The sequence below is a fragment of the Thermodesulfobacteriota bacterium genome (genome assembly GCA_035559815.1).
Taxonomy (GTDB): Bacteria; Desulfobacterota_D; UBA1144; order Nemesobacterales; family CSP1-2; genus DATMAT01.
In genome coordinates, this window is sequence record DATMAT010000057.1 from 1 (window position 1) to 57671 (window position 57671).

A 57671-nucleotide genomic window follows, 5' to 3' on the forward strand; every position below is an offset into this window, starting at 1 on the left:
CCCCCGGGCTCCCGCCGGCCAATGCCCTCTCGGTGAGGCCAAGCTTTTCCCTCACCGCATCGGCAAGCTTTGGCTCTATCTTCGAGGCGTTTTTCTTGAGAATGGAACGGGTTGTGGTAACTGCCTGCTTCGCTCTTTTCCTGATTTGATACTCTTTTGACCAGAATCCTAACATGATAAGGCCTTGAGTATAAACGGGTAAATAGTCCGTTTCAACATTACCACTTCGTGGAGTTTAGAGTTGAGAGTTGAAAGTTTAGAGTTTGAGGAAAAAACTAACTCGGAACTCCAAACTGCCGAAGGACTATGACTCTTCAACACCCACTATCCTCTCAACGGAGATAACACCCTTCACCTTCCTTATGGAATTTATCAAATTTTCCAGTTGGCTGAGGTCGGAGACGTCCACGTCAAACGTACCCACCGCCCTGTCCACCTCGGTCGAGTGTATCTCCGCCTTGGATATGTTCACATCAGATGATGCAATAGAACGGGTAATGCTCGACAGCATACCCGGGCGGTCGCTGCAAATGACCATGATCTTTGCTGAACGAGGCCCTTTGAAGCTCCGGTCCCATTCCACTTCTATCCGGCGGGCCGGGTCTGTATCTAGGAGCTGCGGACAGTTGTGCTTATGTATGGTCAGACCGCGGCCCCGGGTTATGTATCCCACGATCTCTTCCCCAGGCAATGCTCCACAGCAGTTGGCGAATCTTATCATAACGTCGTCATAACCCTTGACCAGCACCCCGCCGGTCGTTGAACCGGTGAGGGTCTTGATGATTCTCTGCAGTCTGGATTCCTTCTCGGGCGGTTGGTCGAACGTTCCTTTAGGCAGGACTATCTTCAGTAAATCAGCAACCGAAACCTTTCCGAATCCCACGGCCAGGTAGAAATCCTCTACATCCTTGAACCCAAGCTCGGAGAGCGCACTGTCCAGCTCCCCTTTTTTAAGCATCTCCTGAAAATCGAGACCGTGCTGCTTGAACTTCCTCTCGCAAATAGACTTGCCGACCAGGTTAGACTTCTGCCTTTCCTCGGTCCTGAGCCAGGAACGGATCTTGGTCTTAGCCCTGGAACTGGCCACAAACTTTAACCAGTCGCGGCTTGGATGTTTGTCCGGCGAGGTCGTTATCTCCACCGTGTCACCGCTTTTGAGCCGGTAGTCCAGCGGGACGATCTTTCCATTGACTGTGGCCCTGGTGCAAGTGTTTCCCACCTCCGTATGAATAGCATAGGCAAAATCGACCGGGGTTGCCCCGCTAGGAAGTTCTTTCAGGTCGCCCTTTGGGGTAAAGGCGTAAACCATACCCGGTATCAGGTCTCCCTTGACCGCCTCCAGAAACTCGGTGGGATCCTTTATATCCTTCCATTCGAGCAACTGTCTCAAGTTGGCATAAATCTTGTCGCTATCGCCGCTCTCGATCCTCCCTTCTTTGTATTTCCAGTGAGCGGCGATGCCGTGTTCGGCTATCTCGTGCATCCGGCGTGTCCTGATCTGTATCTCCATCCTCTCCCCGAAGGGACCAATAACCGTGGTATGTAAGGACTGATATCCGTTACCTTTGGGTAGAGCGATGAAGTCTTTAAACCTTCCGGGGATAGGCTTCCAGGCGGAATGCACGGCCCCGAGGGCTTCGTAGCATTCCCTGAGCGAGGTGGTAATAATCCGGAATGCTATTATGTCGTATACATTATCGAAATCGATGTTCTGAGACTGCATTTTGTTGTGTATTCCATAGATGCCCTTGATCCTGCCGGTAATCTCGGCCTTTATACCGAATTCAGACAGTTGTTTCGACAGTATCCCCTTTACCTCTTCGACGTATTTCTCCCACTCTTTTCTCTTCTTAGCCACCCTCGCCGAGATCATCTCATACTCCTCGGGGTTGAGGAAGCGGAAAGACAGGTCGTCGAGCTCGGTCCTGACCCATTCAATTCCGAGCCTGTGGGCAAGCGGAGAATATATTTCGAAGGTCTCCCTGGCTATCCTTCTCCGACGATCCTCGGACAGATGCTGAAGCGTGCGCATGTTGTGGAGGCGGTCGGCCAGTTTTATGAGAACCACCCTTATATCTTTTGCCGTGGCCAGTATCAGCTTCCGGAAGCTCTCCGCCTGCTCGTCAATCTTTGATGTAAACGGCAGACGGCTTATCTTGGTGACACCATCCACCAGAAACGCTACTTCCTTGCCGAATAGGGAGTCTATTTCTTCGAGTGTGGCCAGGGTGTCCTCCACCGTGTCGTGGAGAAGACCGGTTACTATTGAGGCTACGTCGAGTTTCATGTCAGCCAGGATTGCCGAAACCTCGAGCGGATGGCTAAGATAAGGCTCCCCTGAGCTTCTCTTCTGCCCGGCATGAACCTTTGCCGAGAATACATAGGCGCTCTTTATAACCTCGAGCTCCGGCTCAAGGAGGTAGAGATAAGAATTAACCTTCTCGATTATGTCGTTAAGCCGAATCATTTATTGACAGCCACTCATAAAAACGATGCATGATTAATGATGCACGATGCACGAATTTCCGAGTATTTCTATTAGTATCTTGTATCCCTTTGTCGTCCACAAACGGATAACCGTCTATATACCCTCAATTATTAGCTGCCCTAGGACCCTCTCTTTTCTACACCTCTCTGCCAGTATGACGGCGGTGAGATTCTTTATCGCCTCGTCAAGAGAGTCATTGATAATAATATAATCATAGAATTTGGCTTCTTCCATTTCCCCTTTTGCATCTTCGAGCCTTTTTTTGATCTCGGACATATCGTCGCTCTTTCTCTTGACCAACCTCTCCTTCAGAGCATCCAAGGATGAAGGGGTAACGAATATGTATACCCCGGAGCCATACTTATTCCTCACGCTCCTGGCCCCCTGAACGTCTATATCCAGAAGGAGGTCAATTCCCGATTCTTTTGCCTGCTCCAGCTCCGCGGCCGGGGTTCCGTAATGCTGGCCATGGACGACGGCCCATTCAGCAAACCGGCCGTTTTTGGCCATATCCTGGAACTCGTCCTCTGAAACGAATCTGTAATCTACCCCCTCCACTTCCCCGGGCCTCTTCTTTCTGGTGGTGAATGAAACGGTGAACTTGATATTCTCAATTTTGTGAATGATTTGTTTCACCAAGGTAGTCTTGCCGCTGCCTGATGGCCCGGAAACTATAAATAGAATTCCCTCTCTCATAGTAGTTAAGGAATTACACTCGGTTATTTGCTAATTTTAGGATACTTTAAGGCTATTTGCAATCGAAATAAATGATGAGTGAAGAGCGAAAAATTTTTACATCTTAACTTTTCATTCTTAATTCTTAACTCTCAACTTTCAACTTCCCTTCCTTCTCCAGCTTTTCCACCACCTTCTTCACGTCCTGCGCCTTTTCCTTGTCTAGGACCAGGATGGCATCGTCGGTCTCCACTACAACTAAACCCTTCACCCCGACAACGGCAATCAACCTCTTATCTCCAAACACCAGGCAGGATGTGGAATCGACCGCTACTGCTTCTCCCCGAAGGATGTTTTCCCCATCGCTCTTCCTCAGGAACTCGTCCAATGCCTGCCAACTGCCGATATCACTCCATGGAAAATCTACCGGTATCACCAGCGTATTTCCCCACTTTTCCAGGATGAGCTTATCTATAGGCCCGGGCTCGATTTGTTCATAAAACCGGATAAGACCCGTATTCTCCCGGTTGGTATTCAAATCATCGAGTAAGCTGTCTAAAGGTTTACTCCAATGGGGAAGGAGCTTCTCAAAGGCATCGAGGATAGAAGAGGCTTTCCAGATGAATATTCCGCTGTTCCATAAATAGCCCCCCTGCTCTAAGAACCGTCGAGCAGTCGTCGAATCCGGCTTTTCGGTGAACCGTTCCACCCTTTTAACCTCAAATCTATTTGATTTATCGATGGTTTCCCCTTCTTTTATATATCCATAGCCCGTTTCCGGTCTGACCGGTTTAACGCCCAAGGTTATTAGAGGATGATCATTATTCTGAAGCCTCATGTTCGCTATTTGTGCCGCATAAAGAATAACCTCCCTGAAAACCTCTTCCTTCCCTATGGCATGGTCTGCGGGCAGAACCACTGTCAGTGCATCAGGCGAGAGCTTCTTTATCCGGAGTGTTCCAACGGCAATCGCCGGGCCCGTATTTTTCCCTTCAGGCTCGAGGATCAGGTTCTCGGCGGGGAGTTCGGACACGTGTCTCAAGGTCTCCCGGGCATACCTTTCCAGGGTTACTACAAAGATTTTCTCGATGGGAATTATGGGAAGGACCCGGTCCACAGTTTGTCTTATCATGGACTTCCCACTAACCAGAGAGAGGAATTGCTTGGGCTTGTCCTTCCTACTTAGAGGCCAGAACCTCTTCCCCTCGCCCCCGGCCATGATGAGAGCATATAAATCCATTCCGTAATACTAATCTGTATTTACCCTTTTCTCAATTTCTAGAAGAACCGGTAAAAATCAACCACCCCGCGGCAAGCTCTAGAATACCAATTACATGCGTAAGTACTCAGTCGTGTCATTGCGAAGTCGAGGGGGCCTGTTTAGCCCCAGCCTGTCCTGAGCTACGCCGAAGGGTCAAAGGGTGGAAGATGTGTTCCTTATTTTTTAGGCACTACCAGTTATATGGCCAGGTTATGAAGCTTTTCTTTTAGCTTGGAATTGTATGTGATGATTGTACATCTCTTCATCTCATACACATTACACACCCCTAAATCCCCTCTTGAGAGGGGACTTAGTTGTGCTCCTTAGCAAGAGTGGAGTTGATTAAAAATCCCCTCTTGAGAGGGGTGGCCCGAGGAGCCGGGGTGTGTCCCTCCAGAGAGGGGGTGTCCCGTAGGGACAGGGTGTCTTAGTGTAGAAGGGAATGTCACAGAGGTGTAGAAGAGATATTTCAACAAATATGGTCTTTGGATAGCGAACACAAAAGAGGGTGACCCGATTTTGAAAAGACGTTTTATCTATCTAAAGCCCTTGTTTTAGCCGTTTGAATCGTTGGTCTTTAATTATTTTAGACCACAGTGCCGGTAAGCAAAATTTCAATTTGACAATTCATTAGAAATCGGGTGAAATTGATATTTGTTATCATTAATCTAGGAACTGATTAAAATCAACAGGAGTAGAGGTAAGTAATGAATACAGCAATTAATGAAGTGCTACTCGGAAGTATAAGCGGGGATGAAAACGACCACATTGTAGAGGTGGTTGTGGTAGAGGATGGAAGCAAAAATAGGTATGAAATACGCCTACTCAGCTTCGGCGAGGGTATAGGCTGGTACGTGCAGAAGACCCTGCCCCTCGACTCGAATCAGGCTAGAGCCCTGGGACGGGTGCTCTCCAGAACCGATAACGATCTTCAAAGAAAGCTCATAAAGCAAGACGAGCTACCGGCCTCAAGGAAGGTTGTTAGCTTACCACTTTAATTTAAAAGCAATGTCAGCCAATAAAAAAGGCGGGAGTCAATTCTTCCCGCCTTTTTATATTCCATATTTAAGAGAGAAACCAGACAAACTATTTTACGCTAAACTTTAGCTGCTTATCCTTGACCTTAATTTTCTTTAGCTCCAGTATCTTCTCCAGCTCCTCACAATCTTCTTTTTCCGCTTCTACCATGTTCTCGATCATCACCCGGAGAGGAGTATCATCCTGCACCAGTTTTAAGAGGGACTCGTAATGCTCATACACCTGATAAGCCAGCTCCAAGTCCTGTTTCAACATCTCGGTCAGGTCAGTAGCCTGCTTTATCGGTGCAGGTTCTACGGTTGGGAGCCCGCCCAGGGCGGCTATCTTCTCACCCAACATCTTCGCGTGCTTGAGCGACTCCTCCGCATGCCCCCTGAGCATTGGGGCTATCGATTCCCGGAATAAACCCTGGACCAGAAAACTATGCTGAAGTCCCTGTATTATGCTTGCGTATTCTAGTGAAAGCCCCTTGTTCAATCCGTCAATTACCTTTTTTAGGTCCATTTCTCATCTCCTCCTTGAATTATCTCTATAAGCACATTCTACATAATTTATATTATCCTTGGCAATAGGAAACTCAAAATAATAAAACGGTTTAGAACTCAGTATCACGGCAGAAAGGGTGAAGGTTATGCTCTTGGAATTACACTCCCTCATGTGTTATTGCGAGGGGTAAAGCAACGAGATAGTGTCCTCTCCGCATGTCATCCCCGAATTCTTTAATCGGGGATCCATTTTTTAAAAAACTGGATTCCCACTTAAGCTCGTACCCGAAAGTATTAATCGGGTAACATGTGGGAATAACAGGAAGGAGGAGAATATCTGAAGTCGAATAAAATTCCTCACAAGCTCCCTCACGTTTGCTCGCAGCAATGACAAAATAGCAGTGACACCAGAGCTACTGAGTATCATTAAGTTAAAACCCCATTTCTGTAGATATAATTTAGAATAAGCTATGAGGACAAGGAATTTCATATTACCGGTCGTTTGTCTTCTTTTTCTGATACCCATTACCTCACTCGCCGGCAAGCTGTATAAGTGGGTCGACGAGAAGGGCGTAACCCATGTTACCGATGACCCGGAAAAAGTCCCTGAAGAGCATAAAGGTTCGATGAAAAAATTCGCCCCTGAAGACAAACTAGACTCATTAACAATCAAAGTTGAAGACATATGGAAGGACATTAAGAGCGAAAAAGTGAAAATCGCCGCCGGGATCGCCGGGTTAATAATCATTACTGCGTTATACAAGCTGCTGAGACGAACAAAACTAAGAACAAACGAAAAGAAAAGGGAGAAACATCTCCAGGCACTAGAGCAGTCCGGGATAGACGTCCTAGACCTTGCCCAATATCAAAAATACATCGGAGCATTATTGACCAGACAAGGCTTTAATTTGAGGACACCGGAAGGCTCTTTTAACCTCGGTGTTGACCTGATCGCCGAAAAGGATAAGAGCAGGTACGCCGTCCAGATCAAGCGGCAAGCATCTCCCATATCCGGTGCTATAGTCAACGACCTGGAGAGGGAAAAACACCGGTATGGTTGCGACCGGTCCATGATTATCAGCAACAATTACTTCACCGATGACGCCGTGGAGAGAGCGGGGCCGAGCGGGTGCACACTTATCGACAGGGAAAAGCTCGGGGAGTGGATCCGGCAATTTGGGGAAAAAGCGTAAATGCTTAAAGTTCTATAGCCACAGAGAGCACGGAGACAAAAAGGTATTTCTGGAAATTATATTTGTTTACTAGTTGTAATCTCTTCCCAACCTAATCTAAAAGAAACTAAAGATAACCTTAAGGAATTGGTATAATATTCGTCTGTTAATCGGAGCTAGTTAATTTTAAGAAATTTCATATATGAAAAAGCTGAATAAACCTATAAGAAAAATTCCGGTAATAAAACCAGGGCTGGGTATCAGAACCATCCCGGAGATGCTGGAGAGTAGTGCTGAGAAATATAAAGACAAAACAGCATTCATGATGCCCAGAAAGAACAGGATGTATGAAATCAGCTTCGGTCAGACCCTGGAGTACGTTAAGCGCATTTCCAGGCATCTGAGGGAACTGGGCTTAGGGAAGGGTGACCACATAGCCATTCTCGGAGAAAACAGGCCGGAGTGGGGGATAGCCTACTTCTCCGTAGCCTGGGTGGGCGCCACCGCCATCCCTCTTGATGCCAGGGCCTCACCCGACTCTTACAAGCCGATCCTAAAATTCTCCGGGGCTAAGGCCATAATCTTATCCCGCTCGTTTCTTCCCTACGTTGAATCCATTTCCGACGAATTGGAGCAACTGAGACATATCATTTTGATGGATGATTTTGAAGATATATACAACCGCTATTCGACCGGGGTGGATAGGGACACGGTTTCGCCTGACGACCTAATGGAAATTCTATTCACCTCCGGAACAACCGGCGACCCCAAGGGAGTGATGCTGACCCACGGTAACATCATGTCAAACGTGGACGATATCTACAGCGCCATAGAATTCAACCCGGAAGATAGCATGTTTTCCATCCTACCTATCCATCACTCCTACGAATGCACTGGTGGGCTTCTCACCCCTTTCTATAACGGTATGAGCGTATTTTACGCCAGAAGCCTGAAACCGAACGAAATGATAGAGGACCTGAGGAGTGCTAAGCCGACCCTCTGGCTTAATTCCCCACTGATTCTGGAGAAGCTCTACCAGCGGATGAATAAAGAGCTATCCAACCAGAAAGGCTTAAGAGCCTTCGTAACCAACATCCTGCCAAAGAGATTGATCGGCAAAAAGATTAAGGAGAGGTTAGGACTTCAAAGAATAAGGCTTATAGTATGCGGCGGTGCCGCCCTGCCCGGCTGGGTTTCCAGAGGGCTCGAGGAGTTGGGCTTTCCAATCATACAAGGCTACGGTCTTTCCGAAGCAGCACCGCTTATAAGCGTTAATCCCCCCTCGAACCCCAATAACGATAGTGTGGGCATGGTCATACCCAGCGATGAGGTCGAGATAAGGAATATGGACGGCGAGGGAAACGGCGAGATAATCGCCCGCGGGCCGAACATAATGAAGGGGTATTACAAAAACGAAAGGGCTACGGAAGAAGTACTGACCCCGGACGGATGGCTACTAACCGGGGATGTGGGCTATTTTGACGAGGAGGGTTACCTATACATAACCGGCAGAAAAAAGTTCGTGATAGTTACCAAGGGAGGAAAGAACGTATTCCCGGAGGAAATAGAGGAGAAGCTGACAAAATCGCCATACATCGAAGAGGCCCTGGTGTTCAGCCCGGACGATGAGAATATTCAGGCTATAATCCATCCCAACATGGAGGAGGTCCGAACAAAACTGGGCAGCTTGGGAGAGGAGTTAAGCGATGAAAACGTGTGGAAACTCCTGAAAGAGGAGACCAGAAAAGCCAACCGGGACCTGGAGACGTACAAGAGGATTAGGCACTTTGCGGTGAGGTACGAAGAGTTCCCCAAGACCACAACCCGCAAGATCAAAAGGCATCTCTTCAGGAATGTGAGTTTAGGGCTCGAAACGAAAGTCTTTAGGGATTAGCCCTAAATTAATCCTGATTCCGAAACACACCTGTGACCCCGGCGATTTTTTCCGGCTCGCCCAGTAGAATTAATATGTCGTTGGCAGCCAGTTGGGTATCTCCACCAGGATTAGGCAAGATGTTCGAGTCCCGGCGAATCGCCAAAAGGGTGACCCCGTATTTATTTCTAAGCTCGATCTGGGCCAGGGACTTTCCGATTATAGGGGACTTGTCGCTCACCTGAAGCGTGCAAACCTCGACATTGGGAAAGTGAAAGGTTAAGTCAAACAAGGACGGGGATGACCTGGAAGGACTCCTGAACATTTCGTACCCGTCGGACCTCACCTCGGCGATGAACTTTTCGATATCGTCTCTGGGAACAAGGTATTTGGTCAGCACACGGGTAAAGATCTCCACCGAGGTCTCAAATTCCTCCGGAATAACCTCATCCGCGCCTAATTCGTACAGGGGATTGACCTCCTGAATAAAGCGCGTCCTGGCAATAATATACACCTTCGGGTTTAGCCTTCGGGCGATGGAGGTCACTTGTCTGGTCGCTGCCGGGTCGGAGATCGCTATCACCACCACCCGGGCGTCCTTTATACCGGCATGCTCGAGCACTGCCTCTTGAACTGCGTCTCCGTAATAGATGAGTTCTCCCTTCTCCTGTTCATCCCTGACCGTTTCCGGGTTCATCTCCAGAATTAAATAGGGTATACCCGCAGCTTTGGCCGCACGGGCCACATTCCTGCCATTAACCCCGAAACCTATTATGATGAGATGATCTCTGAGGCGCTCCTGGCGGTCGGCAATATCTATCCCCCGGTAAGGGTATAAACCTGATTTTAATCTTTCCGGCAGTGGCAACCGTGACACAGAATCGGCGATGCGAGGGGCCAGAGCTATGATAAAAGGAGCAGCAGCCATGCTTAACACCGAAACGGAGAGAAAGGTTTGATAGACGCTACCATCAAGCAAATCGTTTTGAAGACCGGTTCTAGACAATATGAAGGAAAATTCTCCAACCTGGCTTAGGGTCAAACCCACCAGGATGGTGGTACGAAGCGGAAACCCGATCAAAGCGCTGGCAAACCCGGCGGTGATGGTTTTCAACATCAGCACGCCCAAGGCAATCATTGCTATCAAAAATGGGTGGCTGAAAAGAAAATCAAGGTCGAGGAGCATCCCGATGGAGATGAAAAAGAAGCTGAGGAATACGTCACGGAAAGGCAGGATGTTGCTTAGCGCCTGGTGGCTGTATTCAGACTCGGAAATGATAAGCCCGGCCAGGAATGCCCCGAGGGCTAGAGAGAGGCCGATGCTGGATGTAAGCCAGGCCACCGCAAAGCACATGACCACTATACTCAACAAGAAAAGCTCCCGGCTCCTAGTTCGGGCAATCTGAAAGAGCAGGCGAGGTACCAGGTAATGGGCGCTTGCCACCACCAATGCGATTACCAGTACACCTTTGACCAGAAGATAGAGGAGGGATTGTCCCACATTCTCTACCCCTCTGGAGAGAAGGGGAGTCAACAACATCATAGGAACAACTATCACATCCTGGAAGATCAAAATAGCCAGGGAAGTACGTCCTTGTGGACTATCAACCTCGGCTCTTTCCTGGAGTAGTTTTAGCACAATGGCCGTACTGCTGAGGGATATAAGAAATCCCAGAAAAACCGATTCCCCAAACGGTCGACCGAAGAGCTCAGCCACGACGAATACGACCAGTATGGTTATGAACACCTGAAGAGAACCACCTAACAATACTGTTTTTCTGATGTGAAGAAGACTTTTCAGAGAAAACTCAATACCGATCGTGAATAGCAGTAGAACAACCCCTATCTCGGCCAGGGTTTCCACTTCGTGTGACTGCTTTATCAAGGCTAGGCCGTATGGCCCGGCTATCGTTCCGGTCAAGAGAAACCCGACTATGGTGGGCACACGCAGTCGGTGGCATATGAAGAGAACAAAAATGGAAAGTCCAAATATTATGACTATTTCGCTGAGTAAAGGTATCTGCATGTAAACAAAAGCTCCTTGAAATCAGGAACAGCTAACCATCGTGAAATATACGGAGTACGAATAGGTCGGATAAAACAGTAAACAATATAACATTTAAAGCTATCTTCATCCTAACTTTTATTCTTCCTTAGAATCTTAAAAACTTCCATCACCACCAGTATGCTCGATGCCAGGAGGAACAGGAAAAACCATTCCTCGATTGAAACCGGCGAGACTTGCAGAACCTTCTGCATGAACGGGACATACATAGCCATGATGTGGATACCCTGGGCCGCAAGAACACCCACCACGAGAAAAACATTCTGCTTTAACGAGATCTTGAACACAGATTGGTATTCCGAGCGGCAGTTGAATACATGATAATTTTCCAACAAGACCATGAGCAATAAAACTATATTGCGAGCCGCAAATTCCTCCCAACCCGATTCCAACAACCAATACCAGACTCCAAAAGATAAAGAGCCCATGACCGCACCGGAGACAAGCGTTTGCTGAACCATCAACCGGTTAAAAATACCCTCGGTCGGTTTACGGGGCGGTCGCAACATTGCCCCTGGCTCCCCGGGCTCAAAGGCCAGGGCGACGTCCTGAATGCCGTTGGTCACCAGATTAAGCCAGAGAAGTTGCTCTAAAAAGAGTGCAAGCGGTAAATGGCGACGAGTGTCAAGAAAATGACAAGCAGTCCGGTGATAACGTTAACAGAGGAGGATACCGTCGAAGAAGTAGTGAAGAAGATGCTCCACTATGATATAAACCGTATCCCCATTGTTGATAAAGAGGGAAGACCAGTCGGAATAGTTGCTCGATACGACCTGCTTCGGCTGATTTCACCGGTTAACAAAACAAGATGAAAAACAATAAGCCTAGCCCAAGTAAAACTCTTTTCTTGGCGTGTTAAAAGTAGTTAAGTGGGTAGGTAAAAGTACTCTACCGAAGTACTTTTACCTACGGTAAACCTTTTATATTGTCGTCGGCAATCTTTAATGAATTTAAAAGCTTAAATCGGAAAAGTTTTCAATGGGCAGGGGCTTCTTCCGTTTCATGTTCCATCATCTCTTTCCCGTGCTCCATCATTTCCTCGCCTTCCTTCTTCATTTCTTCCGCTGCCTCCTCCATCTTTTCACCGGCTTCTTCCATCGCTTTACCGGTTTCCTCGGCTGCATCCTTTCCCATCTCGGCGGCATCTTCCATCGCTTCGCCGGCTTTCTCTGCAGCTTCCTCTGCCATTTCCGCCGCATCTTCAGCCGCACCTACTGCCGCCTTTCCAGCATCTTCCACCATCTCACCGGCTTTTTCTCCAGCTTCTTCCATTGCTTCGCCGGCTTTTTCCGCGCCTTCCTTCACCGCCTCACCCGCTTCTTCAGTCGGTTTCTCCGCCCTCTCCGGACAGGCGCTCAAACCCACTACAAAAACACCTACCGACAGCACGATAAAAAGCTTCTTGAAGATTGACATGTCCTACCTCCTCCTTTAAGTATTTTCGCTATTCAATATTGAAAAAAAGCACAAAGTCAGAGCATTATGCAATTTGTGCACTAATATACACCATACCATTCCATTTTGTAAAGGCTTTAACCAACGACATGACCGTCGTCTATTTGCTTCAGAAAATTCGATGTTTAATCAGTCCGGAAAGCCAGATAAAATTACAAACTAAGAGTCTTCGTTTAAGTGAATAGGATATCCCGCAGTGCTACTTTAGAGCGAACAACTTTAGGAGGGTCAAGCAATGAAATTAGACGGAAAGGTAGCCGTTGTAACCGGGGCGGCAAGCGGCATCGGACTGGCCATAGCCGAGGGACTAGCTAAAGAGGGTGTAAATATAACCATAGCCGATTTGGACGGTGAAGGAGGGAAGAAGGCTGTAGAGAAAATTCAAAAACTGGGTAGAGACGGTCTTTTCGTCAAAACCGATGTCACCAAGCGCGAGGACTGTAAGAATCTAATCGCCGAGACCATGAAGAAGTTTGGTCGAATCGATATTCTGGTCAACAATGCCGGGCTACAGCACGTATCCCCGATCATTGATTTTCCGGAAGAGAAATGGGACCTGCTCATTGGGGTTATGATTACCGGCCCTTTCCTCTGCACCAAATATGCACTTCCACACATGATAAAACAAAAATGGGGAAGGATAATAAACATATCTTCCATACACGGGATTATTGCCGCTAAATTCAAATCCGCTTACGTTTCGGCAAAGCACGGCGTGATCGGTCTTACCAAGGTAACCGCGTTAGAGATGCTAGAACATGGAATAACCGCAAACGCTATATGCCCCACATTCGTGCGTACTCCACTCGTAGATAAACAGATAGACGACCAAGCCAAGGCCCACGGCATACCCAGGGAAGAAGTGCTCGAAAAGGTAATCCTGGCCGAGGCCCCTATGAAAAGGATGCTCGAACCGGAAGAGGTGGCAGACCTGGTTGTTTATTTGTCCGGCGAGTCGGCCCGTAACATCACCGGGTCGGCAATAACCATAGATGAGGGATGGACGGCGCAGTAAAAAGAGATGTCTAAACTCACTTTAGTTGAGGTTTATATCACCCGGCTCGTCGTTTTATAATGTTCTTACCAGAGACTCGGCGTGTAAATTCTTTGGCGACTTTGAGAAATGCTTGCAAAACAGGAGACTTATTATCACGCTTCCAAGCTACATTTAATTCCATCTTTTTCATTGGCTGCCACAGCTCGCGATAAACCACTCCCTCTCTTTTCAAGTCTTTCATCGATTCGGGAACTAATGATATACCCAATCCCGTTGCAATAAGTCCAAGTATAGTTTGCATCTGGTTTGCTTCCTGTATTACGTTGGGAGTGAAATCGGCATTCTGGCAAAGTCCAATGATTTGATTGTAAAGACCACAACCTAGATGGCGAGGAAATAAGACAAAAGGCTCGCTTTTTAATGCTCGAAGAGGTATCTTCTGTTTTGCTGAAAGAGGGTGATTCTCCGGCAGTGCTACGATAATAAACTCCTCCAGTATGGGTTCAAAAGAAAGCTCTTCATCCCGTATGGGTGAAAGAAGAAAACCAACTTGAATGTCCTTGTTATGGAGAGCCTCTATGAGTTGAGCGGTAGTCATTTCTTTTAATTGCAGATGAATATCAGGGAATCGCTCTCTGAAAATCTTTAGAATGTTAGGAATTACATCATATGTAGCAAAACCCTCAAAACCTACCGTAAGCTCACCAATTTCTCCACGGCTTGCACGCTGAGCGGTACGTATAGACTGTTCGACCCGCTCAAGTATCCTCCGCGCTTCATCGAGAAATGCTCGTCCCGCCTCAGTCAACTCAATTCTGCGTTTAGTCCTGCGGAGAAGTTCAACCCCTAATTGTTTTTCCAGTTGGCGTATTTGCTGACTGAGTGGAGGTTGGGCAATATGGAGTCTTTTAGCAGCCTCACCAAAATGCAGTTCTTCAGCGACCGCGACAAAGTATCGCAAATGTCTCAATTCCATAGCCTCATTATATCATACTTTTAAAGTCTTAATTTATAACGAAAAATATATTGGACTAATATAAACCGCTTATATAAAATCTAAGCAGACTAAGGCTCTTAACAAATAATCCGAATAAGTATAGAAGTTTTCATTTGAGATTAAATAAAAACAATAGCAAGGGAGAGTAAAGAGATGACTGATGAAGAAAGAAAATCCATAGCTTCGGAGTATCTAAAGAGGCTTGATAGAGGTGAAGATTTCTTCGAGCTTTTTGACGAAAATGCCGAGGTATTCTTTCCCAGGTCGGGCGTCGCGGTAGGGGCTGATGCATACAAGAAGCTCTTCTCCGATTTAGCGGCGAAGGTGAAAAGGTTCAGGCATCATCATGCCTATTTAAACTGGATAATTCAGGGCGACATGGTCGTGGCTGAAGGATCGAGCGAGGGAGAATTAAAGACCGGAGAAAAATGGACTGACAGCAAATGGTGCGATGTATTTGAGATTAGGAACGGCAAGATTCAACGTCTCTACATATACCTGGACCCGGAGTACTCCAGATATTAATGAAGTGCATATTGCAAAAACAGAGCACAAAGCTGTGCCTGTATACAAAAGCTGATTCCCCATAGAAGTATCCAAGCAAGATCAAAGACGACGAAGGATAAAATAAGTTGCTAAAAAAATATCTAGCATAAGGAGGAAAGTATTATGATATACCCTGAGATTAAGACGAAACTTTTTCTAGTTGTTTTGCTTTTCCTGGTTTCTACAAGCGCCTGGGCGCAAAAGCCATCTCCCAGAATGCTGACACCAACCAACCATATATTAATTCTAATCGACCATCAGCCCCAGATGGCTTTTGCCACCAAGTCAATCGATATCGTGGAGTTGAGGAATAACGTAACCGGACTGGCCAAAGCAGCCAAGGTTTTTAACGTTCCGGCTATATTAACGACAGTAGCAGAAAAAACCTTTAGCGGCCCTATGTTTCCGGAAATCATGGCTGTCTTCCCCGACCAGCAACCCATAGACAGGACCACAATGAACACCTGGGAGGATGATAGGGTAGTTAAAAAGGTAAAAGAGTTTGGTAAGAAGAAATTGGTGATCGCAGCTTTGTGGACTGAGGTATGCGGAGTTGGCCCGGTACTTTCTGCAATTGATGAAGGTTATGAAGTTTATTTCGTTACCGACGCATCCGGTGGTGTAAGTGACGATGCGCATAACATGGCCATAGAAAGAATGGTACTGGCAGGCGCCATCCCGATTACCTGGCTTCAGTACATGCTGGAATTACAACGGGATTGGGCAAGACAAGAAACTTATGCGGCTGTTACTGGTATTGCAAAAGAACACGGCGGCGGTTATGGGCTTGGAATAATTTATGCCAAGGAAATGTTCGGTGCAGAGGAAGGTAAAAACCAGTAAGGCTAACCAATATGAAAGGGTCATGTGCAAAATGGGGGCACATGCCTCGTTGTTTTAGTATTTTTCTCAGCCATGGCGAAGCTTAGGGGTTCAAAATTTTGAGCCCCTATTAAAAAACAAGGAGACAGATGTGATGAGAGCATTCAAAAGAATTAACAGATTAATTCAAGGCGGCTCTTCTTTTCTAGTTATGATTTTTTTCTCTGTGTTGCTCTTCTTTTATCAATTCCAATCTGAACCCCCAGCCTCCAGGGCGGACACGATAATAAAAAACGGTAAAATTGCTACGCTTAACCAAGATAATCAATTCGTTTCTGCCGTTGCCATCAAAGGGGACGAATTCATTGCAATCGGAAGTGACCAGGAAATCCTGAACTATAAAGGTCCCGATACCAAGGTGATTGATGTAAAAGGGAAGACCGTTATTCCGGGGTTAAACGACTCCCACTCCCATTTAATAAGAGGGGGTCTAAATTACAACCTGGAACTGAGATGGGATGGAGTAAGGTCTTTGAATAAAGCGCTTGAGATGCTTAGAGAGCAAGCCAAACGGACTCCAGAAGGACAATGGGTTCGTGTTGTAGGCGGGTGGTCTGAGTATCAATTTAAGGAAAAGAGATTGCCAACACTTGAAGAGATAAACGAAGCTGCGCCCGACACACCGGTATTTGTGATGTATTTATATTCTTTAGGGTTTTTGAATAAAGCAGCTATTGAGGCGCTGGGTTATACAAAAGACACAAAATACCCCGGAGGAGAGATTCAACTGGATAAAAATGGAAACCCTACAGGGCTTCTCATAGCCAAGCCAAGCGCGCTGATTCTTTATTCAACGCTTCTCAAGGGGCCAAACCTCTCTACGGAAGACCAGCTTAATTCAACCCTTCATTTCTTTCGTGAGCTCAACCGGTTTGGTTTAACCAGTTCTATAGACGCAGGCGGCGGCGGTCAGAATTTCCCCAATGACTACCAGGTTGCCAAAAGGCTAGCTCAGGAAGGTAAGTTGACAATTCGTATTTCCTACTATCTCTTTGCCCAAGAGAAAGGAAGGGAGCTTGAGAACTACGAAGAATGGATAAAGATAGTTAAACCCGGTCATAATGGCGATATGTTTCGCCCAAACGGATATGTAATGGAAGGAGCCGGAGAAAACCTGACCTGGTCAGCGGCCGATTTTGAGAATTTCCTGGAACCTAGACCAACGCTCTCGGAAAACATGGAAGGGGAGCTTAAAGCAATAGTTCAGCTACTGGTAAAAAACCGCTGGCCCTTCAGAATCCATGCCACTTACGACGAATCCATCGAACGTTTTTTAAACGTATTTGAGGAGGTAAATAAGGAGACACCGTTTAACGGTTTAAGATGGACTATCGACCATGCCGAAACCATTTCTGAAAGGAATCTAAATAGGGTCAAGGCCCTCGGCGGAGGTATAGCAGTTCAGAATCGTATGATGTTTCAAGGGGAACATTTTGTGGAAAGGTACGGTGCTAAGGCCGGAGAGAATGCTCCACCAATTAAGAAGATGTTAGACATGGGAATTCCGGTAGGACTGGGTACGGACTGTACCAGAGTTTCAAGCTATAATCCCTGGCTGGCATTATACTGGATTACATCTGGCAAGACCTGGGGGGGAACGGTTATTTACCCGGAGGAAAACCGCCTCAGCCGGGTCGAAGCATTAAGACTAATGACTGAGGGCAGCGCGTGGTTTTCCGGCGAAGAAGGTGTAAAGGGAACGATTGAAGTTGGGAAATATGCCGATTTGGCGGTTCTCTCGGCGGATTATTTCTCCGTTCCCGAGGAGGAAATAAAAAATATTGAATCGGTATTGACTATCGTAGGGGGAAAGCTAGTCTATGCGAAAGACGAGTTCAAAGACCTGGCTCCGTGGAATCTGCCTGTGAGTCCGGCTTGGTCCCCGGTTGCCGAATTTGGCAGTTATGTAAATTAGAAAATACGTCACGTCCAGCCGTTCTTTCGATAAAAAAGGTGCAAGTTTTAGACATAAATATTGCAGAATCGTTGCGACCACCAGGGCACGTAGAAGTAGAAAATGTCATTTGGAATATCTTGGAGTGAATTGATTTTGTATAATACAGGAACAACTTTTATAGGAACCAGCTAGTTATATGCTCGATCACGACAAAAAGTTATCAGCTAACTCCGATTTATTATCACTTTTCATCAGAGCGCCTAACTTGACAATTATAGTCTCGATTCTTTGCTTAATTTTAAGCCTCACCAGTTGCATTTCCCCGGTGATTTTAGACCAAGCGGTCTTACAATACGACGAGGCAGTTAACCAGACGCAATCTAAAATGCTTCTTCTAAATATTGCACGAGCGAGGCATTATCTCCCCACCCATTTTACCTCTGTCTCAAACATCGCCGCCACTTACAACTTCGAGGTAAATGCCGGTATAACCGGAGGAGTAATCGAAGAGGGAGACACTCTCTTTGGCGTTTTAGGAGGAAGTGCGGCGGAAAATCCGACGATTAGCATAATTCCGTTCCAGGGGGAAGAATTCACCAAACGTCTTCTTACCCCGACAGACGAGACAAAGTTTGAGTTTCTTTTCCATCGGGAAGCTGATATGGGGATCCTTTTAAGACTTATGGCAACTGCAATCTTTTTTGAAGAAGACGGTAAACGAGTTATTTACCGAAACGACCCAAGATACCCGGGAGAATACACAGAGTTTCGTCGCCGTGTCTTACACCTCTCATACCTCGACGAATCTCAAAAACTGGACGTCGGAGCCATTCAATATGAAGAAGAATGGCCGATACCAAAGGGTCAGCCGCCGAGTTCACAAGATTTAATAAATGCCCTGGAAAGTGGGTTTAGTTGGGAAATAGATGAGGAAGGAAAGGCGTATATTTTGAGCAAAAAGTTAACGGGCCGAATGCTCATTGCCAATTATGACCCGGATCAACTGTCTAACAAAGAGCGACGCAAACTACAAGATAGGGCTCAGCAGTTTCCCAGATATTTTATCCTGGTTGACATACGCCCCGGTTATCCCGGAGGGGATTACCCCTTTCAAGGATGGATCAAGCTTCGAAATTTCAACGGCATAATAGAATTTATCGCTCGGGGTATAGCAGATAGTCCAGAATTTGATGTAGTAAAGGACGCACGCACAGGCCCCGTGCTGAGAAACCCTGCTAAGACACTGGATATCAAGGAGACGAATAGAGAGCCCTTGGATGCAGCCTTGACGGTCGGGTTCAGAGGGAAAGTGTATTCGATAGCAAATAAGCCGGATGAAGAGGGAATCTTCGGTAAATGGGACCGAGAGGCATTTGAGGTACTTTACCAACTATTTCAGATGACGGTGACAGATTTAACCCGAGTTCCCGTTCCGCCAATAACCATATCGAAGTAATTTAAACCATTCTTTATGGTATCCTCATTTGACTGCTGACGGCAGCTACCTTACGAAATCACAAAGCATGAACGAGCAGCGTAAAGAGAATTCAGCCTGGACCCCTCTCAAAGAACCTATTTTTCGAGCACTGTGGATCGCCACGGTTGCATCAAACATCGGTACTTGGATGCAGGATGTGGGGGCAGCATGGCTTATGACTTCGCTAGCGCCGTCACCCCTAATGGTCGCATTGGTCGAGGTAGCCACAACCCTGCCCATGTTTATGCTCGCCCTTCCTGCTGGAGCTCTGGCGGACATAGTCGACCGACGCCGTCTTCTACTCATTACCCAGGGATGGATGTTAGTAGTAGCCGCCGGACTCGGCATATTGACTCTATTCGGCATTACTACCCCGTGGCTTCTATTAGCCTTCACTTTCTTACTGGGTTTGGGCGCAGCCATGAATGCACCCGCCTGGCAGGCCATAGTACCGGAGCTGGTAACGATTAAAGAAATACCGGCCGCGGTTGCTCTTAACAGCGTCGGGTTCAATATTTCTCGCGCTGTCGGGCCCGCTCTGGGAGGGCTCATTGTCGCCGCTGCCGGAGCCTACGCAGCGTTTATCTTGAACGCTGTCACGTTTCTGGGAGTTATAGTTGTTCTTTATCGCTGGCGCCGTAAGCCTAGTGATAGCGCATTGCCCTCCGAACGTTTATTCGGGGCAATGCGGGCCGGGCTTCGTTATGTACGCCAATCAGAGGCCCTTCGCTCGGTCCTGGTTAGGAGTGGAGTTTTTATAATCTTCGCCAGTGCCATGTGGGCGCTCATGCCCCTTGTTGCCAGAATAGAACTGGGACGCGGCCCAGCCGGATATGGAATGCTTCTTACCTCCTTTGGAGTGGGTGCGGTGCTTGGGGCAACCGTCTTGCCCGCTTTTAGAAGAAGAATTTCGATAGATACGGTTGTTGCTGGTGCGACGATCCTGTTCGCCCTGGTGCTCCTTTCGTTTGCCTACCTCCGTATTTTTAGTCTCTTGTGCGCTGTTACATTAGTCGGGGGAGCCATGTGGCTGACGCTTCTATCCAGCTTCAACACTGCGGTGCAGGCGTCCGTTCCCTCTTGGGTTAGGGCCAGGGCCTTGTCCGTATACCTCCTTGTTTTCTTTGGGGGTTTTGCCGGGGCGAGTACAGTCTGGGGCATTACGGCAACGCATCTGGGGATTTCGAACACATTCGTAATTTCCTCTATAGGGCTCGCCCTTGGACTTGCCCTCACTCGCCGCTACCGTCTGATAAAATTCGAGGGGCTAGACCTTTCTCCTACAAAGCGCTGGCCTGCGCCGACAATGGTTCATAAAGTGGAACCAGACCATGGACCGGTGCTTGTAACGATTGATTATCGAATCGACCCGGCAAGGTCTCGTGATTTTGCAAGAGTAATGAAGGCGGTGAGCGCAATACGTCTGAGAGACGGCGCTATTCGCTGGAATCTATTCAAGGACACGGAAGACCCGGGGCGGTACTTGGAAACCTTCATCGTCGAATCTTGGATTGAACACCTGAGACAGCACGAGCGCGTAACCATTTCGGACCACGAAATTTTAGACCAAGCGCTTGCCTATCACACCGGTAATAAACCCCCGGTTGTCTCACATTTCATCGCAGAGCCGTTAACCAAATATTTAGAGGAGGAATCATCTGATGAGTAAAGAAATTCTGGGAATACATCATGTCACCGCAATAGCCGGCGAGCCGCAGGAGAACGTGGATTTCTATGCCGGAATACTGGGCTTACGCCTGGTCAAACAGACCGTTAATTACGACGACCCCGGCACATACCACCTTTATTACGGAGACGAGCTTGGCCATCCCGGCACGATTATGACTTTTTTCCCTTGGCCGGGAGCACGCAGGGGACAACGAGGCACCGGGCAGGTAACGGTTACGTCATTCTCAGTACCGGAGGGGTCTTTCAGCTACTGGACAGAAAGATTCAAACAAAACGACATAGCTTTTGAAGACCCGGTCCGCCGTTTCGATGAGGAAGTGCTCACCTTCCTTGACCCGGATGGGTTAGTTCTTGAGCTGGTATCTCATGCCCGTGCGGATGAGCGTAGCCCATGGAAAGATGGCCCTATTCCCCAAGAACACGCTATAAGGGGATTCTACGGCGTGACTATCACGGTTGAAGGGTACGAGCGCACTGCATCATTATTAACTCAAGTACTTGGCTTCCGTTATCTCAATGATACCAGCAACAGGTTTAGATATGAAGCGGGGCCGGGGGGTTCCGGCACTCTCATCGACGTCCTCTGTCTTCCCTACGGAACTATGGGTAGAATAGCCGTTGGCACCGTTCACCACGTTGCCTGGCGAGTGGCCAAACATGAAGAGCAAAAAGCCCTGAGGGAAGAGATTGCCGGGCTAGGGTTTAACGTTACTCCGGTTATTAACCGCAATTATTTTCACTCGATTTACTTTCGAGAGCCCGGGGGCGTTCTATTTGAGATTGCCACCGACCCACCCGGATTCACTGTAGATGAATCACCGGAGCAACTGGGAACAAAACTACAGCTTCCGCCCTGGCTTGAACCAAATCGGGCGAAGATTGAGCAGATTCTTCCTCCATTGCGTTTGCCGAAGCTATGAGGAAGAGTGATATTATAACTTCAACCTCTGATGAGGAAATATGGCTGTCATCATTCCGAACCCTTCGATTCCTCAGGGTAAACTATGTGAGGAATCTTATTCGGTTTAGGGAATTTTCCCTTTCTTGTCATTCCCACGAATCTTGTCCTCGCGGAAGCGGGGAGTGGGAATCCAGTCTTTAATTATGGATCCCGGATAAAGCTTGTCCCCGCATGTATTTAGCGGGGAACATTCGGGGATGACAGAAAGGGTGGACACCCGATTGACCCCCGGTTTAACCGGGAAGACGGGAATGACAACACAAGGTGCCCGATTGATCCTTCAGTCTACTGGAATGGAGACAAGGTGCAGAATTGGCACGACGTGAGTGAGTAAAATGACTATTAAAGACCTCGGATTTATTCATTCCTTTGTCCCGGCGGAAAACCCGGAATCGTCTACAACCTTACTCCTACTTCACGGAACGGGAGGAAACGAGGAGAGCTTGCTTTCACTCGGAAATACGCTGTCTCCGGGATCAGCATTACTCAGTCCGAGAGGCAAGGTGCTCGAAAATGGAATGCCTCGGTTCTTCAGGCGTTTTGCCGAAGGGGTTTTTGACCTCGAAGACCTGGTCTTCCGTACTCACGAACTGGCCGAGTTTATCGAGGCTTCATCCGTCGTTTACGATTTCGACCTGAGTAGGCTCGTAGCGGTTGGATATTCGAATGGAGCCAATATTGCCGTCAGCATTTTATTGCTGCATCCGAAACTCCTAGCCGGGGCAGTCTTGTTTCGCCCCATGGTGCCCTTCATGCCCCGGATAATGCCCGACCTCGCTAGAATCCCTGTCCTCATATCCGCCGGAATACATGATCCCATTGTTAGCGAAGAAGAGTCGGAAAGATTGTCCGAGCTACTTCAGAACGCCGGGGCGAATGTCACATTTCTTTGGCAAAAAAGGGGACACGATCTGGGATCCGACGAAATTAAATATGCTAAAGAATGGCTGTCCAAGCTGTGGTGAATTCATATCCCTGCCCTAGATTGTTCCTTATGTAGAGACGCAACATTTTGCGTCTCTATAGTACTAGAAGGTCTGAATTCGATTGTTTGCCTAAGTTAAATTTTCTAAGATATTATTTATCGATATAGAAAAGCAAAATTGTTCATAATAAGAGATTGATTGTCAGAGTTGGCCTGATGGTAATCAAAGGACTTCAATGACGTATAAATAAGAAGCAACCCCTCTTTAATTTTCCCCTTACCGAGGGGGGAAACACAAGGGGGGATAGAAAAACTATTTGAACTAACAGGGTTAGGACAGCGTTTGCATAGCAAACAAAAAAGAGGGTAACCTGATTTTAAAAAGATGCTGTTATTATCTAAAGGCCTTGTTTTACGAGTATGAATCGTTAGTTTCTAATTATTTTGGAAAGCAGTGATGGAAGAGGAAATTCAAAAGGCAAAAGAAATACTTAGAAACGCACGTGGGATTACCGTCCTCACCGGTGCGGGTATTTCCGCGGAAAGCGGTATTCCCACCTTTCGCGGAGAAGACGGCCTCTGGAAGAAATATAACCCTGTAGATGTGGATACCGCCGACGGCTTTAGACGGAATCCCCAGTATGTGTGGGAATGGTATAACGGCTTAAGGGAACTCATATCCACGAAAAAGCCAAATCCAGCCCATCATGCCCTTTTCAAACTGGAAAAGATAAAACCCTATTTTAGCATCATAACCCAGAACGTGGACGACCTTCATCGGGTCTCCGGAAACAAGAATATAATCGAATTACACGGCAACATCTTTCGGACCAGATGTGTTGAATGTTTACATGAAGAAGAAAACCGGGAGGTTCCGTTAGCCGAGATACCTCCACGCTGTAAAAAGTGCGGAGGACTACTAAGGCCTGCCGTTGTGTGGTTCGAGGATTACATTCCACTACCAATAATAGACTCATGTCTTTTATCGATCGAGAATTCCGACGTAATGCTTATTATTGGGACTTCCGGATTGGTAGAACCTGCTGCTTCGATGGGCCTCGTAGCTAAGCATATCGGAAAGACGGTAATCGAGGTAAACCTGGAGGAGTCCACCCATTCTCAGAAGTACGACCTGGTTCTTTTGGGAAAAGCGGGAGAGATCTTACCAAGAATTATCCCTGACTGAATAGGTTTATTATCTCTTTTTACCAACGGATATAAATCCGCTCATACTGAGCTTGTCGAAGTATGAATTTAACACATAAGGTGTTCGTCCTTCGATAGTTCGACAAGCCCACTACTCAGGACGAACGGATTGGTTGCTTTTGTCCTCTATCCTATTCTTTCTTCATGGTGAGCCCTTGGACTTCGCTTAGAGCTTGTCCTGAGTAAAACAAAGGAATAAACTCATGCGAAGGAGCTTACTAGGAATCTGACAGAAGTGTCATTTCGGATGAACATGAGGAATCTTAAACAATTTCATTACTAAGATTCCTCCCTTCGGCTGGAATGACAACCGGGTCTGATTACCTCTTAAAAGAATTTATCCCTGCCTGCCTTCCTTCCATGTCATTGCGAACGTTCCAGTTCCCTGACTTCCTCCCTCTTGATCGCTACCCCCAGATCCCAGCGAAGCAATCTCGCTTTTTTCAAGGGATTGCTTCGTCGTGGAATTTATCCTGAGCCTGCCGAAGGACTCCCTCGCAATGACACCCAAAAGCATTCCAAGTCTCCACTCTCACCACTTGCGATTACCTACCGTCCCTGTCATTGCGAGCCGCCGTCTTTTGGCGGCGTGGCAATCTCTTATTTTGAACAAGTTTGATTTGCTAGAAAATTTAACCCCCGTCCTTGCCCACCGAACCTAAGCGTAAGACATCAGTAATATCCTCTCAATTTAATCATCCTTATTGCGGAAATTTTTTGAAACTTTTCGTCTAAGACTGGCTAAAGGATCAAAAAGGAGGGTGATGGGAGATGAAGACTAAGGTGGTTTCTTCCGTTGTTAAGTCAGTCTCTGGCCCGGATACACAGCCATCTGTGCAGAGTAAAGAGCTGTCGACATACAATAACCCGGAGATTGAAGAGCTAAAGATAGTCAGAAATAAAGGGTCAGCGGCATACAAATTCCATACTTTAATATCATACATACCCCTGCCCAAGAGCTACCTCGGTAAAATCACCCTGCTTATATTTCTAGCCGGATATCTCCCCATCCTGGCTTTCGTACTTTATCTTTTAACTTCTCACCCGAACGACCCGGCTTCAAAGCTTCAGATTTTCGGCATCAGCCTCGCTTTTGCCCTTCTGGGGCTAGCCGTCACCGCTTACCCGCTGAAATTGCTGCTTTCATCGTTATTGGTAGTCTCTCGCGCCCTCGACCAGTACATAAACGATAAAAAGATTCCGACGTTGTCCACCAGCCAGATCGATGAACTGGAGAGATTAATGCTGGATATTGAATTTAAGATACTCGACCTCCAGGGGCACATCCGGTCACTCGAAAAAAGGTCTATGACGGACTATCTAACCGGAATCCAAAACCGGTACTCTGCAGAGAGGCAGCTTAAGGAAGATATCGCCCGTGCTCAGAGAAGCGGAAAAGAAATCTCATTAATAATCCTGGATATCGACGAATTCAAGCTTATCAACGACCGTTACGGCCACGATGTGGGGGATATTTGTTTAAAGCATGTAGTCGAGATAATCCAGGGCGGCATACGCAAGGGAGACTGGCTGGGGAGATGGGGAGGAGATGAATTCGTATTATTACTCTTCGATTCTGATGAAAAATCCTCGAGAAAAATAGTGGAGCGCATTGGTGACGCGGTGAAGGAGCAACCGGCCTTGACACCCAAGGGCGAGATAAGCATGAGCCTGAGCGTGGGCATATGCCAGCACAATGGAAAAGACCAAGCGGAGGAGCTTTTCAAGAAGGCCGATTGTGCCCTTTTATTGGCGAAGCGATTAGGAAAGTCGCAAATAGTCTATTACTCCAATACCCTCCCTATCTCAGCTACACATACTTAGCTCCTAACGGTTATTATTAGCGACGCAAATGTTTACGAGAGGACTTTTCTTGAACCCTTCTTAATAATGTAATAAAATGAGCTATCGAAAAAGGATGGAGGTCGTGATATTCAGCCTAAATTATCGTCAGCCCTCCGCGGCTACGGACACCTGCCCGAACGTAATTTTCTTTACCGAAGGTTTTACCAGTTTAACCAATATCGAAGAACACCGTATTTCTGCTTTCCTCTAAAAACCTAGGAGACAGAAGTGGCAAATAAAATTGCTGGAATCAGAGAGAGACCTTTAAAATTAATCTTTATCTCACTTCTTTTAACCTCCTGCACCAGCGCTTTTTTAGTATTTCTCCTATCCGGCGGGCCTGGCGGACTGCCCATTGTTCCGGCGTTCATAGTTCCCGGAGCAAGGCAACTGGTGGCAACATCCAGCCACCCGCTTGTCCGATTCTTCTCCGAGCCCCAGGTCGCTGCAGTGACGCCCGATAACTCCAAGGTTTACGTCACCAACCTAAGAAGCGACTCGGTATCGGTGATAGATACAGCAAAGGATAGAATAACGGCAACGATACCGGTTGGTAGAAATCCTTTCTCATTGGCCATAACACCAGACGGGACCAAGGTCTATGTGGCCAATTTCGGAAACCTTTTCCAGCCGGGAAACACCGTCTCGGTGATAGATGCTGAAACGGACGCCGTCGTCGCCACGGTTAGAGTGGGGATTAACCCGGGAGCAATAGCCATAACCCCGGACGGCTCTAAAGCCTATGTGGCAAACTCCGGATTCTCCGCCTCCGATAACACCGTCTCGGTGATAGATGTGGCCACAGACCAGGTTATCGCCACGGTAATTGTGGGAATTAATCCCGGGGCGTTAGCAATAACCCCGAATGGCTCAAGAGTCTACGTAAGCAACACCATCAGCAGCACCGTCTCGGTGATCGATACTTCAACCGACGAGGTAATGGATACGATAAACGTCGGGTTTAACCCAGCGGGGATAGCTATTACTCCCGACGGTTCCAAGGTCTATGTGGCCAACAATCTAAGCGATTCCGTGTCGGTGATAGACACGTCCAGCAACCGGGTTATCACCACCATTCCAGCAGGGACAGAGCCCTTGATTGTAGCAATAACACCCGACGGCTCGAAGGCTTACATCACCAGCTTAAGTAGCGACTCGGTCTCGGTGATAGATGTATCAAACGACGCCGTTGTCAACACAATTCCGGTCGGCAATATTCCGGTGTCCATAGGGATAACGGCGGATAGCTCTAAAGCCTATGTAGGAAACTGTAATTGCGGCATAGCCGACCCGGACAGTCCGGACACCGTATCGGTAATAAACGTATCGATGGATGAGGTTATTGCCACGATTCCGGTCGGATTTGGGCCGCTCGGCCTGGCCATAACATCAGACGGCTCCAAGGTGTACGTGCCCAGCTCCAACGGCAGCACCGTATTTGTGGTCGACACAACTACAGACGAGGTTATTTCGGTAATACCGTCGGGGACAGGACCGGCGGCCATAGCGATAACGCCCGACGGCACCAAGGTCTACGTGAGCAACTTTAATAACCCGGACAGTCCAGGCAATACCATATCAGTAATAAATACCGAAACAAACACAGTCGTTGATGAAGTCGAAGTAGGCATTGGGCCTGCTGCGCTGGCCATAACCCCGGATGGTTCAAAACTGCTGGTTGCTAATTACGGGAGTATATCCGAGCCTGGAAATACCATATCGGTGATAGAGATTGAGACGAACACGCTGATTGCCGACTTAACTGTCGGAACCGGCCCGATGGCTATTGCCATAAGCCCCGACGGCTCTAAAGCCTATGTGGCTAATTTTGGCAGTAGCAATTCAGTCGGCAATACCGTGTCGGTGATCGACCTTACTAGCAATACCGTTACACAAAGCATCGGTGTCGGTAATGGGCCTGCCGGAATAGCCATAACGCCCGACGGCTCACAGGTTTATGTCACCAACCTGGGCGGCGTCGAGGATCCTCCCGATTCCAGCGCTAGAAGCACGGTATCGGTAATAGATACCGCAACTAATTCAGTAATCGCTGAGATACCGGTAGGAATTGGTCCCCTGGGCATAGCCATAACCCCGGACGGAACCAGGGCTTATGTGGCCAACTTCGGCGGCATTACTTCTTTTAGCGACTTCGCCGCTGGAAATAAGGTGTCGGTCATAGATGTAATAAATAACATATTGATCGGTGAAGTGAACCTCGGAGATGGTTTTCTAGGTCTTGGGCCGGCCGGCGTAGCCATAACCCCGGACGGATCTACCATATACGTAACCAACTTCGACATTGTTAATGAGGAGCTATTGGGCTCGGTCAAGGTTTCTACCCCCGGGGATACTATATCGGTGATAGATTCGACAAGTAACACGGTTACCGAAACTATCAACGTCGGAGAGAGGCCGCTGGGGATAGCGATTACCCATGATGGAACTAAGGCTTATGTGGCTAACTACTTCGGCAATAGCGTTTCGGTGATAGATGTTTCGACCAATAGTGTGGCCGAGGAGATACCAATTAAAAATGAAAAATGAATTTTGTAGGGGCACATTGCAATGTGCCCCTACTTATCCTAACGTCAACATCGAGGTCGTTAAAAAGGGAAAGCGATGAAATCAGTTTTGCCAAATGTAATAGATAGAAAGTCACCTCATCTAATTCTTCTCATTGCCGCTCTATTACCGCTAATTTTTAATTTAGCCTGTGATGGTGGAGAGGACGGAGAAGGAAAGCCTAGCGTCAGTCGTAAAATATTCGTCGCCAGTTCGGGCGGGGACAAAATAACCGTCTTCAATGCCGACGATGATGGTGACGCCACACCGATAAGAACAATCGGGTCAAATACCGGGCTCATTAGACCTCAAGCAGTCTACGTTGACACAGTCAATGATGAAATATTCGTGGCCAACACCGGGAATAACACAATTACCGTATACAGGAAAGGAGAGGATGGAGATGTAGCTCCTTTAAGAAGCATAGGTGGAGATAACACATTCCTTTTTCGCCCGGTAGCGATATTCGTCGATACCCAAAATAATGAAATTTTCGTGGCTAACCTATTTTCAATCACAGTGTATGGAAGGACAGACCAAGGGAACGTCTTCCCCACAAGGACTATAGAAGGAGAAAATACGGGGCTTTCTTTTCCCAGCGGAATATTCGTGGATGCAGAGAACGATGAGATTTTCGTATCCAACACCGAGAACGACACCGTCACCGTGTACGGACGGTCGGCAGGGGGAGATGCCTCGCCCTTGAGGACACTATTTGTATTAGATGGAAGCGATAACGGTATCCATGAGACATTGGGTTTATTCGTCGACGCAAAAAATGGAGAGCTCTATGTGATTGATGCCGTTTTACCGGACTTTCCATCACCAGTCCCGATTACCCGGCCTATCAAGAGCACGATAAAGGTGTATGGAAGAGATGCCGAGGGAAATGAACCTCCTTCAAGAACCATCGAGGGAGAAAGCACCGGACTTTTCAATCCTTCCGGCATCTATGTCAATAATAATGAGATATTTGTGATTAACTCCTTTAATAACACCCTGACCGTCTATGAAAGAGAAGCCGAGGGGGACGCACCACCTTTGAGAACGCTTACCATATTTGACTCTAACGACGCCGGCTTTCGGGCGTTCCGGGGGATGTCTTTGAGCATATCCGTGGATACCGAGGACGGCGAGATATTCGTTTCTAATCTTAACGACACAATCACGGTTTATGGTAGAATGGCGGAGGGAAACACGCTTCCAATTAGAATCATAGGATCCCGCACCGGTCTTCTAGACCCAAACTGGATATACGTGGATACGGAGAACAAGGAAATATTTACCAGTAACTTTTTCAGCCAGCAGGTCACCGTGCACGGAATAATTGACGAAGGGAATGTTGCACCACTAAAAACCATACCTCAAGGGCTTTTATCCCCGCAGGGAATTTTTGTGGATACTAAGAATGAGGAGATATTCGTTTTAACCAACGCCGCCGACACTGTCACTGTGTATGGAATGAGAGATAACAAACCTTTAAGGACGATATTCGGTGGAAACACCGGATTATCCTCTCCCCGGGGTATATACGTCGATATAGAAAGTAACGAGATATTCGTCACAAACCTGGGCAACGACACCATCACTGTCTACGACAGGACGGCTGAAGGAGACGTAAGCCCTTTGCGGATTATAGGCGGGGATAATACCGGCCTCCTCGGACCACAGGGAATATTTGTAGATAGAGAAAATGATGAGATTTTCGTTTCTAACTTTTTTACGATCACCGTATATAATAGGACTGCTGAAGGAGACGCCACCCCTTCCAGGACCATAGATGGGTTTAACACCGGGCTGGACGGGCCAACCGGGATATTCGTGGATGGGGAGAGCAATGAGATATTCGTCACGAACTTCAACAACAACAGCATCACTGTTTACGACAGGGCGGCGGAAGGGGATGTTGCTCCCTTAAGAAGCTTAGCCGGTCCTCACACCGGGCTTTCATTGCCGTTCGGAATATTCGTTGCCGATTCGCCATAGAGGTTTTAACCATCTTTTGCAATGCTAACGCCCTACAAAAGTTACAGAGGAGACTGGTCATGGTTACCAAAACCTGCATGATGAATTGGCTGGCATATAAGGGGGTTCCCACGGTGTATAGAAACACCATTGCAGACGAGGCAGTAAAGGCTACCTCGGCATCAGCGCTCAAGGCAGCACTGAAAGCAAAGGGCATCCCTCAAACCTGGATTGACATAGGGGTATGGTGTTACTATAAATGCGGCGGGAAGTAGTTAAGACAATGCCAAACTTAGGAAACTTGTCTCAACTTTTCGTCTAAGAAGGAGAAAAACAAGCAGGTTTTGATGGTGAAACTGGGTCAGGATGATATCTTTTCGATTAAATTGCATTAAACTAAATTCTGGCAATCGCAATACTATTTCATACTTTAGCCATCCTTTTAAACCATCAGAAAAAAATGATTGATTTTTCTTTCCTTCATCAAAAGAGCATTAATTCCTATCTAGTCATAATGCTGATTACTTTATCTCTACCCTCGTGCGTAACGATAAAAAAAGCGGATATTAAAGTTCAGGACGAAGGAGCAGTACGGTTAATCACCGAAGGCGGGAAATTGTACGACCGGGGAAGATATGATGAAGCCCTGGGAAAATTCTCTGCGGCGGAGGCAGAGACCAGCTTGCCCCAGGATAAAATTAGGATTGCGGACATATTATCCAAAGGCGGCTTCGACCTCTTCGAGAAAAAGCTCTTTGATGCTGCACTTTCCTACTACAACCAATCACTGAAGATAAACAGGGTTTTAGATAACAAGCCGGGACTGGTTAATGACTACAGTTACATGGGAAGTATTTACACGGATATAGGAAAATACGACGAGGCGATCCTTCACTTCAATCAGGCCATCGAACTGCAAAAGGACATGAATGATAAAGCCGGAGTAGTTCACAACCTGAATAACCTCGCCAATCTCCACGGCTACCTGGGCGACTACCAGGAATCTATAAATCTTCTAAACCGGGCCCTTCAGATTAGCCGGAGCACCGACGTCCCGACCCAAACGGCAAGAACACTGATAAATCTTGCCGCTATCGATTTTCGCCTGAGAAACTACGAAAAATCTATTGATTACCTAAACCAAGCACTTCAGATTGCGGATAGGGTAAAAAATGAAAACCTGAAAGCGGAAGCCCTAAACCTAACCGGCGTCGTCTACAGAGAGCAGGGTGAATTCGATAAGGCTTTAGCCAATTACCTTGCCGCGCTGAAAATCAACAAGAAAGAGGGCGTTGAAGCTGCAATCATAACCAGCCTTAGCACTATTGGCGAATTGTATAAGGAGACTGGAAGATACGGCCAAGCTCTTCAATACATTCAGGAATCTCTCCACCTGAGCAGGGAATCGAAAAACCAACTGATGACCGCCGTCAACCTGAATTACATGGGGGAGGTGAGATACAAGCAGGGAAAATACGACCAGGCTCTCAATCTTTACCAATCATCCTTGGGAATCTTTGAAGAGCTTGGGTTCAGGGACCGGATAGCCAGAAGCTACAACAACATCGGTTACCTGAGAGGGGAAACCGGGCAGTGGGATTCTGCGATCGAGAACCTGGATAAGGCCATCTCCATCTATAAAGACCTGGGAGACAGGGAGTGGGTCCGCATCTCTCTCTTTGGCCGGGGACTTTATTCAGAAGAAAAAGGGGACCTTCTTTCCGCAGAAAAAAACTACAAGGAGGCCGTGGATATATTTGAATCGGTTAGAGAGGACGTCGCCGGGGGCCTGGAAGCAGAGCAAACCTTCAGCGACGTGAACGTGGAGATTTACGAGAGGCTGGTGTCATTGCTCCTGCGGCTTGGGAAAGACGAGGAAGCGCTCGAGTATATAGAAAGGAGCAGGTCAAAGAACCTCCGGGACACGTTTCTAAGGAGCGGTATCAGCTCTTTTGACGAGAGAACCAGGGGACTCCTTGAAAGATTTGATGAGCTTTTCAGAAAAGAGGCTTCCATAAACTACCAGTTGGTGAGGGAAAGAGCAAAGGCATTGCCTAACCCGGAGAAGATAGACAATTTAGTAAAAACATTGGCCAGGACTAGGGAAGAATTTATGAGAATAAATTCTGCTTTAGAGTCCGAAAATCCCAAGCTGTACGGCCTGCTCAGTATAAAACCGGAAGACGTTGCCGAACTGGTAAAAAAGAATAGGCTCCCCGGAGACGTTATCTTTGTAGAGTACTTTATCACCGATAAAGAGACCTACATATTTCTCATGAGCGACAGGGACCTGAAGGTCAAGACCGTTTCTGCGAAGAAAGAGGAACTTGCAGAATTGGTCAAACTGTTTAGAGACCTGATAGAGCTTAATAAATCCATACCCAGCAACCGCTGGCGGGATGACCAGAGTGAGGAATACGAACAGGCTATAAAACCGCTCAAGAAGACATCATCGACCCTCTACGCCTACCTCATAGAGCCAATCGAGGCTGAGATTGCCCCGGCCGAAACCATAGCCGTGATTCCCTTCGGCTCGCTCCATTACCTCCCATTCAACGCCTTGGCAAAAGAAAGGGATGACGGCACGTTGGAATTTCTCATAGAAAGGAAGAAGCTCGTCTATATTGTTTCCGCCTCCGCCAATTACCTGGACGTAGTCCTGGGAAACGGCCGTAAAAGAGGAATCGAGAGTCTGGTTGCCTTTGGCAACCCGGACCTTGGGGAACCGGACCTCGCCCTTCCCTATTCCCAGGAGGAAGTTAAAGCCATAAAAACACTCTTTCCAAACGCCACCGTGTTCCTGGGAAAGGATGCTACCAAATATAATTTCGAGAGCAACTGGGGGGTGAATGACATAATCCATATGGCCACGCATGCAGTCGTCAAAGGAACGCCGTCAATACTCTTGGCCCCTTTAGGCACGGGCAGTCTTACCCTGAAAGACATTACCGGGCTGCCCCCTGCCGAGAACACCCATCTTGTGGTGCTCTCCGCGTGCCAGGCGGCGGTTGTAAGTGACGAAGACGGCCATGCTGCCGAGGAGCTAAACAGTATAGCTCTCGCTTTCAGCATGGTAGGCACCCCATCGGTTATTGCCACCCTCTGGAGGATAGAGGACAAAGCTACATTTGAGCTGATGGAGGATTTTTATGAGAATTTAAAGAAAGAGGGCAGATTCGATTACGAGGCGTTGAGAAGGGCACAGTTAGAGATGCTTAAGAGGCCGGATAAATACGGCCAGCCATTCTACTGGGCGCCCTTTATTCTTATGGGGGTATGGGAGTAGGTTGACAATTTCGGATTTCGGAATGCGGATTTAAGTATTTCTTCCGTCCGCAATCTGCAATCCGAAATCCGAAATTAAACGGGGAAGTTCCCCAGGCTTTTCGTCTATACTAATATGTGTTAGTTTAAGTATCGAATTTTTCGGAGATTACTTTATGAAATTAGAAAAAGAAGATGAAATATTGGGTGCGGTGGCGATATCCCTGATTGAAAGAAAAGGGGGAGAATGCCCTTCTGACGAGGAATTCGCCTTATACCTGGACAGAAAGTTAAACCGAGAGAGGAAAAAGACCCTCATCTCCCACTTTATTTCCTGCCCTGCCTGCCGGGACAGACTGGCCGTCTCGAACTTGGCTCTCGAAACCGCCAGAGAGGAAAACATCCTAGAGAAATTACTGACTTTTTTCGGCCGTCCGCTGGTCATAGCGCCCGTAGCCATCGTAATACTCTTCCTGGCGGCTATAACCCTGAACGTTTATCTAAAATCGTCCAATTTTCCTGACACCGAAGAAAGATACAGGGGTGGAGATTTAGTCAGCGTAAACCAGGTTGATTTAACCCCTGGCCTCTTGAGAATTATCCAAGAGGGCGACCAGGGGGAATTAAAAAATAACCTTGCCAAAGAGCTGCCTCCTCACTCTGAGGTATCGGATATAGTGGTGGAAGAGAGGCTTAAGTCTCTAAAGGACTTAAAGGAGAATGAGAAGATAACCTTAATACTTTACAGCGATGGTTTATTGAAGGTGAAGCTAACCCAATAAACTCATAGCGTTTGTTCAAATATCTCCTTGATATCGTCGTTGGTTATCCCCTTTTCTCTCATGTATTTCCCCAGGCTCTTCAGTATCTTTTCTATTCTTTTGTACACCTTTTTCTGGTCAAGCCCGGGAATAGCCCCGGATATCTCCCTTGCGCTCAAATCTTGCTCGAAATAGAGCTGTAGTATCAGAATATCCTCCTCTTCGAGCCTGTGAACCTCCTCCCTGAGCACTTTCAACACCATCTCCTTTTTCTCTTTGGCCTCGGTGGTTATCAGACTCTCCTCCGGATTTGCCCCCCTACCCTCGGAGGCAATACCATCTACCTGTTCCCCGAGAAAAACGGTTCGCTTTTCATCGATCTCATCCATATTCACCCTACTCTCCCTTATCCTTTTTTCCACTTCATCAACCCTTATTTGAGCCTCCTCCGGGGGGATTTTAAACTCCGCTTGAATGGAATTCTCTACCCAGCCGGGAGACAAATTGTGATAAAAGAAGAGTTTAAAAACATGACGGTTTATCTCGTCGAACGCCCAGTAATACTTGGGTAAGACCTTATATCCGAATTGACTTCTCCTAAAATCAATGATGAGCTTCCCGGTAACGCTCTGGAGAAATGTCTTAAAGCTCGCCTCCCCGCGGAAGGAGCCTATCCTCCGGCTATTATCCTCATGTAGCTTCTCCCACACGTACAGGAAACAATCATTGGCCAGGTCGGGGTTGTTAGAAAAGCTCCTTCTACACATAGACCGAACTACCAGTATGTCCTCATCAGTTAAGGTCCTATTATCCATTTTATGGTCGGGAAAAAGTAGCTATCTACGGGGTTAATCTGCTAATTCGCTGATTAAAAGCCGGGGCTGGAAGCTTATCAATCCTCCATCTGATAATCTCGGCCAAATTCGCAGACCACCATCCGTCCTCGATTTTGAAAAAGATTTTAATACCATACGGTCGTAATTAAAAGGGGGAATTTTCTCAAGCTTTTCGTCTATATTCGAACAAGAGAACGAGGAATAAAGGTTATTAAAACCGGATGGATTCAGACATGATTAAAAACCCGAATTTCCATTTTAGCATGAAAAAGGAGGTACCGTGGTGAGAGAATCGAATAATCCGATACAAATAGCCTTAGCATCGCGCTCCCAGTTTTTTCTCCAAGGAATAAAAAGGATTCTCCAGGATGAGGGCGACATAAAGATAGTTGCCGAGGTTATCGATTCAAAAGAGGTCAAGAAATGTATTAAAGAGATAAAACCGGACTTTATATTTATCGACAATAGAACCCCGGAGTTTAGCATCCAGGATCAACTGAATTCCTTGATTAATAAAAATTGCACTACCCGGTTTATCTTATTCGACACCTATAGGGGGGAAAAACATTTTTCACGAAACATCGTATATATAAGCAGGGAAGCAGGCTCCAAAGAATTAATCGAGAGCGTGAGAAAAAACAGCCGGAGTAATGAAGGTGCTCAAGACAGGAAAGATTACTCGGGCCATGACAAAAATAGGCTTACAAACAGGGAAGCAGACATAGTTAATTTAATCAAAATCGGCATGAGCAACAAAAGAATTGCTCAAAGACTCTCCATAAGGGAAAAAACGGTGAAGGCAAACCTGACCAATATTTTTACGAAACTACAGGTCCAAAGCAGGTACCAGCTCCTAGTGCGGGCCAGGCAGCAAGGCCCTAATAATTCTTCAGAACATGAATTTTCAAAAACCGGCTAAGGATAGGAGGCTTTTCCATGGCTACAGCTCAAAACCTGGAAAGGAACGGCGCAACAGCGGATATAAAAGCAATATGCAGGTGGATACAAAAAAAGCTGGGCGTAAGCCAGCCTGAAACACTCATAGTACCCATATATAACCACATAAACGAATACAGCCCAAGGTACATCGCCAGACGCCTCGCCGAAAAAGACACCAAGCTGAGGGTATTTTTCCACTTTAAGGACATGAACGATTACATCACCCTTTCGAGTAATGGGCAATTAAATGTGAGAGACGGGCAAGAAGAGTTGTTCAAGGCCTGGGGAATCTCTCAATTCAGAGACCTTAACCCTCAAACCATCTTCCAGGAGCTTGAGGGCAGAATAAGAAAAATAAACGTTATATCCTTCTCCGATTATATGAATCATTCCTTTAACTCCTACTCCGACTTTATAGAGTGGCTGTCTGAAGGGTAGATTCAAGTAGCGATTATGTTTCATCCCTCTACTCAATATTTTCATCAGAAGACAGGATTAGTTCTAAGAATGAAGCACCCCGCGGCAAGCCGCAGTGTATCAATACATACGCATGTACTCTAACGCGACATTGCGAGAGTTGCGATGCAATATGTTTAGATTCCTCACGTTTGTTCGGAATGACAAAAGCGGTTTTGCAGTCTCGGAAACGCAAATAGGGTTCTGTCATTTCGAAGGGAGAAATCTTAGTTTTTGGGAAACCTTTTGTCACATTGCTTCGTCGCGGAGTCTATCCTGAGGAAATCGAAGGACTCCTCGCAATCAGCGGAAACTCTGTGGCAAGCCACAGCGAATTCTCAAGTTAAATTCATCAGAGGGAAATATCCATGAACTTTTCGTCTAGTACTTACGTAAGACAGGGATGATAAATCAGAACTAAGGCAACTACATACTCTCCAAACCTCCTGGCCGGCGCCGTTCCTCGCCCCATCGAACACGGCGCTGGCTGGCTAAGAAAGCTTGAAGTACCGGACAGTCAAATATGCTTTAATCTCGTCTTAAAGGTGGTTAATTATCCTCGCTCCCGGGTCAAGATGTTTTTATTAGCTTGGCCTGAAGGTAATGAAAGTACTTCAATGACGGAATAGGAAAAAGCAACCCCTCTTTAATTCTCGTCTCAATAAGCCTGTCCTAAGCCCAGTCGAAAGGGCTATATCAAGCACGGTCGAAGGGTTGAAGTATGTCGATTTTGTCATTCCGAGTCTTGTCCCGAACTAACGTGAGGGAGCTTGCCAGGAATCTTAAGTAATAGCTTACTTATCTTCCTAACCAATACCTTAAGATTTCTCACGTTCGTTCGAAATGACATCCTCACTCTTTAATCCCACCTATAGACCCGCCCTGAGCATGCTCGAAGGGGCTGCCCTTAGGAGTCAAATTAGGGGAGAATACAAGGGGGTAAGAGGTTATTTAACAAATAGGTTCAGGACCGGTCAGGGCTGAAAATGGCAGGGTAAGAAATGATCCCTCCGAATAACAAATTACCCAAGCTCAGGAGCTTCACCAAAGATTGAAATTTCCGATTACCAATGTAATTTTCTAGGGGTAAACTCGCTGGGTAAGCACTTAATGAAATTTGACTACGAAAAACTCTGCCGCTCTTGGAAATGGCAAATACCCAAATACTACAATATAGGGCGTGACTGTACCGACAAACATGTCAGGACAGAATCGCACCGGAATAAAATCGCACTATACTGGGAGGATGAAGAGGGAGAAACCAGGAGATTCACGTTTACCGACCTTTCGGTTATTACCAACAAGATAGGAAATGCCCTACTTTCTCTCGGGTTCCAAAAAGGCGACCGTCTCCTTATTCGACTACCGAACCTTCCTGAATTTCCCCTGGTTTTTCTGGGGGCGATAAAAATTGGCGCAGTCCCCATTCCCACAAGCTCGATGCTTACTGCCGAAGAGATCGGTTTTCTGCTGGACGACAGCGGAGCTAGATGTATTGTTACCACTTCAGGGTTATACGAAGCGGTGGAAGAGAATCGAGGCCGGCATGAACGTTTCAGAGACGTTCTTATCGTGGGCCGACCCACACCTTCGGGTTGCATAGATTTAAACGAATTAATAAGGAAGAGTCCAGAAGGATTGGATGTCCCGGAGACAAAAGCGGATGACGTAGCCTATATTTGTTATACATCCGGGACGACCGGGTTTCCAAAGGGTGTCGTTCATGCGCAACGGGCACTGATCGGGCGCGACCCTTCCGCTCTTTACTGGCAGGCCTTGAAACCGCACTATACGGTCATGCATGCCGGAAAATTAAACTGGACTTACACCCTGGGCACGGGATGCCTTGACCCATGGCGGCACGGTTGCTCCACGGTGATCTATGGAGGAGAGCACAACCCCAAAAAATTTTTTGAGCTAATAGCCAAGTACAGGGTTAACGTATTTATGGCCGTGCCTAGTGTTTATAGGCAGATGCTTCGCACCGCAGACGAGGTTAGTCCCGACCTTGCCAGTCTTCATCACGCCCTTAGCGCCGGAGAGCACCTGAGCGAAGAACTCTTTCACTCATGGGAAAGCAAACTAGGGGTAGAACTCTACGATGGCCTGGGCATGAGCGAGTTCAGTTACTATCTCTCAAACATGCCGGGTATGCCGATAAAACCGGGGTCTCCAGGAAAGCCGCAGCCGGGGCACCGCTCTACCCTCGTTGACCAGTACGGCCATGAGGTCGGCATTGGAGAGAGCGGGGTTCTAGCTACTCCGAAGAATGACCCCGGAATAATGCTTCGATACTGGCAGCGTCCGGAGGAAACCGAGAAGATGTTTCTAGGTGAATGGTTTGTAAGCGGGGATTACTTTTACAAGGACGAGGACGGCTACTTCTGGCTTGTGGGAAGAGAAGACGACATAATCACCACATTTGGGTATAGGGTTTCGCCATTCGAGGTAGAGAGGGTTTTAGGTGAACATCCAATAGTCCATGAATGCGCGGTGACCGGTATCGATGTCGGAGAAGATAAAACAATTACAACGGCTTTTGTAGTGCTTAAAGAAACCATGCCGGAAATGGAAAAGCTAAAAGAAGAGCTTTTAGACTACACTCTTAAACGTCTTGCCAGATACAAATGTCCCCGGGAAATAATCTTCCTTGAATCACTTCCTAAGACCGCAAATGGGAAGATTAAGCGCCGTGCACTTAGAGAAACATACAATACTTTCTAAGTGTGTTATCTACACTATTAACAGTCAAACCTGTAGTTGGGCTATGATCGTAGCCCAACTTGAGCTGGCTATAAATTTTCCGCGATATTTAAGTTATTGGCAAAACTTATCTACCGTACAAATATCATAGGTATCACAGAAAGGCCCCCATGAAAACGGCCAGCAATCCGTCACCGGGGAACATTTCTTTGCACACCTACCGCTGCTACACTGATTATTACTCTCGCACCGGCTCCCTCTGGGGAGATTACTACCGGAGGGTGGTGGGGGTTGGTCAGCACCTCCGTTCCCCACAGGCCTACTAAAAAGCCACTGAAGGAGTTGGTCCAAAAATTGCGGACTAACCACATCTCCCGGCAATAGTGAACGTGAGGATCTCTGTTGGTAGTAACCTCTTGTTTTATATAGCGATACCTCCGCTGTAAACCCTGGAAGTGTAGATATTCTCATCTTGGTTGCCTCCTTTTAGCCTAGATTTAACTTCGGCCGTCCTAATAATGCCATATTAGCAGCTAAGATTGCAAATTGATGACCCTAAACAAAACAGATGCCCCCATATCCGGGTAGCGTCACAGTGGAACAGGACGCACCGACAAAGGGAATCGGAACACAAATTCTATTTCTGCAGAGGCAGGGAGTAGTAGAGAAAAATGTCATAATTGCAGTTCCGGCGATCTGTCCCGATACGCTCGATGTGCGTGCTATAGCGCCCGGCATATATGCAATCAAGTTACGATCACATTGGCAATCAAGATATCCGCGGCGACCGTAGCAGAGGTCATGTTCCCTACATACTGCATCGACTGCGTCTATGGGCGGTGTATTTCCGGTTGGATCACCGAATCCGGGCCCGCAGTAATTGCCGTAAACCGGGACGCTGAGTTGTTGCGGCAATACCGGATCTTGTTTGGAGCGTAGGTTTATCTTTACGCCTTTATTGTCAATGCCGTAACGCTTTATTTGCCTGCCTAAGCTGGCCTCCGCTTTAAATCCTGGCACCTTGTTCATTTCATTCAACTCCTTTTTTTGTATTCACCGGTCGTAGTAAGGTGACATCTTTGTAACCAAGAACGGAAACTCCGACCACAAAAGCGCAATGGCACCTGTTACAAATGGGGCTGCAGCACTAGTTTCTCCAAATGTGAGCGACTTGCCATTAGCCCCGAGGCTGGTAATGTTGTCGCCGGGAGCGCTTAGACCTCGCTTTCCGATAGAACTTCCTAGGTTCGAGTAGTTAATCGGTCTACCTTGAAGGTCGCAGGCAACAACCGGAATAACCCACGTGTGACCGGTAACGGCAGAACTTCCGATAGTCCCCTGATTCCCAGCCGCCGCAACAACAATAACACCACCCCTTGCAGCATAATCTAGAGCCTTTTCTAATTCGCGCTCACCTTTAGATGATGGTTGTGCAAGTGCAGCGCTTAGGTTTATTACACGCGCACCTGCATCAATGGTCTCTATGATTGCCCCTGCAAGCTCCTCTGGGGTTGCGCTTGGCAGGGATTTAGCGGGCTCACCCCAGGTCTGTCTGTTTCCCGATGCCCTCTCTGAAAAAATGGGACGTACAAGCAGTGTGCAATCAGGACAGATTGCCGGAGCTAGAGAACCCCTCCTACCGCACAAGATGCCTGCCACAAACGTCCCATGCATACAGGCAGCACTGCTTGCTACGGTGTATGTCCCATCCAGTTTTCCAGGAACCTCGCGGATATTTTCACCTGTAAGGCTGGGATGGTTAATTATGATGGGGCCATCTATTAACCCAACTGTAATTTCGGGTCTACCGCTTGTGAGTTCCATCAATGCTGTGAGCTTGACCACATCCAAAGGATTCATAGTTTCATCTATGAATCCTTGTTTAACCGAAAATTCCCATTTTAAATAAACTTGTTTATATCTAAGCCTTTCCTAGTGCCATTGTCTTACAAAGAATAGGTTATTGTCAAGGAAAATTTTTTCTCCCTACTTTACTTCTGAGGAAGATGAAAATTACGTAGATACTGTAAAATTTTTGAGAATGTAGAAAGAGGTGAGTTAAAAGCTATAACAAGCAAAGTCCCCGACTTCACTCAGATAGCTGTAGGAGTTTTGAGGAAGGTGAGAACTTTTCTTACAAACGATCTGGATTTCAAGGAAATAGAGAGCATAAGAGTTATACAATTAAGTAACTTTAAAACGGTCAAGCAACCTTAAATGTCTTTCCGATAAGAACGAGTCCTTCTAACTCTTCTCTCTCAAGCTTTCTTCTAATCTCGTCAAATTTCCTTACAGTATCGGGTGCGTAGAATCTCTTACCACATTTTAGACATACCTCAAGCCATAACCCTAAGAACTGCCGTGTTAGTTCCACCTCATAGGAGCTTATCAACTTCCTTTTCGACGATTTCCCCTCCACACACAGGACATTTATCAAATAGCTTCATCCCTTTGTTAAAACCTCAATAATATTTTTCATATTCTCAAATACTTCTTCTACCGATGGCTCTTCACACGGCACATGCTTTCCTGCCTCCCCAAAGGGATGATAGTGCCATCCCTTCAGATTATCAATTCCATAAATCCTCTCGTTCTTATGTATCAGTGCAAAATCTTTCCTTTCAGTCTCACAGTTAGCATAAATGTCTATCAGTAAATCTTGTTGAAAAGTAATTCGAACATATAGGTGAGTATTTCGAACTATATTGTATTGAAGCGTAACTAGAGGGAAGAATTTCTTAGAGGCGTTATTTATCTCTTCTAAGAAGCGATTTAAATCCAAAAAGGCACCTTTCTACTCTAGGTTTTTAAGTAGTTCAAGCCATTTTTTCTTCTCAGCCTCTAATCCTTCCCAGACCATGTAATGCCTCTCTACCCGATGAGAGTACTTGTTCTCTATTTCTCCTCTCTCCCAGGCATCTGCAAATTCATTAAAGGTGCTCCCATATTTTACCTCAAACTTGTAAATTTCCTCTTCACATTCCCGGAGACGCCTAGCCAGATCAGACTTTATCAATTTGAGTATTTTTTCTCCCGGTGTATCTCCTTCAACATAATCGAAAAATTCGAGTATCTCTTTAGATAGGTCTAACGTAGGCATCTTATTTTCCTTATTTTGACTCAATTAACTACACAGATTCTACCTTCCTATAATGACAAATGTCAAAAAACTAACTCCATCTAGTGTTCTTCTCGTTCTGCGACAAAGTCCGCCTGTGGTGAGCAAAGTCGAACCACTGTCAGCGAGCCAGGAATCTTCGAGAGAGCTTTCCTCACCGCCTCGAGGCTTATGCTCTCATCCACCTCGGCGGCATAGAGTTGCAAGCATTCGACAACTAGCCATTCCTCCTCCGAAGGGATTGCTGGCAACTTAGACACGATTAAGGTGACGCGCTCGTGCTCACGGAGGTCAAGCGGTTCCAGCAGACGTAATACACCATTCTCATAAACCGCTTCAAGCCTTTTACTCATCACGTACCTCTTTTACCCAAGACTTGTCCTGGCGTCTACTTCTTTTATCCCTCTAAGCCGTGCCCTAAGGCGACATCTTGGCGACTAGGAATAAGAACTTCTCAGCTAGATCTTAAATAACCACCTCTTCTCTCTGCAGTTGATCTCAGAAACAGATCCAACGGCAGTATCCACCCCAATGAGGCAGGCACACCCGGACGCATGAGGGCTCCACAATAGGCCACCGAAGCAAGTCTGGCCTAAAGAACTGTGTATCTGTGAAGAGCAATTGCGCTGGATATATGGTTACGTTAGCTTGGTTCAGAAGAGTGATCATCTGGTAATGTTCACTTGTCTTATAGAGTGATACTTCTGCGGTGAATCCCGGCATCTTCATCTGGTTCATTTTATTCATCCCCACTTCAACAAAATTTTTTGACCTCACTTCCGCTAGGAGATATGTCGTTGCACTTAGTAAATCGTTTTTCACCCTCCTTAATCAGAGAGCGAAGAGTCAGACCGGGATACAACGCCCCGAATCGAAGAGGCAAGTCCAACCAGGTGGACAGCCACTGTTGCCACAACACGACCAACCCGGCGGAGCACACTTTGTGCCATTAGCACAGCAGGAGTGACCAGGCGGGCAGCAACCCCGCCCGCAACACACAGGAGCCCACGACGGACAGCAATGGTCGCCACAACACCGCTCACCAGATACGCAGCAGCGGTTGCCACAAGTCTGACCCGCCGGGCAACAACCACCGCCGGTGCATACTTCTCCTGGCCCACAGCAGTGATTGTTACAGACTCGACTAGGTGGACAGCAGCCCTCGATGGTGCACTGCTCTCCCGGAGCACAGCGACGGTTATTGCAGACTCGATCTGCAGGAGCACAGCCGTCCAGGGTGCACACTTCTTCCGGCGCACAACAACGCTCGTTGCAGACTCGATCTTTAGGGCAGAAGCCGTCCCTAGTGCACTGCTGCCCATCTGGCACATAACAACCGAAACCGAAGCAGCATCGTTGACCTGGCGGACAGCAGCTTAATGTATATCCGGTTGCCGTTTCATTAAGGATGTGGCAGCATTCATGGTCTCCCGGGCAACATTCCGGACGCTTTCCGATGCGCCCGCACAACTTCATTTCAGGTGGACAGAGAGGAGGAATGAACTCGCATTGGACCAAGCACTGTACTCTGCATTCATCACGCAGAATCGCGATTGGAACATCCGGATTATCAATGCGTCCAGCTTTGACGCAGGCACCTACGCAGCGATCAACACAGGGTTTTTTATGGCAATATTCCATGCACTGATGGTCAGGGTGGCCAGCCCTGAGGCAATCGTCCATACAACGATTCACACCGTTGTATGCCGGGTATATAGTCTCATTCACTTGGCTAGAAGTCCCAATAGTATAGTAGTGCCCGCTCGTTTTATAGAGTGACCCTTCTGCGGTAAATCCTGGTATCTTGTTCATTTAATTCGCCCCTAATTTCAATCATAATATGTCGTGCCTAATCACGGCCTTCACCCGGGTGCATAAGGTCTAAGTTCGAGTAGGGCTGCATCCTTTGAGGCATTCTCGATAATTCTCATCGCAGATAATACAGTGGGTAGATCCCTTCGGGTTTTCAGGCGTGCCTTCACAACCCTCCAAACACAGGACCCAGGCTATATAGCAAAGACCTCTACAAAGCGAACGCCCGATCCCGCCAAAAAGCCCAGAACCGGGCGATACAGGTAATGGATTAATAGTCAGTTGAGAAATAACTCTTTGCCCACAGTTGCTATAAGCTTGCATCGCTATAGACTGGTACTGCTCACTCGTCTTATAAACCGATGCCTCTGCTGTGAATCCCGGTGTTTTCATTTCATCAACCCCCATTTATTTCAGATTATCCCTACAGCAGCCGACCTAAACCCTTAGGCCATTCCCCCGCCACCACAGACCCCAAAGCACGCACCGCACGTCAAAAAATCTCCTGGGTCTGGCACAGGCGACATAACAAGGAAAGCCGCACAGGCTAGGCAAGCGGTCATGCAAAACCTGCTTCTGAACATCGCCGGAACGATCCCACTTTCTTTCATATCCGAACTATAAGAAACCGTATATCGTCCAGTAGACCTGTATACAGAGGTTTCTGCAGTAAATCCAGGCAAATTCATTTTACTCATTTTATTCACCTCCTTCACACATTGTTCAAAACCGAGATGAGTGCAGTAATCGGTCTTACCAGCCGAACCCGACACCTAGCTCGGTGTCGCAGGTCGTATCTGGCACGTCCCATTCACCCCAAATATTAAACCAAGTGTTTTTACACCGGTCTGGAGGCCGACCTTCAAGACCCGGAGTCGTTCGACAAGCTTCTTCCCACGATACGCCCCAAGGGATACCCCACAATATGGCTGAAAACTGTCGCCGTCCGCAGCCTGACCCTTCCGTCCACCAACAGCCGCGCTTAGTACAGTGATCTCTCTTGAAGCTACCCCAGGTCTGGGCCGGCACAAGGCGTCCCATTTCCGTCGGCATGTACTGAAAACCCGCTCGATACTGATGGCTCCCGCGATATAGCGAAGCCTTTGCGGTAAATCCAGGTATTTTGTTCATTTCATTCACCTCCTTTTTTCACTCCCTCACCAGACCCTAGAGACCGAACACTCAGATCAGGGTGCAGAAAGAAGGACTACATCCTATGAAGGGTGCACATATTCTCCTGCACTTTGTCCCCGCCGGACAACAGCCCTCGTTATTACAGCAGGACGTACCGGGCGGGCAACAACCACGAGCACAGCAAGGATGACCAGGGGGACAAGAGTGGGTGCCGCAGTTGGGTCGAGGTGGAGGAGGTGGGGGTGGAGTACAAGATACTTCTTTACAAATAGGTCCTCCTGTTTCTGGGTCATATCCAAAGCAACAGGTCTTCTGCCCATTTTCACATGGCGTGCACCCTTTAATCTGTTGTAGTACTAAGCCGCTAACTGACTTGCTAGTCCAAGTCGATTCAAGCGCATAAATCCCAGCCGTCCTGTAGAGCGAAGCCTCTGCGGCAAATCCCGGCATTTTGCTCATTTGACTCACCTCCTTTCTCTTTTTCCTCCGTCCGTATAGAATTCACCTGATAAACCGCCGCGGTCTCAACTAGTCAATCGCTACCAAGCTGTCAACACAGTCACGCCACGGCTCACTTGCCGGCACCCAACCCCAATAGCAGCCAGGCGGTTCAGGACAGATCTTTGCATACTTAAACCATTGGCATATCCGGCACTCGGTTTGAAAAGTCAGACCCCAAAATTTCCATGTGCTGGTCGTTTTATCCCAGCACAATTTTTTCATCGTAAACACTACGCCCGGCATTGATGTTGGCACGTCAACGGTAGATAGTGTGCCCATCAGTCCCTGGGTAAGAACCAACGCACCTACTCTCACGCCTGCACGATTCGGGGCTACTGCATAGCTCATGGCTGATTTGTAGAGCGAGACCTCTGCTGTAAACTCAGGCAATTTCATTTCCTTCACCTCCATTCAATTGAATCCGGTCGACCTCACCGATCATAATACGGCGACATCTTTGTAACCAGGAACGGAAACTCCTCGGTCACATCCACACGGGTAAAGAACTTCTCGGTAACGTCCGTCTGACGATTGGTGAAGGAGAAAATGACATCTACAACCTTGCGTGTGCCGCTGAGAGGCGAATGACGAACTTCTACCGCTGTCAAAGAAGAGTTTTGAGCAAAAGCCTCCGCAGCTTTAGCATAGATGGCGTTGTATCGTACTGCCAGATAGTTTAAAGCACGGTGGTCGTCAGTGGCTCCGGCATTGTCAGCTATCTGCATTATCCTCATGAATAGCTCCTCTGCTGCTGGGGTGAACTCCTTTGCTGACATCTTTTCCGGCTTAGGAATAGATTTGATTAGAGAATCGATATCGAATGAATACATCTGGTCGAACACAACAATAGGCACCATGAGTCCATTGCACATCTCTGGCGGGGCGATTGGCCCTCTCATGCCAATAACCACATCAACATCAGTGGGGCGTGGAGCGGGACGTAAGGCCTCCACTAACATATCCAGGTCCGCAGGGTCGCGCGGCACCAGAATGTATGTCTCCAAACCCTCAATGGTTAAAACCCAGCACATCTGTCTCACCAGGTAGCGGTTCTGTCTATGGGTCAGAACCTTGTGGAGTGCCTCTCGGTCGGTAAGCCCGGCTGTCTTTTCCCGCCCTGTAACTTGGGCGAATTCCTTCTCCACAGCTAAACGAGGAAAGCGGGCCTCGACCCTGCCCAGGGCATAAACGAAGCTGGGTGTAACTCCGCCATTTGACCCGGTGGAGCTTCCGCATGTAGGACACCCTCCCCCTCCAGCTTGGGTGGGAAGAATAGTTCCAGTACGACTTTCAGAAGAGGATACTACTGTTGGTGAGTCTTTCACGTTAACGGCTTGCTCTCCCATCTGTTCCTTCGATTCAACATTTTCTTCCATGATATTTCTCCTCCTTTCAGGATAGATTTCAAAGGCTTCATAATTAGCCACAAAGACTCAAAGGAAATTGTTAACGAGTTAGCTTACGCCTTTTGTCGTGTTAGCGAGTTTGCGTGTTATTTTTCTAGCTCGTAAACCAGCAAACACGTTAACCCGCAAACATTGTTTCTTTGTGCCTTGGTGGTTTATATTTTTATCTCGAACGCCTGCCAGAGAAAACCAGCCAACCGTTGAGTGTGGAGGCGCGACGTTCACATCCGCCACACGGTTTAATCCCAATAGTAGACGTGACTCGCTTAATCGCATCACCCAGTCCAATTTCCTCATCGCTAATGAAACCAGGAAGACGAACCCGGTAAGGCTGTCCTTTAGTCTTACTTCTTTGACCATTTCTTGTTTCTTCCTTTTTCATGACATTCACCTATGTTACGCAAATATACATTATAGGGGGACGCTGCAGCGTGCCCCTACCTAAGTTGAACGCACAACTGTCATTCCCGCACGCTTATGGATACCCCACAGCTCCCCGATAACTACATTCGGGGACAGGATTCGGGTATGACAATGTAAAAAAGCGAATAACGTGAGATATTCACCTCCTTAAACCAGACCTTATAATCTGATACGCCCCCCATGCATCAAGCAAGGGTGGAACTACCGTATTTCTCCTTCGCCCGTTCGACCGTGTAATCACGACTTTCATATCAGCACCGGTAGCTTTTGGGAACTCTGACCAAAGCAGCGCAATAGCCCCCGTCACAAAGGGAGCCGCAGCGCTCGTTCCGCTGAACGTGAGTGGTTTGCCATCGGCTCCGAGGCTAGTAATGTTGTCGCCGGGGGCGCTCAGACCTCGTCTCCCTATCGAATTTCCCAGATTGGAGTAACTAATCGGTCTACCCTGAAGGTCACAGGCAACGACCGGGATAACCCAAGGGTGACGGGTGATAACAGTGCTACCAACTGCTCCCTGATTTCCCGCCGCTGCTACAATCAAAACGCCTCTCTTTGATGCATAATTCAAAGCCCCTACTAACTCTCGTTCACCTGTGGAAGATAGCTGCGCCATAGCTGCACTCAGGTTTATCACGTGCGCTCCCGCATCAATGGTCTCGATTAATGCCGCTGCTAGTTCATCGGGAGTGGTACTGGGCATGGGCTCTAGATGCTGGCTGCGGCTATTTCCATTTCCTGACATCGTCTCAGCAAAAATAGGACGCACCAACAACGTGCAATCAGGACAGATAGCCGGAGCTACAGAACCCCTCTTTCCGCACAAAATTCCTGCCACGAATGTTCCATGCAAACAGGCGACACTACTTGCCTGTGCACATGCACCCGCAAGTTTTCCAGGGACCTCACGAATGTCTCCACCTGAAAGATCCGGATGGTCTAATAACACGGGCCCGTCAATCAGACCAACTACTATCTCTGGCCTCCCGCTGGCAATATCCATCAAAGCGGTGAGCCTGATTAAATCCAGATGATTCATGCGTGGATTCCTCACCTCAACCCAGTGATAGGAGTTAAAAACTAGATAAAGACTAAAGGAGAACGAGTACTTACAGTTAATCTTTCAAGTGAGCAGAAATAAACAACCGGCGGTTATCGTTAATAACCTGATGTTGTGGACAGAAGTTGCTTAGGCTCTTTATAGTTATTGCTCTCCCTCTCAGGGTGATTATAGGCCTAGTCAAAAAGTAAAGTCAAGCAAAATTTTGACCGAGTAAAAAAATGGCCTATGTAAAAATCAACTGCCCGCCAGAGCCTTAATCATGATCTTCATCACCTCGACATTGCTCTGCTTTCCCACCGGGTTTGGGACGATGATCGGAAGTTGAACCCCTGCTTCTCTGTAAGCCTCGAGTCTTTCACGGCACCTTTCGGCAGGGCCAACCAAAGCCACCGCGTCCAGTAGGTCATCGGAAAACGCCTCGGCTGGGCTTACACCAGATTTAATCTTCTCCACCACATCGCCAAATCCTAAGTTTGTAATCAAGCGCTGGTAGAAAGGAAAGCGGGCATAGCCGGAAAGACCGCGCTTTCCGGCGTTTCTGGCAGCTTCCAAGTCGTCGGAGATAAAACAAGGGATTCCATTGGTGATGTCGATATCCGAAGGAGCACGGCCGGCCTTTTCCGCACCTCTTTTAACCGCGCCTATCAGCTTCTTCAAATGACCGGGAGTAGCCATATAGGGCATGATGCCGTCTGCTACCTCGCCGGCCAGTTCCGCCGCTTTTTCGGTCAGCACCGCCGTGTATATCGGGAGATAAGGGAGTTGTCTTTTGATTGTCAAGAGTGGCGAGCTTCCATCAGCGAAGGACCTGACCGCTGTCACATATTTTCGCATTTCCTCGATCGGGTCTTTCATGTCAATTCCGAAGCGGTCATTCACCGGCTTATGACTGACACCCAACCCAAGCACCATCCTTCCGCCTGAAATTTCCTGAACAGTAAGGGCCTCGGCCGCACATATAACCGGCTGGCGCATGTAGATATTGGTTATCCATGTACCCACTTTAATTTTCGAGGTCGCCTCGGCAAAAACCTGGGCGTTAGCCAGGGCGCTGTAGGGTGGCACCTCCGGGGAAAATATCGCCTCGAATCCCCCAGCCTCCGCTTCTTTGGCTAAAGCGCGAAGGTCGTCTACGCTGCATCCCCATACCGGTGAAATGGTCGCTATCCGTTTCATTCATCTTCTCCTCCTTTTATTTTGGCCACGAATTCTCACCAATAGTCTCGAATGAAAAATGAAAATGAATAAAAAACTGGTATTAGCATTTATAGATTCTAAATAAGACGCAAAACGTCATTGCCGCATGCATTTGCGGTAATCCAAAGCACTGATGGATGCCCGATTGATCCGCCGGTTTAAACGGGGGACGGGCATGACCATCATAAGACATACAGAACAGGAGTGAACGAGGTTTTAATTTGTGATAATTCGTGTTCATTCGTGGCTAAATAGTCATCTAATACTGATTAATCACATCCCGGTAAAAATCGGGGCGGAGCAAAGACTCATCTCCTCTTTCCAAGACCGCTCTTATCTCTTCCAAGACCCTTTCCTTATCCTGGGGGAATCTTGCTTTGATAGGAAGATAATTAGAGATGTGATTCGAAAAGAAATACCCGTCAGTCAGGTTTGTATTCTCGACGATAATTTCTAGCTCTTTTATCATCTGAAACTTATCCGGGAGTTTGAACTTTCCGTCAAGCCACTCCTGGTAAATCGGAGCCCCCGGGCGGACCTGAAGGGAAAGTGCCCCTACATACTCAGGGTCAGTATCGGTCAAGAGCCTTCCGGTCGCATATGCATGCTCAAGGCTTCTATCCACCCCGCCAACCCCGAGAAGAACCATGGCCGAGTTTTTGACCCCGGCCTCTTTAAGGATTTTTGATGCTCTTACCGTCTCCTCGTAATTTGCCCCTTTTTTAATCCTTTCTAGAACTATATCGTCTCCGCTTTCAAATCCGATGTAAACCATCTCCAACCCGAGGTCCCTCAGCACTTTTAAATTCTCAGCTCCTTTTCTCAGGATGTCGCTAACGTTTGCATACATGGTAATTCGCTGCAAGTCCGGACGTTTCTCCTTTAAATACTGCAAAATCTCGACCAGCTTTTTCTGGGGCATGACCAGGGCGTTGCCATCGGCGATGAACACCCGGTTGAAATCATATCTCTCCACAGCTTCATCAATAATAGTCTTGATCTCATCTATGGGGCGCATACGAAACCTTTGGGTATCTTTCCGATACATGGCGCAGTAGGTGCACTCGTTATGAGAGCAGCCTATCGTAGCCTGAAGGATGAAGCTATTTGCCTCGCTGGGAGGCCGGAAAAGCGGCATGGAATATTCAATCATGACCCTAGAAGTTAACGTAAAAAGGGGGTTAATGCAAGCAATCCTCCCTAAACTTTACAAAGGAGAATCATTCGTTATAATCAAAGCACCATGGAACAGCACGAGAAAGAAGGAACAATCTACATACTGGCAATCATAGGTTTTATTGCGTCAATCTTAATCCTTGTATCTTTGACGCACGTAATCTTTGATTAAAGCACTATTCCGATACAGCCCATCTTATTATGTGTAGTATCATTTCTTCGGGGTCTAATATGGACCCTGTATTATCTTTCAGTAAGTAACCGTCTTCTGTTTTAACAAAAGAGACTTTAATAAGCTGTCTAGCCCTGGTGAGTAGGTTCTCGCCCGAACCGGAATTTTGTCTCTTTTTGCCGAATACCACCACCTGACCTGGCTCATCGTCGAGAAAAACTACAAACTTCTCCGGAGCAACCAGACAAAACCCGACCCGTTTTCCGGAGAGATTAAGGAAAAGGGCCAAGAGTTCCCCCGGCAAACTATAAACAGAGAGCCCTTCATCCCCCACCAACTGGTTGTAAAAGCTTACCGCCAACTCCGCAATTTTGAGTAGGCCGTTCATAACCTCTTTTACATCGTCTGGTGCGGATTCGGCTTTCCGGTCCGCCGTTTTCGTTTTTAGTTTTTCCCTAGCCAAACTCATCACTTCCTCACGAAAGTTATTCATATTGTCTCTCCCATGTGTATTTATAATTTTATTATGTGTCATTTATCCTATGACAAAGTCCTTCAAATTAATCAGACCCCATACCGTATGTCATTCCCGCGAAAGCGGGAATCCAGTTTTTTAAAAGATGGATTCCCGATTAGTACATTCGGGAATGACAGATTGGTAGATCCCGCTTAAGCTTGTACCCGAAAGCATTAATCGGGTAACGTGCGGGAATGACTTTCTTTTTGAGCATAGTAGCCATTTGGATGATCAACACTAGCTCACCATTCAGTTACAATAATGATAATGAAGATTCCTATCCCCGACGGGTCGAGCTTTCTAGGCTATCTCACCACGAAGGGAAGAGTAACAGGGAAAGAGCATACAGTAAAATTACGATTAGTCTTCTACAAGGGAAGATTCTTTGCATCCAGGAGAAGCCTGGCCGGAGACTGGTTAAAAAATGTAATGACCAATCCATCGGTTTCCGTTGAAGTTAACGGGACGGTGGTCGAGGGTCTGGCCAGACTGGTCGAAGACGACGAACTATCACGAAAGATATCGGAGTTGAAATATGACGATATACGAAGAGAAGAAAGCAGGGTGGTAGTAGAGATTACCCCTATCGAATCAACCGAATAGTACTAAGAAAACCAAGACATGAGCCTTATTCAAGACCCTTCACTATTTGTTCCAAATCCGTATTAGGGTCCTTCAGCCCGTCCTCGTATTTTCTTATGTCAATGTCTCGAATTTGTATTAGTTCCCGCACTGCCCTTACCCCCTTTCCACCCGGCTCGATGAGAAAGGCGCCAACTATTCGGCCATCTCGAACGGCAAAAGAACCGACCGGGGGTTCCCCAGGCATTCCCCTGACCCAATGTTCTTGCCCGAATTCGAGGGCACCTACAAAAATAAGCGGTAGACCAAAAATGGCCGAGTCATAACCGGTTACCTGTGAGTAGGGAATTTTTGCCCCGGCCATATTTCTTCCGGCAATTCTCCCCTGAAACTGAGCGTTCTCTATGTGACCGACCAGATGCTTTTCTCCCAGAATTAAATCATCAAACTCGGCCAGGTCTCCGGCGGCATAAACCCCGTCTATGCTGGTCTCTAGAAATTCATTAACCCGAATGCCCCGTTCAACCGATATGTCCGTACCCTTGAGGAAATCGATGTTCAGGTCAAGCCCTATACCCACCCCCACCAAATCCCCCTCATAAGTCTTTCCGCTCTCGGTTTTCACCGAACCTACTGTTCCACCCTTGCCCTCAAACTCGACCACCTTCTCGTTTGGAAAGACCTCGACCCCGCCCTCCACGAGTTTCTCTATCAGATAATTCCCTAGAGGCTCAGGTATTAGCGTCTGCCAGACATATTTCTCCATCATAATGAGCTTTACCGGAACTCCCACTTCACGAAGAGCAACCGCCAGCTCGACCCCTATGAAGCTTCCGCCTATGACCACAGCCTGCCTTGAATTATTAGCCGCTTTTATGATTTGATTAGAGTCATCAAGGGTCCTGAGATAATAAATGCCCTCTAGGTTTCTGCCTGGAATATCAAATTTCCTCGGCCTGCCTCCGGTGGAAATTAGTAGTTTTTCATAATTGATCTCCGCCCCGTCGTCGAGTGTCACCCTTTTTTCCTGGAAACCAGACCTAACCGCACGCCTGCCCTTGATGAAAATCGCCTCGTTCTTATCAAAGAAGTCCTCCTTCACCAAATAAAGGGCATCTTCGCCAAACCGTCCTTGAATGTATCCCTTGGTCAGAAGGGGAAGCGAATAGGTGCGATACGGCTCGGCCCCGACGATGACTATCTTCCCCTGCTTGTCCTCCTGCCTGATACCCCTCACCGCCCAGGCCCCGGCTGGTCCTGCTCCCAGAATTAAATATTTGGTCTGCACTGCTTAATTATAAACGCTGGCACTAATCGGTAAAGAATTCGCTATTTTTAACCGGAATTTTTCTTGAGCTTGAATATAAAGAAAGTTATACTTTTTGATGTTTGATAGCAAAGAAATCCGCATTAAAAGGAGCTAAATATAGAGCATATACACGGCAATACATCCGGCTTAAAACCAAGCGAGCTACGCAGCTTGGCCAGGCTTTACAGAAGAAGAATCCCACCTAAAGAAGTAATAACCCTGGAACTGGGAAGAACGCTTTCCCAGATATCCTCCGATATAGAAAGAGCAATAAGCATTCTCATAGACCGAAGGGGAAAGGTGGAAGCTGTATTTGTAGGCGAGTCCTATGAAGTGCCTTTTGACAAGATTCTGGAGAGGCACAGAGAGGCAAAATACAGACTGAGGGGATATCGCCTAGTTCATACCCACCTTAAAAATCCCCCCCTTACCCATTCAGACCTGGTTACCCTGCTGAACGAAAGGCTTGACCTGATTGGTGCACTAGAGGTAAGAGACGGCGGTCTTCACGGAAAATTCGAGGTGGCGCATATTCTTCCGCCAAATTCCAGGGAGGAGATGTGGCGGATAATCACGTACAACGACTTGGGAAGAATTGATATAAATTTTGAAGAGTTCATAAGAGATATTGAGAGCGAGATAGAAAAAGCGTACTTCCAATTTGGCGGGAGGAGTGAAAAAGAAGGCGTCTTTCTGGTCGGCTTTTCCACCAAACACCGGGCAGAGGCTCAGGAATCGCTAGATGAGCTCGAATCACTGGCACTCTCTGCAGACAAAGTGGTGTTAGATAAAACGGTACAGGTTAGAAAGCAAATAGACCCCAGATACCTCATCGGAAAGGGGAAACTGGAAGAGGTAATCCTGAAAGCGAAGCAGGTCGGCGCTGAGACTCTTATTTTTGACGTCGAGCTTACCCCAGCACAGGTGAGAGGGATCTCCGATGAGACCAACCTGCAAGTGGTAGACAGGACACAATTGATATTGGAAATCTTTTCAAGACACGCCACCACCAGCGAGGGAAAAATTCAGGTTCAGCTTGCACAGCTACGCTACACCCTACCCCGGCTTACCGGCAAGGGCGTCGAACTATCCCAACTAGGGGGCGGAATCGGCACCAGAGGGCCCGGAGAGAAGAAGCTTGAAGAGGAAAGAAGAAGATTGAGAAAACAGATAGAGCGCTACGAAAAACAGATCGAGGAGCTTAGCCGGAGGCGTGAACACACCAGAAAGCACCGAAGAGAAACCGGCGTTCCCACCGTCACCCTAATCGGTTATACCAATGTGGGGAAATCCACGCTCTTTAACGCTCTCACTAAAAGCGGGGTGGTAGTGCAGAACAAGCTCTTCTCCACTTTAAACCCCACTACCCGGAGGCTTATGCTTCCCAGCGGAAGAGAGATACTCATAACCGATACGGTCGGATTCATAAGGAATCTGCCCAAGGAGCTGGTAACCGCATTTCGGGCCACCCTCGAAGAATTGGGAGGGTCCTCTCTTCTAGTTCATGTAGCTGACTGTAGCGACCCGATGGTAGAGGAAAGAATAGAATCGGTCGAGAACATACTGAGAGCGGCCGGCTACGACTCGGTCCCCAGAATTATAGTATTCAACAAGATAGATTCCGTCCCATCCCAGGTAACCAAAGATGGATTAAAGAGCAGATACAAAGGAACTCTGGTATCAGCACTAAATAAAGAAACACTTGATGACCTACTGGAAAAACTGGACGAGGAAATAAAATTCCTCGAAATCGGCAGACAAACTCAAATAACTAAGTCTAATCTATCGGAAGCTAAAGCCTGACCGGATATGACTGAAATTCTCGAAGCTCTTTAGACCGGCATACAAGAAGTTCGGTACTGGATCAAATAGCCACCTCGGCTATCCCGCCCTTTATAACCTTGATATCATCCTCCTGTCTCGTCACCTCAAAACCCAGTATGGTCCTTCCATCCTGCCTGCCTATCTCCCACCCGTCAGCAACGAGAACATCACCGGGATAGACCGGGCTGGAGAACCGTACGTTGATCCTGGACAACAAGGCCGGGTTGCTATCGGCGTAGCACTCGATTATGGCCCTCATGGCCATAGACATCGTACAAAGACCGTGCACGATTATCCCCTTAAGCCCGGCTGCTTTGGCCACCTTTTCATCGATATGAATCGGGTTCCGGTCATTGGATGCTTCGGCGTATCTATAGGTGATGTCCTCACTCACCCTTATAATCCTCCTGAATGCCAGGGGGCTCTCTCCACCTAGCGCAACCGGTTCCTTCTTCCCGTCGTTCTTGGGCTTCTGCCCGCTTCCGATGCCCCTTATGAATATTCCCCAAACGGAGTCTACAACCTTAACCCCGTTTTGGTCCCTCGAAGCAACATTAAAAACTATGAGCTCGCCGCTGCCCTTATCCTCTATGCTCTTTATCTTAGCTACGGCGGTGATTTTATCCCCGGGTCGAATCGGCTTGTAGAAATGCATTTCCTGCTCGCCATGGACCAGCATGAGAACATTACGTGCCGCTTGCTCCCTTCCTCCATGAAGACCTTCGTCAGTCCATATTTCTTCGAGTAAAGGAAGCTCGTAGACAACAGCGAAGCTCGGAGGAGCCATGCCCAGCGGTCCCTCCGGGCTTAAGGCGCCGTCATAATTGAAGTAGGTTAGGTTACGGGCTCCAATAGCCCAGGCATACTTGTGTATAGCCTCCTCAGTAACCTCGTAAACTATCGGACTGAATTCCTTGCCTATGTATTCCCGGTTAAGGCCCATGTTTATTCTCTCCTTCTTTCTCCTATTTGTGTTTCTTACATCTTTTCCAGAATCTACACCGACCACAACCCATTTTAGGTTTGCAACTGCACAGACCTCTACTATAACAAACTGTAAATACGTGAGGAAAATCCTTCCATATTTAGAAATTGGTAAACAGTTGGGATACCATATTCGCCCCTAAAATCCTCAAAACCCATTGATATATTTGAGTAATTATTGCAGTCAGGGAATTCTTTAGGCCTCATTGCCGTTATTTTTAATTTAATATGAAAAAGTACTCTTTGTCAACATAATAATTCGCAATTGCAAAATCCTGCTTATTATAATTAGCTCCGTATCACAGACAGAGGCGAACAATAATTAACTTTGAAATAGAGGCTAAAGCAATAGGATTTAAGTATGGTTTAAGCACCGGGAATTAAGAATGCCCTTCTCCTGTTTGGTCAATTTTTGAATGTCCAGGCCTGGATAAGTCCTTGATTTTCCACCAACAGGTAATATCTTATGAGAAAAGCGCCATTTCCGGAGGATTAGACATGAAGTTTGAAAAATTAACGATCAAGGCACAGGAAGCGGTTGGGGAAGCGCAGGCTATCGCCCAAAGGGAAAAGAATCAACTGATCGATATACCGCATTTGCTATTCGCACTACTTAACGAAGAAGGAATTCCTACTGAGATCATAGGTAAAATAGGTGCCAACCCGCACGCCATTCGTGACCTGGCAAAGAGGGAGATCGGATTATTGCCCAAAATAGAGGGGGCGGCAGACCAGGTTTATCTAAGCCGGGAAATGAGCCAGGCGCTAAATACTGCCGAGCAAGAAGCCAAATCCCTAGGCGACGAATACATAAGCACGGAACATCTTCTTCTGGGAATAGCGCAACAAGCTATAGGCAACATTAAAAACGAGTTTAAACGGCTGGGTATAACCAGAGAAAATATACTCAAGGTTCTCAAAGAGGTAAGAGGCGGGCAAACCATAACCAGCCAAACCCCGGAGGAGACATTCCAGGCCCTCAAGCAGTACGGCAAAGACTTCACCGAGCTTGCCCGTCAGGGAAAGCTCGACC

53 protein-coding genes (1 of these 53 running past the window's edge) are annotated in these 57671 nt (G+C 47.3%); 28 read left to right on the plus strand and 25 right to left on the minus strand.

Annotated elements, in window-relative coordinates:
- Positions 1-304 precede the first annotated feature (304 nt).
- The 3 genes from VNN20_14130 to VNN20_14140 form a co-directional block, all read right to left on the minus strand.
- Positions 305-2467 (minus strand): bifunctional (p)ppGpp synthetase/guanosine-3',5'-bis(diphosphate) 3'-pyrophosphohydrolase, encoded by a 2163-nt coding sequence (locus VNN20_14130; protein HWP93327.1) that lies wholly within the window; start codon positions 2465-2467, stop codon positions 305-307.
- Between the two features lie 114 nt (positions 2468-2581).
- On the minus strand, positions 2582-3184 hold the full coding sequence (gene gmk / locus VNN20_14135; GenBank protein ID HWP93328.1) for a guanylate kinase: 603 nt from the start codon (positions 3182-3184) through the stop codon (positions 2582-2584).
- Positions 3185-3308: 124 nt separating this feature from the next.
- Entirely contained in the window at positions 3309-4403 is a 1095-nt protein-coding gene (locus tag VNN20_14140) for a mannose-1-phosphate guanylyltransferase (GenBank protein HWP93329.1), read from the minus strand.
- A 728-nt stretch (positions 4404-5131) separates the two neighbouring features.
- Here VNN20_14140 and VNN20_14145 point away from each other — a divergent pair.
- On the plus strand, positions 5132-5422 hold the full coding sequence (locus tag VNN20_14145; GenBank protein ID HWP93330.1) for a hypothetical protein: 291 nt from the start codon (positions 5132-5134) through the stop codon (positions 5420-5422).
- Between the two features lie 88 nt (positions 5423-5510).
- Here VNN20_14145 and VNN20_14150 read toward each other — a convergent pair whose 3' ends face one another.
- Entirely contained in the window at positions 5511-5966 is a 456-nt protein-coding gene (locus VNN20_14150; protein ID HWP93331.1) for a ferritin-like domain-containing protein, read from the minus strand.
- 451 nt (positions 5967-6417) lie between these two features.
- Between VNN20_14150 and VNN20_14155 the strand changes: the two genes are divergently transcribed.
- Positions 6418-7140: a restriction endonuclease gene (locus tag VNN20_14155; GenBank protein ID HWP93332.1), complete on the plus strand. Its 723-nt coding sequence runs from the start codon at positions 6418-6420 to the stop codon at positions 7138-7140.
- Between the two features lie 181 nt (positions 7141-7321).
- Entirely contained in the window at positions 7322-9013 is a 1692-nt protein-coding gene (locus tag VNN20_14160; GenBank protein HWP93333.1) for an AMP-binding protein, read from the plus strand.
- A 7-nt stretch (positions 9014-9020) separates the two neighbouring features.
- Here VNN20_14160 and VNN20_14165 read toward each other — a convergent pair whose 3' ends face one another.
- A complete protein-coding gene (locus VNN20_14165; GenBank protein HWP93334.1) occupies positions 9021-11018 on the minus strand; it encodes a cation:proton antiporter in 1998 nt (665 codons plus the stop codon).
- Positions 11019-11128: 110 nt separating this feature from the next.
- On the minus strand, positions 11129-11623 hold the full coding sequence (locus tag VNN20_14170) for a cation-translocating P-type ATPase C-terminal domain-containing protein (protein HWP93335.1): 495 nt from the start codon (positions 11621-11623) through the stop codon (positions 11129-11131).
- A gap of 45 nt (positions 11624-11668) precedes the next feature.
- On the opposite strand from VNN20_14170, the gene VNN20_14175 reads away from it, so the two are divergent.
- A complete protein-coding gene (locus VNN20_14175) occupies positions 11669-11869 on the plus strand; it encodes a CBS domain-containing protein (GenBank protein ID HWP93336.1) in 201 nt (66 codons plus the stop codon).
- A gap of 163 nt (positions 11870-12032) precedes the next feature.
- Here the strand turns inward: VNN20_14175 and VNN20_14180 are convergent, their stop codons facing one another.
- Positions 12033-12473 (minus strand): hypothetical protein, encoded by a 441-nt coding sequence (locus VNN20_14180; protein HWP93337.1) that lies wholly within the window; start codon positions 12471-12473, stop codon positions 12033-12035.
- 274 nt (positions 12474-12747) lie between these two features.
- Between VNN20_14180 and VNN20_14185 the strand changes: the two genes are divergently transcribed.
- Positions 12748-13527: a 3-hydroxybutyrate dehydrogenase gene (locus VNN20_14185; protein ID HWP93338.1), complete on the plus strand. Its 780-nt coding sequence runs from the start codon at positions 12748-12750 to the stop codon at positions 13525-13527.
- Positions 13528-13564: 37 nt separating this feature from the next.
- On the opposite strand, the gene VNN20_14190 is transcribed toward VNN20_14185, so the two are convergent.
- On the minus strand, positions 13565-14485 hold the full coding sequence (locus VNN20_14190; GenBank protein ID HWP93339.1) for a LysR family transcriptional regulator: 921 nt from the start codon (positions 14483-14485) through the stop codon (positions 13565-13567).
- Between the two features lie 174 nt (positions 14486-14659).
- Here VNN20_14190 and VNN20_14195 point away from each other — a divergent pair, with 174 nt between their 5' ends.
- From VNN20_14195 to VNN20_14265, 15 genes are all read left to right on the plus strand, one after another.
- Positions 14660-15031, plus strand: coding sequence for a nuclear transport factor 2 family protein (locus VNN20_14195; protein ID HWP93340.1), 372 nt, complete (start codon positions 14660-14662; stop codon positions 15029-15031).
- Between the two features lie 237 nt (positions 15032-15268).
- A complete protein-coding gene (locus tag VNN20_14200) occupies positions 15269-15895 on the plus strand; it encodes a hydrolase (GenBank protein HWP93341.1) in 627 nt (208 codons plus the stop codon).
- A gap of 133 nt (positions 15896-16028) precedes the next feature.
- Positions 16029-17849 (plus strand): amidohydrolase, encoded by a 1821-nt coding sequence (locus VNN20_14205; GenBank protein ID HWP93342.1) that lies wholly within the window; start codon positions 16029-16031, stop codon positions 17847-17849.
- A gap of 307 nt (positions 17850-18156) precedes the next feature.
- Positions 18157-19287, plus strand: coding sequence for a hypothetical protein (locus VNN20_14210; protein HWP93343.1), 1131 nt, complete (start codon positions 18157-18159; stop codon positions 19285-19287).
- Between the two features lie 67 nt (positions 19288-19354).
- Positions 19355-20977, plus strand: coding sequence for an MFS transporter (locus VNN20_14215; protein ID HWP93344.1), 1623 nt, complete (start codon positions 19355-19357; stop codon positions 20975-20977).
- Positions 20970-21917 (plus strand): ring-cleaving dioxygenase, encoded by a 948-nt coding sequence (locus VNN20_14220; protein ID HWP93345.1) that lies wholly within the window; start codon positions 20970-20972, stop codon positions 21915-21917. Before VNN20_14215 ends, VNN20_14220 begins: the two co-directional genes overlap by 8 nt.
- Before the next feature lie 376 nt (positions 21918-22293).
- Entirely contained in the window at positions 22294-22923 is a 630-nt protein-coding gene (locus tag VNN20_14225; GenBank protein HWP93346.1) for an alpha/beta hydrolase, read from the plus strand.
- Positions 22924-23340: 417 nt separating this feature from the next.
- Positions 23341-24069: an NAD-dependent deacylase gene (locus VNN20_14230; protein ID HWP93347.1), complete on the plus strand. Its 729-nt coding sequence runs from the start codon at positions 23341-23343 to the stop codon at positions 24067-24069.
- Positions 24070-24860: 791 nt separating this feature from the next.
- Positions 24861-25913: a diguanylate cyclase gene (locus VNN20_14235; protein ID HWP93348.1), complete on the plus strand. Its 1053-nt coding sequence runs from the start codon at positions 24861-24863 to the stop codon at positions 25911-25913.
- A gap of 76 nt (positions 25914-25989) precedes the next feature.
- A complete protein-coding gene (locus tag VNN20_14240; GenBank protein ID HWP93349.1) occupies positions 25990-26145 on the plus strand; it encodes a hypothetical protein in 156 nt (51 codons plus the stop codon).
- 17 nt (positions 26146-26162) lie between these two features.
- Positions 26163-28481, plus strand: coding sequence for a beta-propeller fold lactonase family protein (locus tag VNN20_14245; protein HWP93350.1), 2319 nt, complete (start codon positions 26163-26165; stop codon positions 28479-28481).
- Between the two features lie 75 nt (positions 28482-28556).
- Positions 28557-30485 (plus strand): hypothetical protein, encoded by a 1929-nt coding sequence (locus VNN20_14250; protein ID HWP93351.1) that lies wholly within the window; start codon positions 28557-28559, stop codon positions 30483-30485.
- Positions 30486-30544: 59 nt separating this feature from the next.
- Positions 30545-30739: a hypothetical protein gene (locus tag VNN20_14255; GenBank protein ID HWP93352.1), complete on the plus strand. Its 195-nt coding sequence runs from the start codon at positions 30545-30547 to the stop codon at positions 30737-30739.
- Between the two features lie 185 nt (positions 30740-30924).
- Complete coding sequence (locus tag VNN20_14260; GenBank protein HWP93353.1) at positions 30925-33750, plus strand: CHAT domain-containing tetratricopeptide repeat protein; 2826 nt, start codon at positions 30925-30927, stop codon at positions 33748-33750.
- 154 nt (positions 33751-33904) lie between these two features.
- The gene (locus tag VNN20_14265) at positions 33905-34510 is read left to right on the plus strand and encodes a hypothetical protein (protein HWP93354.1); all 606 of its coding nucleotides are present in this window, start codon (positions 33905-33907) and stop codon (positions 34508-34510) included.
- 2 nt (positions 34511-34512) lie between these two features.
- Here VNN20_14265 and VNN20_14270 read toward each other — a convergent pair whose 3' ends face one another.
- Positions 34513-35256: a sigma-70 family RNA polymerase sigma factor gene (locus tag VNN20_14270; protein ID HWP93355.1), complete on the minus strand. Its 744-nt coding sequence runs from the start codon at positions 35254-35256 to the stop codon at positions 34513-34515.
- 352 nt (positions 35257-35608) lie between these two features.
- Between VNN20_14270 and VNN20_14275 the strand changes: the two genes are divergently transcribed.
- The 4 genes from VNN20_14275 (at position 35609) to VNN20_14290 (ending at position 39749) form a co-directional block, all read left to right on the plus strand.
- Positions 35609-36244, plus strand: a complete 636-nt coding sequence (locus tag VNN20_14275; protein ID HWP93356.1) for a response regulator transcription factor — start codon at positions 35609-35611, stop codon at positions 36242-36244.
- 17 nt (positions 36245-36261) lie between these two features.
- Entirely contained in the window at positions 36262-36702 is a 441-nt protein-coding gene (locus tag VNN20_14280) for a hypothetical protein (GenBank protein HWP93357.1), read from the plus strand.
- A 1128-nt stretch (positions 36703-37830) separates the two neighbouring features.
- On the plus strand, positions 37831-39444 hold the full coding sequence (locus VNN20_14285; GenBank protein HWP93358.1) for an acyl-CoA synthetase: 1614 nt from the start codon (positions 37831-37833) through the stop codon (positions 39442-39444).
- Positions 39445-39593: 149 nt separating this feature from the next.
- Positions 39594-39749 (plus strand): hypothetical protein, encoded by a 156-nt coding sequence (locus VNN20_14290; protein HWP93359.1) that lies wholly within the window; start codon positions 39594-39596, stop codon positions 39747-39749.
- Between the two features lie 229 nt (positions 39750-39978).
- On the opposite strand, the gene VNN20_14295 is transcribed toward VNN20_14290, so the two are convergent.
- The 7 genes from VNN20_14295 to VNN20_14325 form a co-directional block, all read right to left on the minus strand.
- Entirely contained in the window at positions 39979-40452 is a 474-nt protein-coding gene (locus VNN20_14295; protein HWP93360.1) for a hypothetical protein, read from the minus strand.
- Between the two features lie 24 nt (positions 40453-40476).
- A complete protein-coding gene (locus VNN20_14300; protein HWP93361.1) occupies positions 40477-41283 on the minus strand; it encodes a S8 family serine peptidase in 807 nt (268 codons plus the stop codon).
- 343 nt (positions 41284-41626) lie between these two features.
- Positions 41627-41860, minus strand: a complete 234-nt coding sequence (locus VNN20_14305) for a hypothetical protein (protein HWP93362.1) — start codon at positions 41858-41860, stop codon at positions 41627-41629.
- 6 nt (positions 41861-41866) lie between these two features.
- Complete coding sequence (locus VNN20_14310) at positions 41867-42205, minus strand: hypothetical protein (GenBank protein ID HWP93363.1); 339 nt, start codon at positions 42203-42205, stop codon at positions 41867-41869.
- Positions 42206-42217: 12 nt separating this feature from the next.
- Positions 42218-42523, minus strand: coding sequence for a hypothetical protein (locus VNN20_14315; protein ID HWP93364.1), 306 nt, complete (start codon positions 42521-42523; stop codon positions 42218-42220).
- An 80-nt stretch (positions 42524-42603) separates the two neighbouring features.
- A complete protein-coding gene (locus VNN20_14320) occupies positions 42604-42894 on the minus strand; it encodes an antitoxin family protein (protein ID HWP93365.1) in 291 nt (96 codons plus the stop codon).
- A 474-nt stretch (positions 42895-43368) separates the two neighbouring features.
- Positions 43369-43572, minus strand: coding sequence for a hypothetical protein (locus VNN20_14325; protein ID HWP93366.1), 204 nt, complete (start codon positions 43570-43572; stop codon positions 43369-43371).
- A gap of 478 nt (positions 43573-44050) precedes the next feature.
- Here VNN20_14325 and VNN20_14330 point away from each other — a divergent pair, with 478 nt between their 5' ends.
- Positions 44051-44320, plus strand: coding sequence for a hypothetical protein (locus tag VNN20_14330; protein HWP93367.1), 270 nt, complete (start codon positions 44051-44053; stop codon positions 44318-44320).
- A 479-nt stretch (positions 44321-44799) separates the two neighbouring features.
- Here the strand turns inward: VNN20_14330 and VNN20_14335 are convergent, their stop codons facing one another.
- The 7 genes from VNN20_14335 to VNN20_14365 form a co-directional block, all read right to left on the minus strand.
- The gene (locus VNN20_14335) at positions 44800-45051 is read right to left on the minus strand and encodes a hypothetical protein (protein ID HWP93368.1); all 252 of its coding nucleotides are present in this window, start codon (positions 45049-45051) and stop codon (positions 44800-44802) included.
- Positions 45052-46015: 964 nt separating this feature from the next.
- Entirely contained in the window at positions 46016-46303 is a 288-nt protein-coding gene (locus VNN20_14340) for a hypothetical protein (GenBank protein HWP93369.1), read from the minus strand.
- Between the two features lie 116 nt (positions 46304-46419).
- Complete coding sequence (locus VNN20_14345) at positions 46420-47364, minus strand: hypothetical protein (GenBank protein HWP93370.1); 945 nt, start codon at positions 47362-47364, stop codon at positions 46420-46422.
- A gap of 592 nt (positions 47365-47956) precedes the next feature.
- The gene (locus VNN20_14350; GenBank protein ID HWP93371.1) at positions 47957-48853 is read right to left on the minus strand and encodes a S8 family serine peptidase; all 897 of its coding nucleotides are present in this window, start codon (positions 48851-48853) and stop codon (positions 47957-47959) included.
- A gap of 258 nt (positions 48854-49111) precedes the next feature.
- Positions 49112-50053 (minus strand): LLM class flavin-dependent oxidoreductase, encoded by a 942-nt coding sequence (locus tag VNN20_14355; protein ID HWP93372.1) that lies wholly within the window; start codon positions 50051-50053, stop codon positions 49112-49114.
- Positions 50054-50333: 280 nt separating this feature from the next.
- Complete coding sequence (locus VNN20_14360; GenBank protein HWP93373.1) at positions 50334-51227, minus strand: radical SAM protein; 894 nt, start codon at positions 51225-51227, stop codon at positions 50334-50336.
- A gap of 199 nt (positions 51228-51426) precedes the next feature.
- A complete protein-coding gene (locus VNN20_14365) occupies positions 51427-51915 on the minus strand; it encodes a hypothetical protein (GenBank protein ID HWP93374.1) in 489 nt (162 codons plus the stop codon).
- 291 nt (positions 51916-52206) lie between these two features.
- Here VNN20_14365 and VNN20_14370 point away from each other — a divergent pair, with 291 nt between their 5' ends.
- A complete protein-coding gene (locus tag VNN20_14370; protein HWP93375.1) occupies positions 52207-52542 on the plus strand; it encodes a nitroreductase/quinone reductase family protein in 336 nt (111 codons plus the stop codon).
- A 25-nt stretch (positions 52543-52567) separates the two neighbouring features.
- Here VNN20_14370 and VNN20_14375 read toward each other — a convergent pair whose 3' ends face one another.
- Positions 52568-53809 (minus strand): FAD-dependent oxidoreductase, encoded by a 1242-nt coding sequence (locus VNN20_14375; protein HWP93376.1) that lies wholly within the window; start codon positions 53807-53809, stop codon positions 52568-52570.
- Between the two features lie 192 nt (positions 53810-54001).
- On the opposite strand from VNN20_14375, the gene hflX reads away from it, so the two are divergent.
- Positions 54002-55633 (plus strand): GTPase HflX, encoded by a 1632-nt coding sequence (hflX, locus tag VNN20_14380; protein ID HWP93377.1) that lies wholly within the window; start codon positions 54002-54004, stop codon positions 55631-55633.
- Positions 55634-55694: 61 nt separating this feature from the next.
- Here hflX and VNN20_14385 read toward each other — a convergent pair whose 3' ends face one another.
- On the minus strand, positions 55695-56597 hold the full coding sequence (locus VNN20_14385; protein HWP93378.1) for a MaoC/PaaZ C-terminal domain-containing protein: 903 nt from the start codon (positions 56595-56597) through the stop codon (positions 55695-55697).
- Between the two features lie 539 nt (positions 56598-57136).
- On the opposite strand from VNN20_14385, the gene clpB reads away from it, so the two are divergent.
- On the plus strand, positions 57137-57671 hold the start of the coding sequence (gene clpB, locus VNN20_14390; GenBank protein HWP93379.1) for an ATP-dependent chaperone ClpB. Its footprint extends 2069 nt past the window's final position; 535 of the gene's 2604 nt are visible here — the first part of the coding sequence; its start codon is at positions 57137-57139; its stop codon lies beyond the right edge, outside the window.

Excerpts from the sequence above, each read along its gene's own strand:
- VNN20_14190 (HWP93339.1), bottom strand. The coding sequence starts at position 14,485 with ATGGAATTGAGACATTTGCGATACTTTGTCGCGGTCGCTGAAGAACTG.
- VNN20_14215 (HWP93344.1), top strand. The coding sequence starts at position 19,355 with ATGAACGAGCAGCGTAAAGAGAATTCAGCCTGGACCCCTCTCAAAGAA.
- VNN20_14290 (HWP93359.1), top strand. The coding sequence starts at position 39,594 with ATGAAAACGGCCAGCAATCCGTCACCGGGGAACATTTCTTTGCACACC.
- VNN20_14185 (HWP93338.1), top strand. The coding sequence starts at position 12,748 with ATGAAATTAGACGGAAAGGTAGCCGTTGTAACCGGGGCGGCAAGCGGC.
- VNN20_14200 (HWP93341.1), top strand. The coding sequence starts at position 15,269 with ATGCTGACACCAACCAACCATATATTAATTCTAATCGACCATCAGCCC.
- VNN20_14315 (HWP93364.1), bottom strand. The coding sequence starts at position 42,523 with ATGCCTACGTTAGACCTATCTAAAGAGATACTCGAATTTTTCGATTAT.
- VNN20_14240 (HWP93349.1), top strand. The coding sequence starts at position 25,990 with ATGAGCTATCGAAAAAGGATGGAGGTCGTGATATTCAGCCTAAATTAT.
- gmk (HWP93328.1), bottom strand. The coding sequence starts at position 3,184 with ATGAGAGAGGGAATTCTATTTATAGTTTCCGGGCCATCAGGCAGCGGC.
- VNN20_14255 (HWP93352.1), top strand. The coding sequence starts at position 30,545 with ATGGTTACCAAAACCTGCATGATGAATTGGCTGGCATATAAGGGGGTT.
- VNN20_14320 (HWP93365.1), bottom strand. The coding sequence starts at position 42,894 with ATGAGTAAAAGGCTTGAAGCGGTTTATGAGAATGGTGTATTACGTCTG.
- VNN20_14250 (HWP93351.1), top strand. The coding sequence starts at position 28,557 with ATGAAATCAGTTTTGCCAAATGTAATAGATAGAAAGTCACCTCATCTA.
- VNN20_14280 (HWP93357.1), top strand. The coding sequence starts at position 36,262 with ATGGCTACAGCTCAAAACCTGGAAAGGAACGGCGCAACAGCGGATATA.
- VNN20_14270 (HWP93355.1), bottom strand. The coding sequence starts at position 35,256 with ATGTGTAGAAGGAGCTTTTCTAACAACCCCGACCTGGCCAATGATTGT.
- VNN20_14155 (HWP93332.1), top strand. The coding sequence starts at position 6,418 with ATGAGGACAAGGAATTTCATATTACCGGTCGTTTGTCTTCTTTTTCTG.
- VNN20_14205 (HWP93342.1), top strand. The coding sequence starts at position 16,029 with ATGAGAGCATTCAAAAGAATTAACAGATTAATTCAAGGCGGCTCTTCT.
- VNN20_14345 (HWP93370.1), bottom strand. The coding sequence starts at position 47,364 with ATGGAAGAAAATGTTGAATCGAAGGAACAGATGGGAGAGCAAGCCGTT.
- VNN20_14225 (HWP93346.1), top strand. The coding sequence starts at position 22,294 with ATGACTATTAAAGACCTCGGATTTATTCATTCCTTTGTCCCGGCGGAA.
- VNN20_14230 (HWP93347.1), top strand. The coding sequence starts at position 23,341 with ATGGAAGAGGAAATTCAAAAGGCAAAAGAAATACTTAGAAACGCACGT.
- VNN20_14355 (HWP93372.1), bottom strand. The coding sequence starts at position 50,053 with ATGAAACGGATAGCGACCATTTCACCGGTATGGGGATGCAGCGTAGAC.
- VNN20_14295 (HWP93360.1), bottom strand. The coding sequence starts at position 40,452 with ATGAACAAGGTGCCAGGATTTAAAGCGGAGGCCAGCTTAGGCAGGCAA.
- VNN20_14130 (HWP93327.1), bottom strand. The coding sequence starts at position 2,467 with ATGATTCGGCTTAACGACATAATCGAGAAGGTTAATTCTTATCTCTAC.
- VNN20_14165 (HWP93334.1), bottom strand. The coding sequence starts at position 11,018 with ATGCAGATACCTTTACTCAGCGAAATAGTCATAATATTTGGACTTTCC.
- VNN20_14360 (HWP93373.1), bottom strand. The coding sequence starts at position 51,227 with ATGATTGAATATTCCATGCCGCTTTTCCGGCCTCCCAGCGAGGCAAAT.
- VNN20_14365 (HWP93374.1), bottom strand. The coding sequence starts at position 51,915 with ATGAATAACTTTCGTGAGGAAGTGATGAGTTTGGCTAGGGAAAAACTA.
- VNN20_14150 (HWP93331.1), bottom strand. The coding sequence starts at position 5,966 with ATGGACCTAAAAAAGGTAATTGACGGATTGAACAAGGGGCTTTCACTA.
- VNN20_14370 (HWP93375.1), top strand. The coding sequence starts at position 52,207 with ATGAAGATTCCTATCCCCGACGGGTCGAGCTTTCTAGGCTATCTCACC.
- VNN20_14265 (HWP93354.1), top strand. The coding sequence starts at position 33,905 with ATGAAATTAGAAAAAGAAGATGAAATATTGGGTGCGGTGGCGATATCC.
- VNN20_14385 (HWP93378.1), bottom strand. The coding sequence starts at position 56,597 with ATGGGCCTTAACCGGGAATACATAGGCAAGGAATTCAGTCCGATAGTT.
- VNN20_14235 (HWP93348.1), top strand. The coding sequence starts at position 24,861 with ATGAAGACTAAGGTGGTTTCTTCCGTTGTTAAGTCAGTCTCTGGCCCG.
- VNN20_14180 (HWP93337.1), bottom strand. The coding sequence starts at position 12,473 with ATGTCAATCTTCAAGAAGCTTTTTATCGTGCTGTCGGTAGGTGTTTTT.
- VNN20_14220 (HWP93345.1), top strand. The coding sequence starts at position 20,970 with ATGAGTAAAGAAATTCTGGGAATACATCATGTCACCGCAATAGCCGGC.
- VNN20_14350 (HWP93371.1), bottom strand. The coding sequence starts at position 48,853 with ATGAATCATCTGGATTTAATCAGGCTCACCGCTTTGATGGATATTGCC.
- VNN20_14335 (HWP93368.1), bottom strand. The coding sequence starts at position 45,051 with ATGAGTAAAATGAATTTGCCTGGATTTACTGCAGAAACCTCTGTATAC.
- VNN20_14195 (HWP93340.1), top strand. The coding sequence starts at position 14,660 with ATGACTGATGAAGAAAGAAAATCCATAGCTTCGGAGTATCTAAAGAGG.
- VNN20_14140 (HWP93329.1), bottom strand. The coding sequence starts at position 4,403 with ATGGATTTATATGCTCTCATCATGGCCGGGGGCGAGGGGAAGAGGTTC.
- VNN20_14175 (HWP93336.1), top strand. The coding sequence starts at position 11,669 with ATGGCGACGAGTGTCAAGAAAATGACAAGCAGTCCGGTGATAACGTTA.
- VNN20_14160 (HWP93333.1), top strand. The coding sequence starts at position 7,322 with ATGAAAAAGCTGAATAAACCTATAAGAAAAATTCCGGTAATAAAACCA.
- VNN20_14300 (HWP93361.1), bottom strand. The coding sequence starts at position 41,283 with ATGAATCCTTTGGATGTGGTCAAGCTCACAGCATTGATGGAACTCACA.
- VNN20_14260 (HWP93353.1), top strand. The coding sequence starts at position 30,925 with ATGATTGATTTTTCTTTCCTTCATCAAAAGAGCATTAATTCCTATCTA.
- VNN20_14145 (HWP93330.1), top strand. The coding sequence starts at position 5,132 with ATGAATACAGCAATTAATGAAGTGCTACTCGGAAGTATAAGCGGGGAT.
- VNN20_14285 (HWP93358.1), top strand. The coding sequence starts at position 37,831 with ATGAAATTTGACTACGAAAAACTCTGCCGCTCTTGGAAATGGCAAATA.